This window comes from Pseudomonas sp. PVC-3-1 (assembly GCF_057444315.1).
Genome location: NZ_CM172023.1, coordinates 6,153,845 through 6,210,676 on the forward strand (window position 1 = coordinate 6,153,845; position 56,832 = coordinate 6,210,676).

The following is a 56,832-nucleotide window of genomic DNA, read 5'->3' on the forward strand; positions in this document are numbered from 1 at the left end:
GCCTGCGCCGCGCCGTAGCCTGCGAGGAAGGTCTGTGCATCGACCCAGCCAGGATTGACTACCGCGCTCTGCAACAGCGGCAGCACCACATGCCCGCCACCGAAGACTAGGCTGCCGACACGGTAGAAGGCGTCGAACTGCGCAAGCCAGGGCACATGCCACGCAGCCGCCAGCACGGGCAGCAGCGCCAGCAGCGCGAAGAACAGCAGCAGGTAGAAGCCGCCCCGACGACGGGACGTCGACTGACCCGGGCTCACCGAATCGCTCGCAGCGGATGGCCGCAGCCCGCCCATGCCCATCAGCGCAGCCGCGAGGATCACCAGCAACTGCACAGCCATGCCAGGCCACCGCAACGCCACGGCGGTCACCAGGATCATCAGCCCCTGGCGCTGCCAGTCCGGGCACAGCGACTTGGCCATGCCCCACACGGCGTGGGCCACCACGGCGACCGAGACCAGCATCAGCCCATGCAGCGCGCCGGCAGGTAGCCATTGGCCATGCCGTGAGAGCCCCAGGGCGACCAGCCACATCAGCCCTGCCGAGGGCAGGGTGAACCCGATCCATGCGACCAGCGCGCCCCACTGCCCCGCGCGCAGGGCGCCCAGCGCCATGCCCAGCTGGCTGCTGGCAGGGCCGGGAAGGAACTGACAGAGGGCGATCAGATCGGCGTAGTGCGCTTCATCCAGCCAGCGCCGCCGACTGACGAATTCCTCGCGGAAATAGCCCAGGTGCGCCACCGGCCCGCCGAAGGAGGTCAGGCCCAGGCGCAGGAAGATCAGGAAGACAGTCCAGAGGGAATCGCGCGGCGTCGGTTCGGTCATGGGGTGTGGTCGGGCAGGTCGGTCGAACAGTGTGGCAGTTTGATATTTCACTGCAACTCAACGGTCGAGTTCGCGAATCCTCTGCTCCAGGAAGCGCCGCTCCGGCTCCAGTGTCGCCAGCTCCAGGGCACGCTCGTAAGCGGCACGCGCCTCCGTGCGGCGCTCCAGTCGACGGTAGAAATCGGCGCGGGCGGCATGGGCCAGGTGGTAGTCGCGCAGTTCGCCCCGGGCGAGGATGGCGTCCACCTGCGCCAGCCCGGCTTCCGGTCCATCGCGCATGGCCAGGGCCACGGCGCGGTTGAGTTCGATCACCGGCGAAGGCTGCATGGCCAGCAGGAGGTCATAGAGCCCGACGATCTCCGCCCAGTCAGTGCTGGCCATATCCGGCGCGGCGGCGTGCACGGCGGAGATGGCCGCCTGCAGGGTATAGGGGCCGATACGGCGGGTAGCGAGCGCAGCGGTGATCAGTTGCTGGCCCTCGTCGATCAGAGCACGGTTCCAGCGCGCACGGTCCTGGTTTTCCAGCAGGACCAGTTCGCCGTCTTCTGCGGTGCGCGACTCGCGCCGGGATTCGTGCAGCAGCATCAGCGCGAGCAGGCCCATCACTTCGGCTTCGGGAAGCAACTCCAGCAACTGCCGGCCCAGGCGGATGGCTTCGGCGGAGAGGTCGGTGCGGGTCAGCGAGTCGCCGGCCGAAGCCGAATAGCCTTCGTTGAACACCAGGTAGATGACCCGCAGCACGCTGGCCAGGCGCTCGGGCAATTCGGCCGCTTCGGGCACCTGGTAGGGAATCTGCGCGTCGCGGATCTTCGCCTTGGCGCGGACGATGCGCTGGGCGATGGTCGGGGGCGCGGCGAGGTAGGCGCGGGCGATTTCCTCGGTCTTCAGGTCGCAGACTTCGCGCAGGGTCAGCGGCACCTGCGAGTCCGCCGGCAGCGCCGGGTGGCAGCAGGTAAAGATCAGCCGCAGGCGGTCGTCCTCGACGCTTTCGTCGGCCAGTTCCTCCACTGATTGCGCGTCGATCTCCAGTTGCTCGGCGATCTGCGTCAGGGAGGCGTCGAAACGCGAACGCCGGCGCAGGCCGTCAATGGCCTTGAAGCGCCCGGCGGACACCAGCCAGGCACGCGGGTTGGCCGGCACGCCGTCGCGTCGCCACTGGTCCACGGCGGCGACGAAGGCTTCGTGCAGCGCCTCCTCGGCGAGATCGAAGTCGCCCAGCAGGCGGATCAGCGTGGCCAGCACCCGGCGCGATTCGCGGCGGTAGATGTCGTCCACCACATCGCGCAGGGGCTGGGTAACGTACTCGTGCATGCGGGCCGGTGTCCTTGGCGTGGAAGGTCTGCCTATCCTGCACGGATTCTCGTCAGGCGGGGAGATGACCGGACGGGTGCGTCGGGGAGATCGTTGCGGGTTGTTTCGTTACGCCGAGGCCAAGGGATTGCTGTAGGAGCGAGCTTGCTCGCGAACCTCGCCGGGTACCCGCGGCATCAGGCGGTTCGCGAGCGAGCTCGCTCCTACAGGTACAGTTCAAGGCTTGGCAGTGAACAACGCCCCCTCTTCGCCGGCCGCAGCATGAGCGGCTCTTCGTAGGAGCGAGCTTGCTCGCGAACCTCGCCGGGCACCCACGGCATCAAGCGGTTCGCGAGCGAGCTCGCTCCTACAGGTACAGTTCAAGGCTTGGCAGTGACAACGGGCGCTCTTCGCCGGGCCGCAGCATGAGCGGCTCTTCGTAGGAGCGAGCTTGCTCGCGAACCTCGCCGGGCACCCACGGCATCAAGCGGTTCGCGAGCGAGCTCGCTCCTACAGGTACAGTTCAAGGCTTGGCAGTGAACAATGCCCCCTCTTCGCCGAGCCGCAGCATGAGCGGCTCTTCGTAGGAGCGAGCTTGCTCGCGAATCTCGCCGGGTACCCACGGCATCAAGCGGTTCGCGAGCGAGCTCGTTCCTACAGTTCAGGTCAGGGTTTGGCGTCGAATAGCAACTGTCCCGTCGCTGGATCGAAGGGAAGGGAGAAGTGCTCGTGGGCGATCTTCCACTGGCCCGCTTCGCGTCGCAGGCCGACCGTGACGCGCACCCAGGAGGCATTGTACTGGCCCTTTTCGTCGATGCCGCCACAGTGGGCGAGGTAGTGCCCGAAGGCGCTCTCGCCGCCACCCTCGAAGCTCAGCTGGTGCATCTCGAAGGTGGGCTCCTTGCACATCTGCGTACAGTCGCGCCAATGGCTGGCGTAGGCCTCGACGCCCTGGAATTGCAGTTGCTTCACCGCATCGAAGGCGAGGATGTCGCGGGTGTAGTGGCGGATGACGCCCTCCACATCCGAGGCACGGACGGATTTCAGCCAGCTCTCCAGCAGCGCGTGAAGCTCGGCGTGGGCGGCGTTCTTTTCAGCGGCAGTCATGGGGTTCTCCTCGTTCTGATGACGGATCAGGAACCGCAGCAGCTGTGCGGCGGCGCGGCTTGGTCGTAGTCGTCGTGGAAGCGCGTCCAGTTCATCCCCTTGCCCTGGTAGTCGGGCATGCCACCCCAGCCTTCGCCGCGCCCCAGCGGGGTGAGGTCGAGCAGGTGGTAGGTGAACAACGGCGCCTCCAGCCCGCGACCGTAGGTCGAGTAGCTGTGGAAGACCTGGTCGCCGTCGCGCAGGAACACGCTCATGCCCGGCTGCTCGCCGCGTACGTGGTAGTCCTGGCCGAGGCGCTCCAGCTCCGCCTTGTCACGATAGTTGTATTCCACCGGGGCGACCGATTCGTCGACGCTGACGTGGAAGTCATAGTTGAAGTCGCTGCCCAGCGACGAGTACCAGGGGAACTGCCAGCCCATGCGGGCGCGGAACGGCGCGATCTCCTCCAGCGGCGCGCGGGAGACCATGGCGAAGGTGGTGCCACGGGCATGCAGGTGCTCCAGCCGACCGATGTTGTCGATAAGGAAGGAGCAGCCTTCGCAGCCCAGCCCGGTGTCGCGGTGGAACATGAAGTGGTAGACGATCAGCTGCGGCCGCCCTTCGAACAGATCGAGCAGACGCAGCGGACCGTGCGGACCTTCGAAGCGATAGTCCTTGTCGATGCGCACCACCGGCAGTTCGCGGCGTTGGGCGCTGAGCGCGTCGCGGGCGTGGGTGGCGGCCTTTTCCTGCTCCAGCAGGCGAATGCGCGCCTGCCGCCAGGCGGCCGGGGAGACCACGCGAGGCATCTCTGGAAAAGCAGAACGCTGGTTAGCCAGTTTCATATCGCACGCTCCTGGGGACGCTCCGGGGAAAGCTCCCGCTGCTCGTGGGACCGGACGCGGCGCTTGCCGCGCAGGCGGGTGACGGCAAAGGCGCTGATGCCGCCGGCGGAAAGAACGCTGGTCACGGCCAGCGTCAGGGTCGATACACACAGAGGGCACACGGCTCGCCTCCTTCAGGTTGCGGCTTGCATCAGCCCTTCTCGGCCAGCACCTTGAGGTTGGCCAGGCCCGCCTCGAAGTCCTTGCCGACCATGCGGTCCACGTCGATGAACAGGTGCATGATCTTCGCCACGAAGGGCACCGGGCCGAACATCGCCCAGGTCACTTCGGTGCCGCCGTCACGCGGCACCAGGGTGAATTCGGCGGTGTTGCTGGCCTTGAACGGCTTGAGGAAATCCAGGGCGATGGTGGTGCGGCTGCCGGGGTCGTTCTCGACGATTTCCATCCGCCCGGCGCCCGCCTTGCCATTGCCTGACCAGGCATACACCGCACCGCGACCTTTCTCGTTGCCGGAAAAGCTGCGCTGCATGCCCGGGTCGAGGGCCTCGAAGGGCGACCACTGCTGCCACTGATGGAAGTCCTCGATGTAGCCCTGGACCTTCTCCGGCGGCGCCTGGATGCGCAGGGAGCGCTCCACGCGGAAGGTGCCCGGACGATTCGCCGCCAGCACCAGGATCACCACCACGGCCACGACTACAACCAACGCAATCCACTTGAGCATTCCATCCTCCTGATGTCGCTTTCACATGAATCGCCGCGGCTCAACGCCCGGCGAAGTAACGGTCCCAGTCGCGCACCGGGCGGACTTCCACCGCGCCCAGGCGGCCGCTGGGAATACGCTCGGCGATCTGCAGCGCCTCGTTGAGGTCGCGGGCGTCGATCAGCACGAAGCCGCCCAGGTATTCGCGGGTCTCGGCAAACGGCCCGTCGGTGATCGACAGCCCCGCCGCGCCATGGCGCAGCGTCGTGGCGGTCTCCACCGTTTCCAGCGCCTCCGAGGCGAGCACCCGGCCGGCGCGGCGCTGGTGTTCGTCGTTGGCGAAGCACTCGTCCATCAGACGGCAATACTCCCCATCCGACAGGCTGGAGAGCCGCTGGTCATCCACGTAGATCAGGCAGAGGTACTTCATGGTCGTCTCCGGCGCGCGCTGTGCTTGCAGTTACCTCATAGTCGAAGCGCGCGGGCAGGAATCGACAGCCGGGTGAAGATTTTTTCCCCGCAGGCTCCGGCAGTCCCTCGGACAGCCGCGGCGAATCGCTCTGCAACAGTCATTTTCGCCGTTCGTCAGCGGCGCACCTGCGCTTTCAGATTCGTCTCAGAGAGTTCCGCGCATTCAGAAGAGAAGATGGCCGTGGGAAAAAACCCTGACCATGGAGCTCAAGAGAATGAAACTTCACGCAACCGCCCTGGCTGTCGCAGCGACCTTCGCTGTGCCGGGACTTGCCTTCGCCGCCAACACCATCAACTTCAGTGGTGAAGTGACCGACCAGACCTGCTCGGCCGTGGTCGATGGCAACACCGACCCGACCGTGATCCTCGACAGCGTCCCGGTCAGCGCCCTGAACGGCAGCGTCGGCCAGACCACCGGCGAGACCAGCTTCACCCTGCAGCTGACCGGTTGCGCCGCGCCCAGCGGTGCCGACGAGCATTTCACCACCCTGTTCCAGGCCACCAACGCCACTGCCTCGGGCAACCTGACCAACACCGCCACCAGCGGCGCCACCGGTGTGGCCCTGCAGCTGCTCGACGGCCCGGCCGGCAACCCGGTGAACCTGGCGGGCGGCGCGGCCGTGGCCGCCGGTGACATCGTCCTCGCCGACGGTGAAACCAGCGCCAGCTACGACTACGCGGTGCAGTACATCTCCGAAGCCACCACCGTGACCCCCGGTCCGGTTCTTGGCTCGGTGACCTACACCCTGCGCTACGAGTGATACCCCGCGGCACCGCCCCCCGGTGCCGCCTCCCCGCATTGCGCCGCGTCGTTCAGGGGTGATCGCACGCCGAACGACCCGGCAAGACAGGTGAACCGGATGAACGCCCTCCCACTGCGCCCGCTTCGCGCGGCGACGCTCGCGCTCGCCCTGCTGGCATCCTTCACCGCCACGCTCGCCCAGGCCAGCGTGGTGATCACCGGCACCCGTGTCATCTACCCCGGCGACGCCCGGGAAAAGACCGTGCAGCTGACCAACAAGGATGGCTTCCCCAACGTCATCCAGGCATGGATCGACGTCAACGATCCCGCCTCCGCGCCGGATACCGCCAAGGCCCCCTTCGTGGTGAACCCTTCGGTGTCGCGCATGGCGCCCGGCAGCGGCCAGACCCTGCGCATCCTCTACACCGGCTCCGGGCTGCCCCAGGACCGCGAGTCGCTGTTCCACCTCAACGTGCTGCAGATTCCACCGCGCAATGCCGCCAAGGCCGACCAGAACCAGATGCTGCTGATGCTGCGCAACCGCCTGAAGCTGTTCTACCGCCCGGCTGCCATTGCCGGCAGCCCGGAGCAGCTGCCCGAGAAGCTGCGCTTCTCTCTCGTGCAGAGCGGCAGCGGCTGGAGCGTGAAGGTGGAGAACCCGACCGGCTACCACGCCTCCTTCGGCGGCGCGACGCTCAGCGTTGGCGAGCGTCAATGGAAGCTGCAGCCAGGCATGATCGCGCCCATGGGCCAGGCCCAATGGCAGGCTGAAAAGCCTTCGGCACTGCCCGCCGGACCTGTGCGACTGTCCGCCCTGCTGATCAACGACTACGGCGCAAGAGTGGAACTTCGCCATGACCTGCCGCGTTGATTTCAGCCATGGACCGCTGCTGCCCTTCGCCCTCGGAACCCTCGCCATGGTGGTCGCGGGCCTGGCCCAGGGCGATGCGGACTACCGCTTCGACGACAGCCTGCTGATGGGATCGGGACTGGCCGGCGGCAGCCTGGAGCGCTTCAACCGCGCCGACCAGGTGGACCCTGGCACCTATCACGTCGATCTCTACCTCAACGGCCAGTACGCCACCCGCGCCGAAGTGGAAATGCGCCAGCACGGCGAACGCGCCGAGCCCTGCTTCAGCGAGCGCTTCCTACGCCAGAGCCTGGGCGCGCGCCCCGACCCGAAGGCCGGCAAGGACGACCAGGGCATCTGTCACTGGCTCAGCGAGCGCCTGCCCGAATCGACCTGGAATCTCGACACGGCGCGCCTGCGCCTGGACCTCTCGGTGCCTCAGGCGCTGCTCGACATCAAGCCACGCGGCTATGTCAGCCCGGATGAGTGGGACGCTGGCAGCACCATGGGCTTCGTCAACTACGACGCCAACCTCTACCGTTCGAGCTTCGAAGGCTCCGGCAGCGGCGGTGACTCGAACTACGGCTACCTCGGCCTGAACGGCGGCGTGAACCTCGGCCTGTGGCGCCTGCGTCACCAGTCCAACTACACCTATTCCAGCTACGCGGGGAACACCCGCAGCGACTGGAACAGCATCCGCACCTACGCCCAGCGCGCACTGCCGGGAATACGCAGCGAACTGACCCTGGGCGACAGCTACACCGAGGGCAATCTGTTCGGCAGCATGGGCTACCGCGGCGTGCGCGTGGCCACCGACGACCGCATGCTGCCGGACTCGCAACGCCAGTACGCGCCGCAGGTGCGCGGTACCGCGAACACCAATGCGCGGGTGGTGATCAGCCAGAACGGCCGGAAGATCCATGAAACCACCGTGGCGCCCGGCCCCTTCGTCATCGACGACCTCTACGGCACTGCTTACGACGGCGACCTGGACGTGCAGGTAATCGAGGCCGACGGCAGCGTCTCGCGCTTCTCCGTGCCCTTCTCCGCCGTGCCCGAGTCCATGCGCCCCGGCCTGTCGCGCTACAGCGCCACGGTCGGCCAGGCGCGCCAGTACAGCGACGGCAACGACCTGTTCGGCGACCTGACCTACCAGCGCGGCCTGACCAACGCCCTCACCGCCAACCTCGGCGCGCGCGTCGCCGAGGACTACCTGGCCGTGCTCGGCGGCGGCGTGCTGGCCACGCCCTACGGCGCGTTCGGCATGAACACCACCTTCTCCAGCGCCACCGTGGAAAACAACCAGCGCAAGCAGGGTTGGCGCGTCGGACTGAACTACAGCCGGACCTTCCAGCCAACCCAGACCACCCTGACCCTGGCCGGCTACCGCTACTCCACCGAAGGTTATCGCGACCTCGGCGATGCACTCTCCGCCCGCGATGCCAGCGACCACGGCGACACCTGGGATTCGAGCAGCTACAAGCAGCGCAACCAGTTCACCCTGCTGGTCAACCAGGGCCTGGGGCAGTACGGCAACCTCTACCTGTCCGGATCCACCGCCGACTACTACGACGGCAAGAGCCACGACACCCAGTTGCAGCTCGGCTACTCCAATACCTGGCGCCAACTGAGCTACAACCTTTCCTACTCGCGCCAGCAGACCACCTGGTACCGCGACGTGAACGACGACTACGACCCGTCGCAGCCGCCGCAGTACAACCTGCAACACGGCAGCAACCGCAACAACACCCTGACATTGAGCCTTTCCATGCCGCTGGGCTCCAGCAGCCGCGCGCCGAACCTCAGTGCCATGGCCTCGCGACGCTCCGGTGACAGCAGCGGCAGCACCTATCAGACCGGCCTCAACGGCACCCTGGGCGAGGACCGTACCCTGAGCTACGCCCTCTCCGCCGGGCGCGATAGCGAAGGCCAGGGCACCGACTTCAACGGCAGCGTGCAGCAGCAGACCTCGGTGGCCACGCTCAACGCCGGCTACGCCGAAAGCTCCAGCTACCGCCAGGTCAACGGCGGCCTGCGCGGCGCGGCGGTGCTGCACAGCGGCGGCCTGACCCTCGGGCCCTACGTCGGCGACACCTTCGCCCTGGTGGAAGCCAAGGGCGCCAGCGGCGCGGGTGTGCGCGGCGGCCAGGGTGCACGGGTGGACAGCAACGGCTATGCCGTGGTGCCGTCGCTCTCGCCCTACCGCTACAACCCCATCAGCCTCGACCCGCAAGGCATCGACGAAAACGCCGAGCTGGTGGAAACCGAACGCAAGATCGCGCCCTACGCCGGCGCCGCCGTGCGCGTCGAGTTCAAGACCCTCACCGGCCACCCCCTGCTGATCCAGGCCAAGCTGCCCGATGGCCAGCCGCTGCCGCTGGGCGCCGACGTGCTCGACGGCAATGGCGTGAACATCGGCATGGTCGGCCAGGGCGGGCAGGTCTATGCCCGCGCCGAAGGAGAGAAGGGCCGACTGCGCGTGCAGTGGGGCGAGCGCAAGGAAGACGCCTGCCAGCTTCCCTATGACCTCAAGGGCACCGACCTGGATCAGGTACTGGTGCGCCTGCAGGCCACCTGCCTTCCGGAGGTACCATGACCACTATCCTGCGCAGCCTGCCGCTGCTCGCCCTGCTGCTCGCGCCGACGGCCTGGGCCACTTGCTACAAGGTGATCGCCGTCGGCAGCGCCACCACCACCTCCAACACCTCGATCCGCCCTGGCGAGGGTGTGGCCGGGGCCTGGCCCGGCGATGGCGCTTGCGACACCTGCAATGGCTCACTCGGCCTGCCCAGCGTGATCAACGTCAGCGATGCCAGTTTCCAGCCCGACGGCAGCCTGATCGCCAGCGCCGTGTCACCCATCACCCAGTACGGCAACTCCGCCGGCTACGACGCCGAGCGCGTGTTTTTCCGCTGCGCACCGGGAGACGCGGTCTACGAGATGTTCTCCACCAACGCCGACGACCTCTACAGCGGCTGGTACCAGGGCGGCGACAGCGTGGGCAACTCCATCGGCCTGCAGTCCGCCTACCGCACCGCCTGGCCCAATGTGCTGCTGCGCCTGACCCACGTGGAAACCGGCCAGTACTTCACCGACGTCTGGCGCGAGCGTCAGCTCAGCGGGCTGGACATCGACTCGCGCGGTTTCCAGCTGGTCAAGGCGAAGAACCTCAGCGCAGTGCGCGCCGAACTCTTCAGGGCGCCGCTGGAGACCACCCAGGGTTATTCGCCCAATACGAAGTCGCAGCTGTATGGCCGCACCCAGCCCGCCGGCTACATCGCCATCAAGGGGCCGGGTCTGAACTACCCCACCGTCGGCCAGAGCCACTACGCCAACTACAGCGGCTGGCATTACAACTGGCCGGGCGCCATCGGCCTGTACGGCGACGTGACACTCAAGCGCTACCCGACCTGCGCGGTCACCAATGTCACGCCGCACGTGGTGTTCCCGTCGATCTCCATCGGCGAGATCAACGCCGGGGCCAACCGCGAGATGCCCTTCCAGGTCGACTTCAAATGCCAGAGCGGCGTGCTCAGCAGCACCACCCCCAGCACCAGCCAATCCGGCACCAGTGGCACCGCACTGGGCATCAAGGTCTCCGCCGGCGCGCTGGCCGCCTCCTCCGGGCTCGGGTTGGTCAATGCCAGCGGCGGACTGTCCTACCTGGTCTCCGACCGCTACGGCGAACCGGGCATGGCCCAGGGCGTCGGCATCCGCCTGCTGCGCAACGGCAGCACGATGAACCTGCTGGCCAACGAGGACTCCGCCAACGGCAGCAACGCCGAAGCGCGTGGCTGGTACCCGGTCATCGGTAGCGCCTCGAACAAGACCGGTGAAGTGGGCGGTATCTCCCAGTACAGCGAGACGTTCCGCGCCCGCCTGGAAAAGCTCAGCCTCGGCAGCATGCCCACCGTCACCCCTGGCCGCGTGGAAGCCACCGCGCAGGTGGTGATCCGTGTGCAGTAAACGGCTGCTGGGACTCCTGCTCGGCCTGGGACTATTCGCCAGCGCACAGGTGCAGGCCGGCGTCACCGCCGAACGTACACGGGTGATCTTCGACGCAGGCCAGCACGAGGCTTCGCTGGCACTGGTGAACCAGAACAGCTACCCGGTCATCGTGCAGGCCTGGATCGACAACGGCGACCTCGACGCCGCGCCACAGACCGCGCAGGCGCCGATCATGCCTCTGCCCCCGGTATTCCGCCTGAACCCCGGCCAGCAGCGCAGCCTGCGCCTGCTGCATACCGGGGAAAAACTCCCCACGGACCGTGAGTCGCTGTACTGGCTCAACCTCTACGAGATTCCGCCGCAATCCAACGAGCCCTTGGCCGAAGGGCAGTCGCGCCTGACCGTCACCCTGCGCACCCAGATGAAGGTCATCTATCGGCCGCGCGCCCTGATGAAAGAGGCCGAGGAAGCTCCAGGCAAACTGGTCTTCCGCAGGGCCGGCCAGGCTGTGCAGGTGGAAAACCCCACCGCCTACTTCATTACCCTGGCCGGCGCCGAAGTACGCCAGGGCAACAGCGGTTCGCCGCTGCCGGCCGACCTGTTGCCGCCATTTTCGCAGCGCGTGCTGGAGCCCAAACAGGCCTTGCCGGCAGGTGCTGGGGAGGTGCGCTACCTGTGGATCGACGATGGCGGGAACAGCCAGCAGGGCGAGGCCGAGCTGCGCTGAGAGAGAGGCACCCGTCCGTGCCGGCTGGCGCCATCGTTTGTTTCTGCACCGAACAGTCCCCTCTCCCGCTTGCGGGAGAGGGTTAGGGTGAGGGGCTCTTGATCTGGCAGGAGCGGAGCCTCAGGAAGAGGACAGTTGGCCTACCATGGACTTCAGCATCGGGGCAGTTCGCGAGCAAGCTCGCTCCTACAGGCGCATCCTGGGCCCGGCTTACTGGAACAGATTGGCCATCACGCAGAACGTCAGCAGTGCCTGGTCGGTATCCACGTCCAGCTTGCGCATGGCGGAGATTTTCTGCGCACTCACCGTCTTCACGCTGCGGTTCAGCAGCAGCGCGATGTCACGCACGCTCATCCCCGAAACGAAGTGTCGCAGCACTTCGTATTCCTTTACCGACAGACTGGCGATGCGCCCTTCCACATCGTCCCCGCTGGCCAGCACGCTGCTCGAGGACTGCATGCCCGGTCCGCGGTAGATGCGATCTTGCGACAGCGCCTTGAGCGCCACCAGGATCTCGTTGAGGTCACCATTCTTCAGGATCACCCCCGACACGCCCAGGTCGTACAGGCTGGAAAGGATCAGCGGGTTGGACAGCATGGTGAGGATCAGGATGCGCGTGTCAGGGAAGTTGCGCAGGAGGAACTCGATCAGCTTGATGCCGTCGCCATAGGTCTGGTCGCCCGGCATGTTGTAGTCGGTGATAACGATGGCCGGGCGCTGTTCGCGGTACAGGGCCACCAGTTCGCTGGAGTTGTGCGCCTCGCCGATCACCTCGAAGCGATCATCCCGTTCGATCACCTCACGAACGCCCATCAGGACGATGGGATGGTCGTCCGCTAGTGCCACTCTGACTTTTTCCATGAGTTTTCTTGTGTCCCAACGTTTGCGATCGTCGGCCGGCCACAGGGCACGACCACTATTCCAGAGTAGCCCCGGTTACCGGACAGGCTCTCAGAGGCTGGCCAGGGCCGCCTCGATTCGTCCCATCAGCGCGTTCACCGCCGCGGACAGTTCCGGCCCGGCGGGCTGCGCGATCAGCGCTTGCTCCACCGCACCGCAGGCATCACTCAGACCATGGGCCTGGACCACCGCAAGCGCGCCCCGCAGGCGGTGCACCTGCTGACGGACGGTCGGCAGGTCGCTGACCTGCAGGGCGTCAGTCACCCCCTGCATATCCTGACGCATGGTACGCAGGAACAGCTCGCGCATCTTCTCCGAGACCTGAATGCGGTCCTGTACTGGCGCCTGGGTTTGCTTTTCGCTTTCCGCCGGCTCGGCCGCCGCATGGCCGCAGACCTTGAGCAGCCCGTCATGCAGCGTGCGCAGGCTCATCGGCTTGACCAGCCAGGCGTTCATGCCCACCGCCATGCAACGCTCGCCCTCCTCGCGCAACGCATTGGCGGTGACGCCGATGATCGGCAGCCAGCTGTCGTGGCGGCGCAACTCGCCGACCAGCTCGTAGCCATTCATCACCGGCATGTTCACATCGGTCAGCAGTGCGTCAAAAGCGCCGGGCGCCCAACGCTGCATGGCTTCGCGACCATTGCTGGTGAGCGTGACGCGACAGCCCAGCTCCTCCAGTTGCTCCTTGAGCAGGGCCTGGTTGATCGGGTTGTCCTCGGCCACCAGCACCCGCAGGCCGAGCTTGCCCAGGCGAGTGACACGGGGCGCGTGCCGCGCCTCGGCACTGCCTCCCTGCTGCGCCAGGCGCAAGGCCTGGGCGATGGCGGAAAGGTGGTAGAGGCTGACTTCCCAGCCCTGGCTGGACGCCTGCGGCTGCACGCTGGCCTCGGCCAGCGCGCGCACGCGCGGCCCGCTCCACAGTGGCTCGTGGCCGGTATCGAGCAGGTCCAGCAGCACCGCGCCGGACGGTGTATCGCTCGGCAGCTCCTCCTGGACCAGCGCCGAGCCCCCCCAGCAGTCGACCCAGGCGGCCAGGTTCTGCGCCAGCTCCTTCACCGGCGCCCGCACGTAAACCGGCTGCGGCAACAGCGGCCCGCCATCGGCCAGCGGCTGGGCGCGCTCCAGCACCGGCAGCGCCAGGGTGAAGGTGAAGCTGCTGCCCAGCCCGGTTTCGCTCACCACGCGCAGCTGTCCGCCCATCAATTGGCTCAGCCGCGCGCAGATCGACAAGCCCAGGCCGGTGCCGCTGACCGTGTGTTCATGGCCGTGGGCCTGGTAAAAGGGCTCGAACAGGCGTTGCTGCTGGGCGTCGGACATGCCGATGCCGGTATCGGTCACCTGCCACTGCAGGGCCGTCTCGCCCGACTCGCCGGCGACGATGCGCAAGCGCAGCACCACCCGACCGATGTCGGTGAACTTCAGCGCGTTGCTCAGCAGGTTGGCGAGAATCTGTCGGATGCGCGCGGCATCGCCGCGCACCAGCCCGGGAACGTTCGCATCGATGCAGGCGTAGAGCTGCAGCTCCTTGCCCTCGGCCACGCCGGCGTACCCGGCAACCACCTCCTCGGCCAATTCCAGCGGGTTGAACTCCATCTCCTCCAGGGCCATCTGCCCGGCCTCGATCTTGGACACGTCGAGGATGTCGCTGATCAGCTGCAACAGAGTCGAGGAGGAGCGCTGGATAGTGGCGAGATAATCGCGTTGCTGGCCGGTCAGCTCGGTCAGCCCGAGCAGTTCCAGAGTACCCAGCACGCCATAGAGCGGTGTGCGGATTTCGTGACTCATGGTGGCGAGGAACACCGATTTCGCCTCGCTGGCGGCATCCGCCGAGAGCTTGGCGTCGGCCAGCATCTGCTGCGCCTGCTTGTGCGCGCTGATGTCATTGAAGGCGCAGAGCACCACGTTCTCCCCTTGGTAGCGGGTCGGGGCGAAACTGGCGTGCAGGGCGCGTCCTTCCACTTCGAAGACCAGCTCGCCACTGCCCTCGCCGACTCTTCCGCTGAGGTCCCAGTCGCGGCTGATACGGCTGATGGCCTCGCCGTCGCCCAGCCACTGCGCGGCCAGGCGGTTCTGCATCACCACCTGGTGGCTGCCGTGGCGCAGTACGCAGAGCGCCACGGGCGCAGTCTGGATCACCGCGCGGCTGAACGCGTCGCTCTCGACTATCTCCAGGTGCGCGCGGCGCGCCGGCCTGATCACCCTGCGCGAGTACCAGCGGATGGCGAACCAGCCCCCGGCCAGGCTGCCGAGGATCAACGCCAGCCCGCCGATGAACTGCCACTTGGCATAGCGGAAGAAGCTGGCGTAGCCCAGCCGATAGAGCGCAGTCCAGCCCCCGTTGAATTCGCTGCGGACCTTGAACACCAGGCCGTCGGCGCTGAAGTTCAGGCCATCCTGGAAATCCTTCTCGCCGCCGGGAAAATCGATCAGCACCTGGCCGCCCGGCGAGATCAGCTCCAGCTCGTCGAACACCGGTCGGTCGAGAATCTGCTCCATGTCGTTGATACGCCCCAGGTCCAGCAGCGACACGGCAACGACACGGCGATCGAGGTCCGATTCCCACCACAGCGCATCGGGCAGGTCGAGGCTGACGTAGGCCAGCAGCTCGCGGGTAACGCCGCCGGTATAAGGCTGTGCCTGCGCCCAGTGCACCTGGATGTCGCTGCGCTTGGGCGAACGCTCTTCCAGCGCCTCGCCCACGCGATCGATCACCGTCAGGTAGTTGCCCCGGGTCAGCGGCCGCTGACCACGGAAGTTGCCGATCGAGGGCACCGCGAGGCTGGTGGGGCCGTGCAGATCGAGCACCAGCACCTGCGGTGAAGGGAAGGACGAGGCACTCCAGTAGCTGCTGTAGAAATTTGCCAGCATCACCCCGAAGGAGAAAGTGCCGGGCCGCTCCCCCGGGCCGATCTGACGCACCTGCTGCGCGAGGGTGAAGGACATGGCGAAGGAGAACTCGCGTCCCTCGTGGATCTCCATGCCGTTTTCGCGGATCAGCATGCGCCGCTGCAACGGGATCACGTCCAGGTCCTGGCGCTGCGTGGACTCGTCACTCTGCTGGGCGATACGGTTGAGGAAGGCCTCGTGCTCGTGGATGTCCCCCACCAGCCGGGTGAAGTGGAAATGCACCTTGTCCCGCTCTTCCTGCACCACCCGGCCCAAGGCCCAGTAGCAGGCGCCCACCAGCATCAGGGCGAGGGAAACGGCGCACAGCAGCACGACGTTCAGGCGCAGCGACGTGCTGGCCAGTTTACGAATCGAGCCGTGGTCATGTTCCTTCATGCATAGCATCCGGTGTCGCGGAAAGTGGCGGCGGAGGGCCCGCCGGATACCAGCAGACTGTAGATGTGAGTACGGGATAAGGCGACCCGACGACCGTTGGCAGGCCGACGATCGCCCTGGCATCGGCGATATGTCTGCCGTGGATCAATGAGCCATGGCAGAGCGTTCCTGGAGCAACTGGCGGGTGAATACCGCCGGCGGCACCGCCTCGGAAAACAGGAAACCCTGGGCGCAATCGCAGCGCAGGCGGCGCAGCAGCGCCAGCTCTTCCGGGTGTTCGACGCCCTCGGCGATCACCTCCAGCCCCAACTGCCGGCCGAGCTTGACGATGCTCTCCAGCGCCGCCGCCAGCCCATCGTCATCCACGCAGCCATGCACCAGCGCGCGATCGATCTTCAGCTCGGTGAATGGCGTCGAGACCAGGTTGTACAGGGAACTGTAGCCCTGGCCGAAATCGTCCTGCGCAAGGCCGAAGCCCTTCATGCGCAGGCGGCAAGTGCCGGCATAGTAGTTGGCCGGGGTCGCCGTGCTGCTGCATTCGAGCAGTTCGAAGACGATGTGCGCCGGCACTCCGCCACGGGCGGCGACGAAGGTGGCGAGGCGGTCGGGCAGTTCGGGATTGTCCAGCAGGTGGGTCGGAAGGTTCACCGCCACCGACAGGTGAAAACCCAGTTGGCCCCAGTCGGCCTGGGCCTGCAACGCCTGATCGAGCACCGTCCAGAGCAGCGCTTCGTCGAGCCCGGCGGCGGTCAGGGCATCCATGAAACTGCCCGGCTGCAACACACCGTGGCAAGGGTGTTCCCAGCGCACCAGCGCCTCCGCGGCGACGATGCGACCATCGATCAGCGAGGCCTTGGGCTGGAACCAGGCGCAGAACTGTCGCTGCGCCAGGGCCTGCTCCAACTCTTCCCGGGTCGGCGGAGTGATGGCCGGCGCGCGGTACTGCTCCGCGCGCTCCAGGCGTGAGACGAGCTTCTCCAGCAGACGCCGAACGACCGGTGCGCGGGCCGGCTTGGCGATCTGTTCGAGCACAGTGATGCCATGGGCGCGGGCCACCATGCAGGCACTGCCCATCAGCGAGCGCGACGCCGAGCTCATGATCGCCAGCAGTGGCGGATGGCTCAGCGCAGCCAGTCGCTGGATCAGCTGCACGCCGTCCAGGCCGGGCATCATCAGGTCGCTGACCACCAGGTCGAAGCGCTCCTGCTCCAGCCAGCGCAACGCTTCGGCGCCGTCCTCGGCGGCACGCAGGTGTCGCACGCCCTGTTCACGGAACAGATTGAGCAGGTACTCCCGCTGGAAAGGCTGATCTTCGACGATCAGGATTCGCTGATGTCGCACGGCTGCACCTCCGCGGGCAGGCTGGTCAGGCATTGGCGCAGGGTGCGCAGGTCCACCGGCTTGAGCAGGCAGAGGTTCATGCCAGCGGCGAGGCAACGTTCGTTTTCCTCGTGCATGGCGTTGGCGGTGGCGCCGATGATCGGCCCGCGATAGCCACGCAGGCGCAGCGCACGGGCCAGTTCGTAGCCATTGAGATGGGGCATATTGACGTCCGTGAGCACCACGTCGAAGGCCTCCGGCTGCCAGCGCGTGAGGGCCTGCCGGCCATCGACAGCGAGCTCGACCGTGCAGCCGAGGGTTTCCAGCTGGTCGCGCAGGATCAGCTGGTTGATCGGGTTGTCCTCCACCAGCAGTACATGCAGGCCAAGGCCGATATCCGGCAGCGTCTCGGCCAGGCGCGACGCCTCGCCGCTGGTGCAGCCCTGCGCGGCCGCCAGGGCACGGCGCAAGCCTTCGAAGTTATAGCGGCCCACATGCCAGTCGCAGCCTTCCTGGCGCGGCTGCTCGCCGCCCAGGTCGGTCACCAGCACCCGGCAGCCGCGCCAGGAAGGCTGCGGCTTGCGGTCGTGGGGATTGAAGCGAAGGTCCACCAGCACGCTGGAGGCGTCGTCCTCGATTGGCTGGTCCGCCGTCGCCACCTGCGCCCGTGCACCCCAGCGGGTGATCCAGCCACAGAGGCTCTCGGCGAGCTCACGGATGGGCGCATGCACCCACACCATCGAGTTGGCCAACCGAAGGTCGCCGCTGCTCTGGCGGTCCACGCACTGCAGGGGCAGGCTGAGGGAGAAGCTGCTGCCCAGGCCAACGTCGCTGACCACGCGCAACTGCCCGCCCATCAGCTCCGTGAGCCGCTTGCAGATCGACAGGCCGAGCCCCGTGCCGCCGGCCATGCGCGTGTTGCCGGAGACCTGGTAGAAGGCATCGAAGAGATGTGCCTGTTGATCCTCGGGGATGCCGATGCCGGTGTCGGCCACCTGCCAGTGCAGGATATCCAGCCAGTCTTCACCAGGCTCTGCACGTACGCGCAGGACGATGCGCCCACTGTCGGTGAACTTCACCGCATTGCTCAGCAGGTTGTTGAGGATCTGGCGTATGCGCGTAGCGTCGCCCAGCACCCGCTCGGGCATCTGCGAGTCACAGCAGGCATAGATCTGCAGGCCCTTGGCGCGGGCGGCGGCGGCGTATGCCTGGACGCTGTCGAGGGTCAGCTCCAGCGGCGAGAACTCCACCGGATCCAGGCCCAGTTGGCCGACCTCGATCTTCGACACGTCAAGCACGTCGCTGATCAGTTGCAGGAGGGTCGACGACGAGCGCTGGATGGCGCGCAGGTAGCCGGACTGCTGGTGGTCCAGCGCCGTGCGGCCGAGCAGCTCCAGGGTACCGAGCACGCCATAGAGCGGTGTGCGGATTTCATGGCTCATGGTCGCCAGGAACAGCGTCTTGGCTTCGTTGGCGGTGTCAGACAGGCGCTTGGCTTCGGCCAGCGCAGCCTCGGTCTGCTTGCGCGCACTGATGTCGCTGAAGGCGCAGCACAGCACTTCCTCACCCTTGTAGCGGGTCGGTGTGTAGCTCAGGTAGAGGTGCCGCCCAGTGTGGGTTTCCACCTCCTCCGAACCACCCTCCTCGCCACTGTTGAAGCCCCGCTCCAGCCAGCCGTGGCTCCAGTAGCGGCGCTCGTCGCCACTGCCCAGCCATTGCTGGGCGAGACGGTTTTCCAGCACCACCTCGGCGTCGTTCCGGCGCAGCACGCAGAGCGCCACCGGCGCGGTCTGGATCATCGCGCGGTGGAAGCCTTCGTTCTCTACCAATGCATTCAGGCGATGCTGCGCCGGGCCGATCAGGCGCCGGTTGATGCGCCGGCACATGGCCCACACCAGCAGCGAGCAACCCAGCAGGAATGCCAGCGAGGCGAGCACCCGCGGCCACATCGGCACCAGCAATTCGGAGAGGTTGAAGTAATAGATCAGCGACCAATCGGAACTGCCCAGGTGCTTGAGCAGCGCCAGGTGACTGGGCAGCACGCCGGGGCCGCTGAAGGCGAAGTTGTCGCCCTCCCACAGGTCGCTGAACTGCAGGCCGAGCTGCGGCGTGACCGCGCTGCCGAGGATGGTCCGGTGATCATGGTCCAGCAGCAGGAAGCGCCCGGCCTCGGGCACGCCGAAGGCCGCAGCGAGATCGGCGCCGAACAGTTCGAGCCCCAGCCAGCCGTTGTCGCGCTCGCTGGTGACGCGGGTGAACAGGTATTGCCGCGTCTGCGGGTCGGTCGGGTCCGCGAGCCAGCGGACCTGCCGCTCCTCCTTCGGCGTACCGGGCTGTCCCAGTGCTTCGAGCACCGATGGCGGCACCACGGCGTTGAGCGCTGGCGCCCCGTAGAGCCGGGTCACCGTGCGATTCGGGGCGGGCGAGACATAGATCAGGTTCAGCCGCTTGGCTTCCATCTCCGACAGGTCGCGCCCGGACAGCGCCAGGCTCCAGCTGGAGCCGGGCTCGCCCAGGGTGACGAAAACCTGCTCGTGGGGCGGCACCGGCACGCTCAGCTGACGCCACTGTACCAGCGGCTCGCGGGCCTTCCAGGTCACGCCACGGCTGATGTGCTCCAGCAACGACTCGCGCTGGCCGAGGTAATCCTGGGCCTCGTACATGGCCGCATTCATCTGCCGGCGCAACTGCGACACTTCACTGTTGAAGCTCGCGGCGAGGAACAGGCTCAAGGTGAAGAACAGGCAGGCGATCACCACCCAGGCCAACAGACGAAGGAGCTTTCGGGCTGCCTTCGGGGTGGAAAAGGACGAATCCTGGCGACGAAGGAACTGCTTGAGTTTCATGCCCGCCAGCCTGGCGAAAAGCAGGCCAGGCTGACATCAGACAAATCTAAAAAGTGTGGAAGTGCGGGTTACCGCCCGTCTCCACCGGATGCAAAAACAAATGCATATGCCAGGCATATGCTAGAGTATACAAACAGGTTCCCCAATCCGCACCCCCGGAGGTACCCATGCCCACAACGACCGTCTCGCTGTTCCGCAATGGCAAGAATCAGGCAGTCCGTATCCCCAGGGACATGGAATTCAGAGGCGTCACCGAGCTGGTAATGACTCGTGAGGGCGATACCCTCACGCTGCGTCCGTCGCGACCGACCTGGAGCAGCCTGGCCGCCCTGGAGCCTATCGACGCCGACATACTGGGTGATCGGCCCGCCGTGATCGAACCCGGCCGGATCGACTTCAGCGAAAACGAGGAGTGACCCTTGGCCTCTCCCGTTACTTACATGCTGGATACCAATATCTGCTCGTTCATTATGCGCAAGAACCCGCCCCAGGTGCTGCAGCGCCTGCAAGAGGCCGCAGAGGCCGGCAATCGGCTGGTAATTTCGGCTATCACCTATGCGGAGCTTCGCTATGGCGCGGCATCCCCGAAAGCGCCGAAGGCAGTGACGGCATGGATCGATGCGCTGTTACAGCGCCTGGATGCGGTGCTGCCCTGGGATATCGACGCCGTTGATGCTTCGGCGAAACTCATGCGGCAATTGCTCGATGCGGGAACGCCCATCGGTGCGAACGATACGGGCATTGCAGGCCAAGCCCTGGCAGCCGAATGCATCATCGTGACCAACAATACCCGCGAGTTTCGACGAGTGCCGGGGCTGATCGTCGAGGATTGGTGCAACGACACACTGGCCTGACAGGCCATCGAAAGGCGCGCCAGCAATCCCCTGGCGCGTCTCGTCACATCAGGAAAGATCCAGCAACCCGCTCGCCCGTTGCACCCGTCGCTCCGTCGCCGCTTCCAGCACTTGCCAGCCACGCCCGGCGCTGGCCAGGGTGAACCACTTCCGCGCGCGAGTGATGCCGGTGTAGACCAGCTCGCGGGTGAGGATGGGGTTGAGGCTGTCGGGTAGCAGCAGCGCGGCGTGGGTGAATTCCGAGCCCTGGGATTTGTGCACGGTCATGGCGAACACCGTTTCCACCGCCTGCAGGCGGCTCGGCAGGATCCAGCGGATGGCGTCGGTACCGTCGCCCGCCGGGAAGGCCACGCGCGCCACCCAGCGTACCGAGCCGTCGTCGGCCGTCTGCGGCAGCGCCAGGGTGATACCGATGTCACCGTTCATCAGACCCAGGCCGTAGTCGTTACGGGTGACCAGTACCGGGCGGCCGGCGAACCAGCCGTTCGACGAGGGAATCAGCCCCTCGCGTTGCAGCAGATCGCCGATCAGGGTGTTCAACCCTTCCACGCCCCAGGGCCCGCGACGCAAGGCACAGAGCAACTGGAACTGGCCGTGGGCTTGCAGCACCTGCCTTGCCCATCCATCCAGCGCCGGCTGGTCGGCGTTGTCCGCCGGGCGCGCGCCGCTGACCACGCGCAGGTAGTGGGCGTAACCGACCGGGCCGAACAGGTCGCCACCACGCCCGCCGTCGATTACCAGATCGCGCAGGCTACGGGTTTCCTGGGCATCCACGGCAATGCGCGCGAGGTCCTCGTGCTGCGCCTTCCACACCTGGCGCAGGGCCGGGATATCGCCGGCGTTGACCGCTTCGGCCAGTTGGCCGATACCACTGTCGGCGCTGAAGCGGTGGCTGTGACGGAGCATGGCCACGGCCTGATCGAGGTCGCTGCCCGAAGTGTCCAGCAATGCAGGGTTGATCTGTTCGCCGGTCACCGCCTCCAGCCAGTCGCGGGTGGCCGGGCGGTAGTGGCCTTCGCGGGCGCGGCTGCACAACTCACCGAGTACTGCGCCAGCTTCCACCGAAGCCAGCTGGTCCTTGTCGCCCAGCAGGATCAGCCGCGCGCGCGGCGGCAACGCGGCGAGCAGCGAGGCCATCATTTCCAGGTCGACCATCGAGGCTTCGTCCACCACCAGCAGCTCCAGCGCCAGCGGGTTGCCGGCGTGGTGGCGGAACTGACGGCTGTCCGGCCGGCTGCCGAGCAGGCGGTGCAGCGTGGTGACTTCTGTGGGGATCGCCTCGCGCGCGGCCTCGCCGTTGGCCAGCCCTGCGAGATCAAGGCGCTGCACAGCACCAGCGATGGACTCATTCAGGCGTGCGGCGGCCTTGCCGGTGGGCGCGGCAAGACGGATGCGCAGCGCGCGACCGCCCTCCCCCAGCGCCAGGCTTTGCAGCAGGGCGAGCAGCTTGACCACGGTGGTGGTCTTGCCGGTGCCGGGGCCGCCGGTGACGATGCCAAAGGCGTTGCCGGCGACCAGCGCGCAGGCGAGCTTCTGCCAGTCAGCCGGCGCACCGGCTTTCTTCGGGAACAGTGCATCCAGCGCCTGGCGCAACTGGGCAGGTGGCAACACGGCGCGCAGCGCATCGCCCTGTTGCAGACGCTGGTCGATACCGGCGCGCACTTCGCGTTCGTACTGCCAGTAGCGACGCAGGTACAGGCGGCGGCCGGAGAGCACCAGCGGCGTATCGCCGGGGCCGTCGCCGACCAGGCGCGGATCGTTCAGCACGGCGCGCCAGGCATCGAGATCGAAGCCGTCCAGCAGCACGCCGGGCAGTTCCGGGGCGTCCTTGGCGGAGTCGCCTTCGGGGGGCAGTGACAAGGCGAAACGGCTGTCGGCCAGGGTCGCTTCCAGGTCGAGGCAGACATGCCCGCGGCCGAGCTGATGGCTGGCCAGGGCGGCGGCGAGGATCAGCAGCGGGTTGGCGTCCGGCGCGCGCTCGACGAGGAAGATCGCGAAGGCCCGGTCCAGCTCGCGCAGCCAGCCGCGCTCGGCCCAGCGGCCGATCAGTTCGAGCATCTGGGTGGTGCTCTTCATGCCGGCACCTCCGCGCGGAACAGGCGGTCCAGCTCGTCCATCAGCACCTTCGGCGGGCGCTCCAGGTACATGCCCTGGGTTGCCGAGGAACTGCCGCGCAGGAACAGGTACATCGCGCCTCCGATGTGGCGGTCGTAGTCGTAGTCGGGCAGGCGCGCCTGCAGCAGCCGGTGCAGGGCGAACAGGTAGAGCGCGTACTGCAGGTCGTAGCGGTGTTCCAGCAAGGCCTCGCGCAGCGCTTCAGGGGTGTAGGCCTCGTCGTCGGCGCCCAGCCAGTTGGATTTGTAGTCCGCCACGTAGTAACGGCCTTCGTGCTCGAACACCAGGTCGATGAAGCCCTTGAGCATGCCGTTGAGCAGGTTCGCCTGCAGCGTCGGCCGCGCAGCGCCGCCCAGGGTGTGGCGGATCACGGCGGCGTCGAGGCGTTGTGTGTCGACATGGCGGGTGGAGAACCAGAACTCCATTTCCTTCTGGAAAGTGGCCAGCCCGGCGAGGCTGACCGGCGCCGCATCCGGCACGCGGAAAGCCGTGCGCAGGTACTGCCCGAGCCAGCCGGTGAGGGGCTCGATCCACTCCTCCCAACCGCGCAGAGCACAGCGCCGGGCGATCTGGTCACGCAGCTGTTCTTCATCGACGTGGAAGTTTTCGTCAGCGGCCCACTCCAGCAAGCCATGGAGGAAACTGCCGGGGTTCGCGCCGCGCGGGAAAGCATGCAGGCTGAAGGGTGCCGGCACGGCCTCCAGCTCGCGGTGTTCTTCCAGGCTGCTCTCGCGCAGCAAGTCTTCGCCGGCGCTGATGGGCTCATCGGCGGCCGGCGCGGGAGCGATTTCGCTATCGTCCTCGGTGGCGCTCTGGGCAGTCAGGTTCGCCAGCGCGGAATAACTGGCGATCCACCATTTTTCCGCCACCCGGCGACGCGGTTCGCGGGCGGCGCCCAGTTCACCGGCCGGTATGCCGACGAACAACTCGCTGCCAACTTCCGGCGCCGGCTCCAGGGCGATTTCCACCGTGCCTGCCTGCAATTCGCCCAGGCGCGCGGACACGTCCTCGACGCTCAGCGCGTTACCGCCGCCGAGCAGGTAGCCCATGGCGCCCTTGTGCAGCTCGGGGTTCTTGCTGTTGCTCATCACCAGCGGTGCCATGCCCAGCCAGACGGCGTGGCGCGCGCGAGTCAGCGCCACGTAGAGCAGACGCATGTCCTCGCTCAGGCGCTCGTCGTTGGCGAGCTGGAAGGCCGCCTTGGCCAGCTCCTTGTCGCGGGACAGCTCCACCACCCGCGACTCGCCGGACTGGAAGCTCGGCGGCGTGCCGCTCTTGCCGTCCAGCTCGCGCCAGGTGCAGATGAACGGCAGCAGCACCAAGGGATATTCCAGGCCCTTGGACTTGTGGATGGTCACCACCTTGATCAGGTCGGCGTCGCTTTCCAGGCGGAGGATTTCCTCGCTGGAGGGGCTCTCCAGTTGTTCGGCCAGCACCCGCAGCAACGCGTGCTCGCCATCCACTTCCACCGCCTCGCGCTGCAGCCATTCGGCCAGGTGCAGCAGGTTGGTCAGGCTGCGCTCTCCGTCGGTCTCACGCAGCAGCCGCGCCGGTAGGGCGAAGTCGGCGAGCAGGCGACGCAGCATCGGCAGCACGCCCTGCTGCTGCCAGAGCACGCGGTAATCGCGGAAGCGCAGCACCATGTCTTCCCAGAAGCGTTCGTCCTGGTTCAGCCGCTCCAGCGTCGCCCAGTCCAGCGCCAGGCTGCGGGTGGCCAGGGCGATGCGCAGCGCGCCGTCGTCGCCGGGGTCGGCACAGGCGCGCAGCCAATGCAGCAGGTCGACGGCCTCGGGGCTGTCGAATACCGAGTCGCGGTCGGACAGGTAGACGCTGGCGAGCCGGCGCCTGGCCAGTTCGCCGCGGATGGCCTCGGCCTCGCTGCGGCCGCGCACAAGGATGGCGATGTCCGCCGGGCGTAGCGCGCGCCATTGCCCCTGGGCATCACGGAAGCCGCTCTGCGCTGAACTCAGCCAGCGCTGGATGGCGCTGGCGCTGCGTGCGGCCATCTCCTGGCGGTACAGGGTTGAGCCACAGACCTGACCTTCGTTATCCAGTTGCCAGAAGGTCATGGCCGGCGCTTCGCCACCTTCGAGCAGCAGCGTTTCGCCACGCCCACGTGCGCCGACGTCGAGGAAGGGCACAGGGTTTTCCTGCCCTTCCACGGCGAAGCGGAAGGCCGCGCGCGGATGGTTTTCGGCAAACCGGAAGCAACGGTTGGCCGCGTTGACCATCGCCAGCGTGGAGCGGTAGTTGGTGCCCAGCGTGTAGTGCCGTCCGGCGGTCGCCGCACGGGCGCGCAGGTAGGTATGGATATCGGCGCCACGGAAGGCGTAGATCGCCTGCTTGGGGTCGCCGATCATGAACAGGCCGAGGTTCCGCGGGTTCTCGGCGATGCGGTAGACGCGCTCGAAGATGCGGTACTGCAGCGGGTCGGTGTCCTGGAACTCGTCGATCAGCGCGATCGGGAACTGCTCGCGGATGCGTTCGGCCAGGCGTTCGCCGCCGCTGCCCGCCAGCGCACGGTCGAGGCGCACCAGCAGGTCGTCGAAGCCCAGTTCGGCGCGCTTCTGCTTTTCCACTTCCAGGTTGTGCCGCACTTCGCCCAGGGCGTGCAGCAGCAGTTGCGGGGCGATCTCCGGGCGCTGTTCGGCGCGCTCGACCCAGGCGTCGATGGCCTGCAGTGCGGGGTGCTGAGGCACCACGGCCTTGGCCTTCACCTTGATCCGCGTCTGACCGAATTTGGCCAGGTTGTCCGGCGCATCGGCGCCTTCGCTCCAGGCATCCAGCGCCTCGATCCAGCCGGCGAACACGGCGTCGTCATCCTTGCCGCGATAGCTGTTGCCGTTGAGGTCGCCGCGCAGGTTGCGCAGCAGCTCGGCGATACCCTCGCGATCCGCCGCCCAGGCTTCACGAGCGCGGCTCTCGGCGGCCGCGAGTTCGTCGTAGAACTGACCGGTGGCTTCCAGCAGTTCGCTGAGCGAAGCCGGGGCAGCCAGCGGTTGATCGGCATAGCGGAAACCGGCTTCCTGCGCCGCCAGTAGCGGCTGCAGGGCGCGGGCCAGCGCTTCGGGGCCGGCGTAGCAATGGCGCACGGCGTTGGCCGCGGCCACGCCCAGCGGGTAGAAATTGCGCCGCCAGTAGTCGCGCACGGCTTCGGCGAGCAGCTCGCTCTGGTCGGCGGCCAGGTCCTGGGTGAACAGGCTGCCGCTGTCGAAGGCGTGCTCGCGCAGCATGCGATAGCACCAGCTGTGGATGGTGGACACGGCGGCTTCGTCCATCCATTCGGCGGCCAGCCGCAGCAGGCGTGCGCAGCCGGGCCAGCGCTCGGCGGCGTAGCTGTCGCGCAGCGTCACCAGCAGACCGTCATGCTGCTGCTCGGGTTCGGCGAAGCAGCGCGCAGCCTCGCCCAGGCGCGCGCGGATACGCTCGCGCAGTTCCTGGGTCGCGGCTTCGGTGAAGGTCACCACGAGGATTTCCGGTGGGCTCAGCGGCCGTCCGAACGCGGCCTGCTCACCGCCGTGGTCGAGCACCAGACGCACGTAAAGCAAGGCGATGGTGAAGGTCTTGCCGGTACCGGCGCTGGCCTCGATCAGCCGGCTGCCGTGCAGCGGGAATTCGAGAGGGTTGAGCTCGACTGCGCTCATTCTTCCACCTCCTTGCGCTGCAGGATCGCGAACAGCGGCCCGTACAAGGCTTCGGCCCAGGCGCCGAATTCGTCGCTGGCGTTGAGCGCAGCGAAGTCCGGGTAGACCCGCGCCAGCGCTGCCGACGCGGCCGCCTCGCCGCTCAGGTTGAAGCCGCCGTCATAGCGCTTGGCGGCTTCGCGGGCGGCACGCGCTTCGTCATCTCCTGCGGCCAGCCAGGCGAATGCGGCCTTGCACGCCACCGGCAGTGGACGGCTCATGCCCAGGAACCAGGCGTCCATCAACGCATCCAGTTCGGCGCGCGCCTGCTCGGCGGGCAGCGGCGGGAGCTCCAGGGTACCGGTCAGGCCCACCAATATGCTGGTCACTGGCTCGCCGCACAGCTGCAGCGCCAGGTGGCGCACCCACGGGCGCACCAGCCCGTGCCATTTGTAGCCCTTGCCTTCATGAAGCTTGCCGCTGACCAGTTGCAGGCTGGCGAGCTGACCATCGGCGTTGCGACGCAGGCCGCCGAGCCAGTCCGCCAGTTCGATGCCGGCGTGTTCGTGGTTGAGCTCGCGCTGTTCGTCTTCCACCTGCGACCAGTGCTCCAGCTGTTCGCGGTAGCGCGCCAGCAGGTCGTGCAGCGGCGCCACCAGCGCCTGGGCGGAGAAGTCACCGAAGGCCGCCAGCGGCAGCCGTCCTTCGCGGCGCAGGCGTTCGACCTGGCCGTTAAGTTGCGCCGCCAGTTGATCGGCCTGCCAGTGCTGCTCGACCCAGGGTCGCAGACGCTCGCAGAGTTCGAACTGCAATTGCCAGACGTCCAGACCATTCAACTCGAAGGGCTCTTCGTCCTGGCCGGTCAGTTGCTCCTCGGCAAAGCGCACCTTCAGGCGCTGGAGGAAGAACGCGCCCACCGGATTGGCCAGGAAGTCCGAGAGCACGCGCAGGCCAATAGGGGCGTCGAGTACGGGCGGCGACAACGGCGCGTCGTTCGGCTCGTCGTCATGCTCGCGGTGCACGTCACGCCACTCGCGCGCGTAGGTGTAAAGGCCGTCGATGCCCTGCACCGAGGGTGCATCGAAATAGGCGCGGCTGAACGGCTGCAACGGATGCTCCAGAGTCAGCCCGTGCAACAGGTCGCCGCCGTCGGCGCGGTGCCAACCGGCAACGAGGTGGTCGCGCAACTGGCCGACCAGCACCGATGGCGGGCGCTCGCTGTTGTCGCGGATGCTCCGGCCGACCCAGCTGACGTAGAGCTGGCGGCGCGCCGAGAGCAGCGCCTCGAGCAGCAGGTAGCGGTCATCCTCGCGGCGCGAACGGTCGCCGGGGCGGTAGTCGTTGCGCATCAGGTCGAAGTCCAGCGGCGATTGCGGGCGCGGGTAGTCGCCGTCGTTCATCCCCAGTAGGCAGACCAGCTGGAAGGGAATCGCGCGCATTGGCATCAAGGTGCAGAAGCTCACCGCACCGGCAAGGAAGCGCTGGTTCAGGCCGCCGGCATCCAGCCCGCTGAGCCACGCCTCACGCACCACCGAGAGCGACAGCAGGTCGCTGAAGCCGGCGTGACCACAGGTTTCCAGCCAGCCTTCGAGCAGGCTCAGCAGTTGCTGGCGCAGTAGTTCGTCGTGGTCATCGGTGACCTGGAAGAAGTCTTCCAGCAGGCGGCGCAGGCGCTGCGCCCAGGTCTCCGGATCGGCTTCCTCGGCGAGCAGCTCGCAGGCATTTTCCAGCGCGCCAAGCAGACCGGCCAACGGCCCCAGCGCGGCGGCGTCCAGCCCGCCGATTTCCGCATAGGGCTGAATGCCCTGGAAGGCTTCGCCCTCGCCCACGGCAAAGCCCAGCAGCATGCGCCGCAGGCCGAAGCGCCAGCTGTTGGCCTCGGCGGCAGCGGGCAGGCCCAGGCGTTCGCGCTGCTGGCCGTCGAGGCCCCAGCGCACGCCGGCGCCATCGATCCAGCGGCGCAGCAGCGGCAGGTCGGCATCGGCCAGGCCAAAGCGTGCGCGCACGGCGGCGACGTCCAGCAGGTCAAGGATTTCACTGACCGCAAAGCGACTGTCGGGCAGCCGCAGCAGGTGTTCCAGCGCCACCAGCAGAGGCTCGCGGCCACGCTGGCCCTGGTCGGCCAGGGTGTACGGGATGAAGCGTTTGTCGTCGCGCGACAGCTGGCCGAACACGGCTTCGATGTGCGGCGCGTAGGGGTTGATGTCCGGGACCATGACGATCACGTCGCGCGGGCGCAGCGTGGGGTCGGCATCGAAGCGCGCAAGCAGTTGGTCGTGGAGGACTTCCACTTCACGCTGGGCGCTGTGGGCGACATGGAAGCGCACCGAGTCATCGGCCTGCGGGTCGACCGCCGGCCAGTGTTCGCGGGTCTCGTTGATCGGCCGCAGCTCGAGGATGTCGTCCTGCAACTGGCCGAGCAGGCTGCCCGGCTCCACGTCGCTGAACAGGTCGATGCGCCCGTTGCTCACCGCGCCCAGGCGTGCGCGGTAGCTGTCCGGGTCGTCGTACTGGTCGAGCAGGTTGATGTAGTCACGCCCCTGCTTGCCCCAGGCGGCCAGCAACGGCTGGGCGTACTGGTGCTGCTGGTCGTCGCTGAGCAGCTCCGGTGTGCCGGCGCGGCGGCGCTGGCGGCGGTATTCGTGGCGCAGCAGGTCCTTGTCGGCAACGATGTCGGCCCAGTGGTGACGGCAGGGGTTGTGCACGCAGAGCAGCACCTGGGCGTGGCGCGCCAGCACGGCGAGGGCTTCCACCGTCTGCGCGGGCATGGCGGAGATGCCGAACACCACCACGCGGCGCGGCAGATTCGGCAACGGATTGTCGGCAGTCTTCAGCTTCTCGATGAAGCGTCCGTGCACGCCGGCACGGCTGGTGGCCAGCCCCTCGGGACCGACATCATCGAGCAGCGCGCGCCACAGCGCGGCCTGCCAGCGGTTGTCGGCATCCAGCTGCTTCACGGTGCCGTTGGCCAGGCGCAGCTGATCAACACTGCGGCTCCAGTCCTCCAGCCAGTCGGCGCGGTAGACCTGGTACTGGTCGAACAGGTCGGCGAGGCGCTCGGCCAGTTGGTGGCGCTTGCGCAGGTCGGCGTCGTCGGCGAGAAAGCGCTGCAGGGTGGCGAACTCGTCGCGCGCCAGCAGGGTCGGCAGCAGGCGCATCAGGCGCCAGGTCAGCGGGCCCTTGTCGAGCACCGAGACTTCGGGGATTTCATCGCGGCCCAGCGCACCACGGTAGGCGCGCCAGAGGAATTGTGCAGGCAATTGCACGTCCAGCGCGGCCGTGACGCCGCAGCCGCCGTCCTCGACGTCGCGCCCCAGCGCCAGCTTCAGCCACTGGGCGATGCCATTGCTCTGCACCAGGATGACTTCGTTTTCCAGCGGCGCCAGCGGATGCAGGCTCATCCACTGCACCAGCAGGTCGCGCAGCGCTTCCGGATGGTTGCCGTGGATCACCATCAGGCCGGGGGTCAGTCGCTGCTCGCTCATTGGGTCTCCTGGGTCGGGCGGGCAGCCATTGCCCGCGTCGTACGACAGGCATTTCACCAAAAGCGAACACAACGGGATAGTTTTTTACAGGTACGCCGGACGCCTCAGTGGGATTCTTCGGATGCCATGGCGAGCGTCCAGGCTTGGCGAATGTCCTTGATCATGACTTCGCGCAGCGCTTCGCGACGACGGAACTCACTGCGCCGCTGGCTTTTCACTTCGGCGATATCGCGCTCGGGCTCCCGCGCGGGCAGGCGATACCAATGGCGCTCGTGACGGACCCCGCTGAGTTCCAGCCAGAACGCGTCGTAACTGGACTTCAGCTTGTGCGAGCAGGTATGTGCGGCATCGCTGACTCCCTGAATGTGCAGCCCGCTCATGCACTCAGCGAACGCGTACAGGGCGCTGATCAACAGGTTCTTCGGGCGCAACCCGTGCATTTCCTTGCCCAGCCACTTCACCAGCCCTTCTTCCAGGTCGGAACGCGGGCCTTGCAGGCCGCCAATCATGATTGTCTGGCGGCCCAGACAAAAACTCAGGGAGTACAACCGCTCGCCAGCGGCATCGCGCAGGAACAGGCCGACCTCACCTTCCTTGGCAAATACCGAGGGCTCCAGAGATAGATAAAGCTGTTCACCGCCCTTGAGCGCTATCTCGCACAGGGCAACGCGCTGATAGCCGAGCAGGCGCCGCTTCCAGGGACCGGGCAACTGGCCCAGGCACGCGTAGTGTTCGATCAATGCGCGCAGACGACGAGGGATACTCCAGTACCGGCAGAGGTATTTCCTGCGGTGACGCTGGGCGACCACCAACTGGTCGTTGTAAGGCACGTCCAGCATCGGGCACTGCCGACGCAGGCGAGTCCAGCGCCAGTGCAGATGGGGGGCGACGATCATGGCCAGCAGGTTCTGGCCGGACTTACGAAGCGAGCGCAATGGCATGAGGGAGCATCAGGCAGGAGGTAGGCCAACGGTATGCGCACCTGCTTTGGGTACGCTTAAGAACTCGGGACCGAGCACTGTGCCGATACCCCCAGGCCACGGCTGTAGGACCAAGCGACAAGTACTCAGCGAATAATCCGAATATGTCGCCCACTCAATCGCACCGATTCGAGCCCCGCCAACCGCTATGCTCATCTGCACACTGTGTGTTTCACCCAAGGAGGATGTGATGGGCAAGACGAAGAAAAAAACGAAGAACCCGGCCCCCGAACACACCGGGAAGATGAAGAACAAGGACTACGAGGAACACCTGCGCAAGCTTTCTGTGGAGCTGGTCAAGCTGCAGGAGTGGGTGGTGCACAAGGGCCTGAAGGTCTGCATCGTCTTCGAGGGCCGCGATGGCGCCGGCAAGGGTGGCACCATCAAGGCGCTCACCGAGCGCGTCAGCCCACGGGTATTCCGCGTGGTGGCGCTGCCCGCTCCCACCGAGCGGGAGAAATCCCAGCTCTACGCCCAGCGCTACATCAAGCACCTGCCCTCGGCCGGTGAGGTGGTGATCTTCGACCGCAGCTGGTACAACCGCGCCGGCGTCGAGCGGGTGATGGGCTTCTGCACCGAGGAACAGGCCGACAAGTTCCTCGCGGTGACCCCGTTGTTCGAGCGCATGCTCACCGAGTCGGGAATCATCCTGCTGAAATTCTGGCTGGAGGTCAGCCCGGAGGAACAGGCGCGACGGCTGGAAGACCGCATTACCGACGGCCGCAAGATCTGGAAGCTCTCGCCGATGGACGTGAAGTCCTACACCCGCTGGGACGAATACACCCGCGCCCGCGACCTGATGTTCGCCGCCACCGACTCGCCCTGGGCGCCCTGGTTCGTCGCGCGCTCCGAAGACAAGAAGCGCGTACGCCTGAACGTCATCAGCCACATTCTCAAGCACGTGCCCTACAAGTCGGTGCCGCGCGAGGAAGTGAAGCTGCCCAAGCGCGGCAAGATCGGTAAGTACCAGAGCCCCGACTACCCCTTCCACTACATCGACGAAGCCTTCTGAGGCCTGCCGGGGCCGGCGCGTGCCGGCCCTGGATCGTTCGGACCTGATGGCTTGCCTGAGAACGCTCTAGCGAAGTTGTTTCTGTAGGAGCGGACTCCGTCCGCGATAGATCCGAATCGCGCCGGACACCATCGCGGACAGAGTCCGCTCCTACATGAGATATCCTGCCGGCCCGCCCTCTCCCCCAGGGAGAGGGCTGGGGTCAGGGAGGATGAATGGGTACGGACTCCCCAGAAAAAGACAGTTGCTCCTACCTTATGTCCGCCTCAGGCAATGGCTCTCAGGTAACTCTCGACCTCACCGCAGAGCCACCCGGCAAATGCCGCGACCTTGCCCTGGGTCGCCTCGCGCTCAGGCCACACCAGCCAGTAGGGAAAGCCGTAGGGCACGCGCAGATCGCTCAGCGCCACCAGCTCGCCGCTTTGCAGCGCGCCGGCCACCAGGCTGCGGCGCTCCAGGCCAATGCCCTGGCCCATGCGGATCGCCTCGATGCTCAGGTTGGAGTCGTTCACCACGAATGCTGCCGGCTCGTGCGGCACGGCCACGCCAGCCGCCTGGCACCAACCGAGCCAGGATTCGAAGCCGGTGACGCGCGGGCAACGGAGGATTTCCTCGGGGCTGCGCGGTAACTGGCCGCCGTTGAAGCCTGGCGCAGCGACCACCACCACTTCATCGTCGAACAGACGCTGCTGCGCCAATCCCTCCCAATGCCCCTGGCCGATGCGCACGGCCACGTCGGCCAGGCCCTGGCGCAGGTCCATCACTTCCAGGCTGGCCAACAGGCGCAGGCGGTACTGTGGATAAGCCGCGCGGAACGCCGGCAGGCGCGGCAGCAGCCACTTCTGGCCAAAGGACGGGGTGAGCGCCACCACCAGTTCGTCCTCGCCGGGGCGCGCCTTGGCCAGGCGGGTTGCCTCCGCGATATCGCGCAACGCGCCGCGAATCTGCAGGGCATAGAGGCGGCCCTCCTCGCTCAGGCGTAATCCCCTGCCTTCGCGCTGCAGCAGGGTGATTCCCAGCAGGCTCTCCAATTGACGTACCTGCTGGCTGATGGCCGAGTGCGTGACGTGCAGTTCGCTGGCAGCCAGGGTCACGCTGCCGAGCCGGGCAACGGCCTCGAAACTGCGCAGGGCGGAGAGCGGCGGCAATGCACTCATGTAAGTTTTCCTAACCGAATCGGTCACTAATAGTCGCTATTTCCTGGCGAGCAAAGCCGCTAGATTCATGGCCATCGCGCGGACAACCGCGCCAGCCACCATGCAATTTCCACTAACAGGATGTGCCCATGCAACAGAAGCTTCCGCACCTGATCGGCATGCTCGATTCGCCCTACGTGCGCCGCGTCGCCATCACCCTGCGCCTGCTCGGCATCGAGTTCAGCCACCAGTCGCTATCGGTGTTCCGCACCTACGAGGAGTTCCGCGGGATCAACCCGGTGGTCAAGGCACCAACCCTGGTAATGGGCGACGGCGAGGTGCTGATGGATTCCACCCTGATCATCGACTGCCTCGAACATCTGGCCGGACGCAGCCTGATGCCCACCGAGCCGGCCGCGCGGGTACGTGCCACGCGCCTGCTGGGCCTGGCCCTGACGGTCATGGAAAAAGCGGTGCAGCGCTACTACGAGCAACAGCGGCCGGAGGACAAGCAACTGGCCAGTTGGCAGGAGCGGGTTGACCAGCAGTTGCACGCCGCCCTGGCACAACTGGAAAGCGAGCTGCGCGAAATGTCGTTGGACGCCGACGCACCGCTGGACCAGGCCGGCCTGAGCATCGCCGTGGCCTGGACCTTCGTGCAGCTGCTGCACTCCGAGGACATTGCGGCGGACAGCTACCCAGCGGTGCGCGATTGGGCGCAGCAGGCCGAGGCACTGGAAGTATTCAAGGCCTTCCCGCCGGTTTGATCTCTCACCGGGTGTAGGAGCGGACTCCGTCCGCGATCGGCTGAAGCACATGCCGGTTCCATCAACGGAGCGACCGGCAAGACATCGCGGACGGAGTCCGCTCCTGGGTACCTTGACGCTCAATCCTTCGGCAATTCCTCGTGCTGCTGCCGGGTGAAGCGCAGCAGGCCGAAGCAAATGCAGAAGCCGCAGAGCGCCAATCCGGCGGCGGCCAGGAAGATCGATGCGTAACCGTGGCGGGCGGCGACCAGGCCCATCAGTGGGCCGGCGATGCCCATCGCCAGGTCGAAGAACAGCGCGTAAGCGCCCAGCCCCGCGCTTCGGCTGCTGGCCGGGATGCGCAACACCGCCTCGACGCCCAGCGACGGATAGACCAGCGACAGGCCGCAACCGGTGAGCGCGGCGCCCAGCAGCGCAAACCCCGGCCCCGGCGCCTGCCACAGCAGCAGCAGGCCGAAGACCTCCACACCGAGGCAGACCACCGCGACGGCAAAGCCGCCGAAACGATTGACCATGCCGGAAAAAATCAGCCGCGCGCCGACGAAGCAGACGCCGAACGCGGTCAGGCACCACGCCGGGTTCGCCCAGCCCTGGCTGCCGTAATAGAGGGTGATGAAGGTCGCCAGGGTGCCGAAGCCGATGGAACCGAGCATCACGCACAGCCCGTAGGGCAGTACGCGACCAAGCACTGCGTGGAAGGCCATGCGCGTTCCCGCAATGGTCGGCACCTCCGCGCGGCCGCGGGCCGCCAGCCAGCCCAGCGCGGTGAGCGCCAGGATGCTCACGCCCAGGCTCCACAGGCCCAGCGAGGACGACATGATCACTCCCAGTGGCGCACCGATGGCGATGCCGCCGTAGCTGACGATGCCGTTCCAGGAAATCACCTTGGCGGTGTTCTGCGTGCCCACCAATGCAATGCCCCAACTCGCCGTGCCGATCCCCAGCAGCCCCTGCGCCAGGCCGAACAAAACGCGGCTGCCGAGCAGCAGAGCCAGGCTCAGCCAGGTCACGGACTCGAAGCTGGTGGAAGCCAGCACCAGAACACCGCCGATGCCCAGCACGCCGAGGCCATAGAGCACGGCGCGCTTCGCTCCGTAGGTATCGGCCACATGAGCGGCCAGCGGCCGGGACACCAGGGTGGCGATGTACTGCAGGCCGATCACCACGCCGGCAATCACCGTGGAATAGCCCAGGCCTTCATGGACGAAACCAGGCAGCACCGGCAGCAGCAGGCCGATGCTCAGGAACAGGACGAAGGTGAAGAAGACGGTCGCGAGGATGCGCAGGGTGACGGAGGCGGTTCGCTGCTCGGACGAGCTCATGGACGGGCCTGATGGTGGGTGGCGGAGCGTGCACGGGGACGATTGAAAGCAGGCTATCTATTTCCGCCCCGATTGCCAATCCGAACCTTGCTCGCCGGCCGATGCTCCTATAGTTGTTCCATTGCCGCGCGCCGTGGCGGCGCGCTCCACGTCAACCCAGGAGATCGTCATGGATACCAGCCAGCACAGCCTGAGCGCCCTGTTCAAGCAACTGGGCCTGCCCGACGGGCGCAAGGACATCGATGCCTTCCTCGGCAGCCACCGCCTCGCCGAAGGCCAGAAACTGCCGGACGCGCCGTTCTGGAATGCCGCCCAGTCGCAGTTCCTGCGCGAGGCGCTGCAGCAGGATTCGGACTGGACCGAGGAAGCCGACGAACTGGCGGTGCGGCTGTCCAACTGACCCACAACACCCCAGCTGCAACCTGCGGCAGCTCTACTTCAGATAAGAGCGCAGCACACCCATGACCTGCTCCAGGTCTTCGTGGCGCTGCTCCGCCGTGCGGTCCTCGGCGCCCAGGTGATCGCGCAGATGGCCTTCGAGCACCTCGGCCATCAGGCCGTTCACCGCGCCACGGATGGCGGCGATCTGCTGGAGGATCGCCGCGCATTCGCTGCCCGCCTCCAGCGCCCGCTCAAGCGCCTCGCTCTGGCCCTTGATGCGCCGCACCCGGGTCAGCAGCTTCTTCTGGTCCTTGATGGTATGTCCCACGTCAAAACTCCAAAGGTATACTGGGGTATAGTATACAGACTGATTCTACGGACCATCATCATGCAGCACGCCGCCCACCCGCAAGACGGTCGCCACGACCACCAGTTCCACGAAGGCAACCCCCTGGCCGAACGCAACACCTTGCGCGCCGCGCTGCTGACGGTGGTGATGATGGTGGTGGAGATCGCCGGCGGCTGGATCTTCAACTCCATGGCGCTACTCGCGGATGGCTGGCACATGAGCTCCCACGCCCTGGCGCTGGGCCTGGCGTTCTTCGCCTACGTGGCGGCGCGGCGCTTCAAGGGCGATGCGCGCTTCGCCTTCGGCACCTTCAAGATCGAGGTTCTCGCCAGCTACACCAGCGCCATCCTGCTGCTGGGCGTGGCGGCGCTGATGATGTTCGAGTCCGTCGCACGGCTGCTCTCCCCTTCGCCGATCCATTACCAGCAGGCCATCGCCATTGCGGTCATCGGCCTGCTGGTGAACCTCGCCTGCGCCTGGCTGCTGCGCGGCGAGCACCACCACCACGACCACGGACATGATCACGGTCATGACCATCATCACGGCCACGACCATGGCCACGACCTGAACCTGCGCGCCGCCTACCTGCACGTATTGGCCGACGCGGCCACCTCGGTAGCCGCGATCATCGCTCTGATCGGCGGCCTGATCTGGGGCGCCGCCTGGCTCGACCCGCTGATGGGCATGGTCGGCGCGGTACTGGTAGCCGTCTGGTCGGTCGGCCTGCTCAAGCAGAGCGGCCGGGTCCTGCTGGACGCGGAGATGAACGACCCGGTGGTGGAGGAAATTCGCGAGGTGGTCGCCGAACTGCCGTACCCGGCGCGCATCACCGACCTGCACCTGTGGCGCGTGGGCAAGTCGCGCTACGCCTGCATCCTCAGCCTCGCCAGCAGCGGCGAGCTGACGCCCGAACTGGTGCGCCAGCGCCTGCAGGTCCACGAGGAACTGGCGCATATCACGGTAGAGATCAACCCGCTCCCCGCCTGAGAGCGATCCATGAAAGACCGGAAGTCGTGGCGGCTTTGACGGCCGCCACGCCGCTGCGGCCTAATGCGCAGCCTGTCGAACCCGGTCGCCTGCCCGCATGTCCAGCTCCCGCTTCTCCACCGCCCAGCAACGCGCCAGCATCCTGCACCTGCCCGCCGGCCCCTGGACGACGGTGCTCGACTGCCTGTGCGCGCGCTTCCCGGCGATCAGCCGCGACACCTGGCTGGACCGCATGGCGCGCGGCAAGGTGCTGGACAATGACGGTCAGCCCATCGGCCCCGAGCACCCGTATCGCGAAGCACTGCGCATCCATTACTTCCGCGAGGTGGCGCAGGAAACGCCAATTCCCTTCCAGGAAAGCATCCTGTATGCCGACGAACACCTGGTAGTGGCGGACAAACCGCACTTCCTGCCGGTGACGCCTGCAGGCCAGTACGTCGAGGAAACCCTCCTCGCCCGCCTCACCAAGCGCCTGGGCAACCCGCAGTTGGTGCCGCTGCACCGCATCGACCGGCTCACCGCAGGCCTGGTGCTGTTCTCCGCCAACCCGGACGACCGCGACGCCTACCAGGCGCTCTTCCGCGAGCGACATATCGACAAGATGTACGAGGCCATCGCGCCAGCGCTGCCGCAACGGGAGTTCCCACTGGTGCATCGCTCACGGATGGTCGAGGGTGATCCCTTCATCCGCATGCAGGAAGTGGACGGTGAGCCCAACAGCGAAACACACATCGAGGTGCTGGAGAAACGCGGCGACCTGTGGCGCTACGGCCTGCACCCGGTCTCCGGCAAGCGTCACCAGTTGCGCGTGCACATGTCGGGCCTGGGCGCGGCGCTGTGCTTCGATCCGCTCTATCCGACGCTGCCGCCGCGCGGCGAGCGTCCGCCGGAAGACTTCGCCAAGCCGCTGAAGCTGCTGGCCCGGCAACTGGAGTTCATCGACCCGATCACTGGCGAGGCACGGCATTTCAGGAGCCAACTGGAGCTCTCCTGGCCTTCCATCAATTTCATCGATGGTCACCCTTAAGGCTATCCATTTCCGTCGATAGTGGCCCCGATGTTTTCATAGCTCCACCCCAAGGAGAGAAAGCATCGGGAGCCCGATCATGAGCTACAGCGCCAAGTCCTTTTCCGCCCTCGTCAACGCCCTGCGCGCCGATGGCATCACCCGCCCCGAACAGATGGCCCGCCAGCCCTTCCGCAATGCCCAGGGCTTCTGGTCCGCGGTGGCAAAGAAATGAACCTCGTGCGGCGACTCCCGCCTGCGCTGCGCATGGATGCGGTGATCATTCTCTACGCCCTGGCGGCAGCCTGGCTGGTGTTCTCCGGCCTGTAAGATCAGGCTCGTCTTCGCCGGCAGCCAGACCGGCGGGATGTTCGCGAGCAAGCTCCCTCCTACAGAGAGTTTGCCGAGGTGAAATCCCACTGCAGGAGCGAGCTTGCTCGCGAATCCTGCGCCAACGAAAAAGGGCAGCCGCGGCTGCCCTTTTTCGTGTCCCACGCGGCCCTGCCGCGCTCCATCCTCACTTCTTCAGGCAAGTGCTCATGAACGCCTTGCGTTCATCACCCTTGAGCGCCTTCTTGGTCGCATCGGCATTGCAGGACTTCATCTTCTCCTGCTGCGGCGTCATTGCCTTGCTGTCGCTGCCGGCCTTCAGGCAGGTGCTCATGAACGCCTTGCGTTCATCGCCCTTGAGCGCCTTGGTGGTAGCGTCGGCATTGCAGGTTTTCATCTTTTCCTGCTGCGCGGTCTGCGCGGCGGTGGCGGCAAAGCCTTGCGCCGAAAACAGCAGAGCCAGGACGAGCAGCGGAATCCGAACGGTGGTCATGGAGTGGTCTCCCAGGATGGAATTGCCACCCTCAGCGTAGCTTGCAGCCCAGCATTCGCGAGGGCTGCGACGCGATGCAGCGGCTCATCTCACCAGGTCCGTGATGGCTTCCACGGCGTACACGGCAAATATAGTTATATATAAATTCGAATTGATAATTTTTTGAAATATGAAAAATACCGCAGTATGGCGTCGCCACCCATTCGGTACGCCAGGAACCTGCCATGTCGCTGTTGACCCTTCCCAATGCCCGCGAGCAAACCAAGTCGGTCCGCGCCACGGTGCTGGTGTTCAAGGACCCGCGCTCGCAGGAGCTGCTCAACCGCATCGAGCGCCTGGCGCCCAGTGAGGCCAACGCGCTGATCATCGGCGAGACCGGCACCGGCAAGGAGCTGGTGGCGCGACATATCCACAAGCTCAGCCGCCGCAGCGGCGCGCCCTTCGTCGCGGTGAACTGCGGAGCCTTCTCCGAAACTCTGGTCGAGAGCGAGTTGTTCGGCCACGAAAAAGGCGCCTACACCGGCGCCACCAGCAGCAAGGCCGGCTGGTTCGAGTCGGCCAACGGCGGCACCCTGTTCCTCGACGAGATCGGCGACCTGCCGCTGAACATGCAGGTCAAGCTGCTGCGCGTGCTGCAGGAGCGCGAAGTCGTGCGCCTGGGCTCGCGCACGCCGGTGCCGATCAACGTACGGGTAGTCGCCGCGACCAACGTCAACCTGGCTGACGCCGTGGTAGCCGGGCATTTCCGTGAGGACCTGTTCTACCGCCTGCACGTCGCCACCATCCGCCTGCCGCCACTGCGCGAGCGTCCCGGCGACATCCTGCCGCTGGCCGAATTCTTCCTCGAGGAGCACTGCCAGCGCCTGGGCTACAACCGCGCATCCCTGAGCCCCGAGGCCGAGCGCAAGCTGCTGGGCCACACCTGGCCGGGCAACATCCGCGAGCTGGAGAACGCCATCCACCATGCCCTGCTGGTGTGCCGCAATCAGCAGGTACAGCCGGGCGACCTGCAACTCGCCGAGCTGCCGTCCGCACCTCGCCACGACTCGCTGCGCCACGAAGCCTTCCCCCACGCCCTGGCGCCCCGCGTCGAAGCCACCCTCGAGCAGGCGCTGCTGGAACTCTTCGAAAGCAACAAGCCCGACCTCTACGAGCACGTCGAGGAAGTACTGTTCCGCACTGCCTACCACTTCTGCCATGGCAACCAGCTACAGACCGGCCGTCTGCTGGGCATCAGCCGCAATATCGTCCGCGCGCGTCTGGAAAAGATCGGCGAACTGAACCTCAGCCGCACCGGCTGAGGTAAGTTCAGCCCGCGCCAGCAGTGGGCTGAAACCGTCCGTCGGCGATCCCCGCCCGGCCTCCCCCCGCGCAAGGTTATAATCTGCGCCGTTTTTGCAGCCGGCACGCCAGTGCAACCTGAGCGTCTACACTGCCAGGATGACGTCCAGGCAGGACGTCGATTGCCAGCAAACGGCCCATCGTCATCAACTTCTAGTCATCATCTTCAAGCCATCAGCTTTTTGTCATCAGGAATGATCGTGACCAAAGACGAACTGCGCGCGGAACTGGAGCGCCAGGAGCAACGTTTCAAGGATGAGCAGGGCGGCGAAGTAACCCTTTATGCCGCACAGCCCGAACCCGGCAAGAAACCCTGGCGCAAGCGACCCAGCGTGCAGGACAAGGCCTTCGACCGGGAACTGGAAAGAATCGAAGAAGAACGACTGAAAAAGGATCAGGAAGCCGCTTCCCTTTAAATCGCAGGTACGGCCCCAGGCTGAAAGACTCACCCGAAACTGCTGTGGGAAAGTCTCGATGCGATGGGCGAGCAGTGCTCCGTGGGGGAGCCGCCAGTTGGCCTGCAAACACTCATCCGATGGGCCGGCGGCCCGCGTGGAAGCATTGCAAACTTTTTCCACCCTGCCTGAAAGCGCCGTGCGACGAGGCGTCGCGCAAATTGGAGAAACCGTTTCAGGCTAAATACGGTGCTCCAAGCTTCTGGCATAATCGCCGCCCCGTCTCCGACCGGTCATAGAATTTTCATGTTCGATCTCTTCAGCGGACTCGATCTCTGGGTGGGTATCAGCCTGGTGCTGGCACTCACATTCGTCCTGGCGTTCGAGTTCATCAACGGCTTCCACGACACCGCCAACGCGGTGGCCACGGTCATCTACACCAAGGCCATGTCCCCGTACCGCGCGGTGATCCTCTCCGGCATATTCAACTTCCTCGGCGTGTTGCTCGGTGGCGTTGGCGTTGCCTACGCGATCGTCCACCTGCTGCCAGTGGAGCTGCTGATCAACGTGAACACCGGCCACGGTCTGGCCATGGTGTTCTCGCTGCTCGCCGCGGCCATCACCTGGAACCTGGGCACCTGGTACTTCGGCATTCCCGCCTCCAGCTCGCACACCCTGATCGGCTCGATCCTCGGCGTGGGCCTGGCCAATGCGCTGATCACCGGCGTACCGGTGGCCGACGGGATCAACTGGGGCAAGGCCATCGACATCGGCCTGTCGCTGATCTTCTCGCCGCTGGCCGGCTTCCTCGTCGCCGGCGCCCTGCTGATCGGCCTGAAGTGGCTGTACCCGCTGTCGAAGATGCACAAGACCCCGGAAACCCGCCGCGACGTCGACGAGAAGAAGCACCCGCCGTTCTGGAACCGTCTGGTGCTGGTGATCTCGGCCATGACCGTGAGCTTCGTGCACGGCTCCAACGACGGTCAGAAAGGTATCGGCCTGATCATGCTGGTGCTGATCGGCATCGTCCCGGCGAAGTTCGTCCTCGACCTGAACAGCACCACCTACCAGATCGAGCGTACCCGCGACGCCGCCATCCACCTGCAGCAGTTCTACAACCGCCACTCCGACACCCTCGGCGAGATGCTCGCCCTGGGCAAGGCCAGCGAAGCGGACCTGCCGGACCTGTACCGCTGCGAGCCGAAGCAGACCGAGGCGACCCTCAAGGGCCTGCTGAGCGACCTGCACGGCGTCTCCAGCTACAACGACCTGAACGACGACGAGCGCGTGCAGGTACGCCGCTACCTGCTGTGCCTGGATGACACCGCGAAGAAGGTCGGCAAGCTGTCCGAGCTGCCATCGCGCGAGAAGGCGGACCTTGAGAAGCTGCGCAAGGACCTGACCAGTACCACCGAGTACGCGCCCTTCTGGGTGATCATCGCGGTGGCCCTGGCCCTGGGCATCGGCACCATGGTCGGCTGGAAGCGCGTGGTGCTCACCGTCGGCGAGAAGATCGGCAAGCAGGGCATGACCTATGCCCAGGGCATCGCCGCCCAGCTGACCGCGACCGCCGCCATCGGCATGGCCAACATCTACAGCCTGCCGGTCTCCACGACACACGTCCTGTCCTCGGGCGTAGCGGGCACCATGGTGGCGAACCGTAGCGGCCTGCAAGGCAGCACGATCCGCAACATCCTCATGGCCTGGGTGCTGACCCTGCCCGTGTCGATCGCGCTGGCCGCCGGGCTGTTCTGGCTGTCCTCGCGCTTCATCGGCTGATCCCGCGCTGCGCACCACGAAAAACGCCTGCATCCGCAGGCGTTTTTCATTTCCGGGCGATCAAAGATTGATCGCCTGCCGCGGCAGACGAATGACGAAACGTGCGCCGCCCTTGAAGTTATCCACAGACAGGCTGCCGCCCATGTTGCGGATCAGGTCATGGCTCACCGACAGCCCAAGGCCGGTGCCCTTGCCGATCGGCTTGGTGGTGAAGAACGCCTCGAAGATGCGCTCCATCACCGCCGGGTCGATGCCGCCGGCATTGTCGCGCACGTGCAGTTCCACCCAGCCGGAGTCCGCGCACGGTTCCTGTGACACGCCAACCCAGCGCGCGCCCTCCCCCCCGCGCCCAAGCAGCGCATCACGGGCGTTGGCCAGCAGGTTGATCAGCACCTGTTCCAGTTGGTCGGCGTAGCCACGTACCACCACCCGATGTGCCGGTGGCCGGCATTCCAGGGTGATGCCCTGCTGCGTCAGGCTTTCGCCCAGCAGTGCGACAGCGCCTTCGCAGGCATCGTAGGGATCGAAGGGCGCGGCCTCCAGTTCCGACTTGCGGCTGAACACGCCCATGTGGCTGATCACCCGCGAGAGCCGGTCAATCTGCGCGTCGGCACGCTCCAGCTTCTCCTTCAGGTACTCCGGCTCGCCCAGCTTCTGCCGGGCGTTGTAGAGGGACATGCGCATGACGTGCAGCGGCTGCTTCATCTCATGGGCCATGCCGCTGACCATCTCGCCCAGGCTGGCCATCTTCGCGCCCTGCGCCAGTTGCTGCTGAGCGTGGCGCACGGCAGTGTTGTCACGGCCCACGGCCTGGACTTCCACCAACTGTCCCTGGGCATCCAGCAACGGACGGTCCGACCAGATCAGCCACAGGTTGCGCTGGCCGGGCAGGCAGAAACGCAGTTCCCAGGAGTCGTCCGCGGTGCTCTTGCCGCCGCCCACCAGGCGTGCGCGCAGGGCACTGCAATCCTGTTCGGAGAGCCACTCGTCCAACCGCCGGCCGAGTAGCGCGTTCACCGGCTCGCCCAGCACCTGGGCAAAGGTATGGTTGATGAAGGTAAGTTGCAGGTCCGGGTCGTAGCGACAGATCAGCGCCGGCGAGTCCTCCACCAGCACGCGGTAACGCTCCTCGCTCTCGGCGATCTGCAGCGCGGCAAGGTGCTGCTCGGTGACGTCCAGCCAGAGGCCGACGGCCTCCTGCGGGATGCCCTGGATGTCGCGCAGCAGCTTGGCCTCGTCGTACAGCCAGTGCCATTCACCGGCGCTGTCGCGCAGGCGATATTCGGTACGCACACGGCCTTCGCGCAGCAGTTCGCGCCCACGGTCGAGGAAGGTTTCCAGGTCCTCGGGGTGCACCCGCTCGGCCAGCGCCTGCCAGTTCTGGCCCTGCAGATCGAGGCCGAGCAGGTTGCCGGCGCTTTCGCTGTAGAACTCGGGGATCAGATGCCCCTCCTCCACGCGCTGCACGTAGATCACCACCGGCGCGCTGTCGATCAGGTTGCGCAGCCGGGCGTGGGCGGCCAATGCCTGCTCCTCCTGCGACTTGCCTTCGCTGATGTCCAGTAGCACACCATCCATCAACTGATCGCCCGCGCGGGCCTGTCGTCGGCCCTGCAGACGCAGCCAGCGGCGCGTCTGGGTGGAAGCCGTCCCGCGCAGGCGCAGGTCCTGGACCAGTCGGCCACCCGGTTGCAGGTTGCGCAGGCGCAGGTTGAGCTCGTCGGCGTCAGCCGGATGCAGTTGGCTGAGCAGCTCGGTCAATGCCAGTTGCAGCTGCCCGGCGGGCAACCCCAGGCTGGCGGCAACGGCGGGCGACAGCTCGAACACGCCCTCGTCGACCCGCAGCCGCCACCAGCCACCGCCGACCATGTCCTGCAGCAGGCTCAGGCGCCGGCTGCTGTCGCGCAGGTTGTGCAGCTCGGTGCGCTCGTGCACGAGGTTGGTGAGGATTTCCGCCAGGTATTGCCAATCGCTCGGCGCCAGCCCTGGCCAACTGCCGCCATGCTCCATGGGCTCGGCGAGCAGCCCGGCCAGCCGCCCGCCGCGCACGGGTGCCGGGATCAGGTAGAGCTGGGCGCAGCACAAGGTGCGCAGCAGCTCCGAGGGGCTGTCGTCCGCGCCCAGCAGGCAGGCGCCGCTGGCCGCGCGCAGCTCGTCACCGGGCACCGCCAGGCCTTCGCGCAACAGGCTGTCGAAACCAGGCTGCACGTAGCAGGCAAAGACTCGCAGGCTCTGATCCGGCGCCTCCAGCAACAGGGCCATGCTGCGCATGTGGAAGTTGCTGCAGAAGGCTTCCAGCACTTCGCCGACGGCCTCGCCGAGACGACGTTGCGAGCTGTGGCGCAGGCGCGCCAACAGCAGTTTGCTGAGATTCAGGCATTGCAGCTTGTGCTGCTGGCTGTCGGACTGCCAGTTCAGGTCGGAGATATCCATGCCCAGCAGCAGGCAGTGCTCGTTGGCCTGGAGGGCGGCCTGGAAGCGGCAGACCAGCGGCAGGTCGCCCGTACTGCGCAGCACCAGATCTAGCCGTTCGCCGCCGCGCAGGCTGGAAACCTGCATGCCGCCGGGAACACGACGGTCCAGGTAGTCCCCCAGCCCCGGCAGTTCACCATTGCCCGGCGTCGGCGGCAGCAGCCGGTGAGCCAGGCTGCCGCCGCGGGCGATGACGCGATCGCGGCTGTCCAGTTCCAGCCACAGGTCCCAGTGGCCGGTCACCACGGGCTCAGCCAGCTCTTCCGCGGGCAGCGACGGGCGCCGACGCGCGGCCAGCGGCCGACTCGGCACCGGAACATCGTTCAACTCATGCTGGCCGCGAGGCCTGGAGCGCCAGAAATCGAACATCAGCGCCTCAGAGCAGGACGCTGGCTGTGCCGCTCAGCACGTCAGGCAGACGCGGCACGGTGCCGATCCCCGGCAGGGTCAGCAACGGGACGATAGGCGTGGTGGCATAGGGGTAGCTGACGCACACCCGAACGCGGGTGTATTGCCGCCCGGAGATGGTTTCCGTCACCGGGGTATCCATGAACTGCCCGCTGTAACAGCCGTTGCGCCAGTTAGTCGGCATCCAGCTCAGGCGCTGGGTAACGGCATTATCCACGGCCGTCTTCAAGGCGGCACTGTAGCCGCCCGCCGCCTGGGGATTCACCGAAACAGCCACCCGGGCCCCTGCCGCTGCCGCGTCGTTGAACGCCTGCAGCATCAGCAGCGGCACGCAATAACCGAGCAGACCATAGAGAACGGCAAAGAACAGGACGAATACCGCGGCGAACTCGATAGCCACCGCACCTCGCTGCGTGCCGCGCCCTCCGACTCCGTTCATGCGCAATACTCCCACAACTTGCAACTTGAATGATCGTTCAACTTATCGGCACGGCAGAACTTTACTGAAGATACTCGCCGTCGGATAAATTCCATTACCGAGCAATACTAGGCGCTCTTCAGGGATTCGCCCTCATGGTTTGCCGCAATAACGTTACGAGCCAAATTCGTTCTCACCTGGCCGCAATTGCAATATGGCGCCGGAATATCAAATACCCTAAAACTCTACTTGCCCGCCTCCAATGCGCCGACCGGGATAAGGATATTCTCGATGCTGTTCAAACTCTGCCTGCTGGGTTGGTGCGCGGTGTGTGCGTATCAGGACCTCATGCGGCTGCGTGTCAGTAACTGGCTGACCCTGGGCGGGGCATTGCTGGCCCTGCTGTTCCTGCTGTTCAAAGGCCACACGCTGACCGGCTACGTGCCGCTGGCAGCCGCGCTGGCCGCGCTACTGGCGGCACTGCTCACCGTGCCGGGCTACTGGTTGGGCAAGCTGGGCGCCGCCGACGTGAAACTGCTGGTCGCCATCGGGCTCGCCAGCGACCCGCTGACGGTGCTGTACACACTCGCGCTGGCTTGCCTGTTCTGCGTGGCCCTGATGTTCGCCAGCAAACTTTTGATTGATTCGGACAAAGTACCGGCTAATTGCAAATCGAAATTAGCACGGCTGCAACCGTCAAAGTTCAAGTCATTTCCCTTCATCTTCACGCTATTCGCCGGTCTTCTGACGACCCTGTCGCTCCTCAATTAAAAATGATTCCGACAATTGGCAGAATCCGAACTTAACGACTATATGCTAAGAGTTAATACCACCTGTCGCCTGATGGGACGATCCGACTACGGTTATTGAACAGTCGGACGATAAAAATAATGGAAGTATTCTTTCAAGGAGCGTGCAGTCATGGAAAAAACGGCCAATCGCCGTTTCAGCGTGCTGGTCATCGATGACGAGCCTCAGGTCACCACCGAGCTGTCCGAGTTGCTGGAGAACAGCGGCTATCGCTGCGCGATCAGCGACAGCAAGGACAGCGCCCTGCAGAAATTCCGCGACGATGCCTCGATCGGCCTGGTGATCTGCGACCTGGGCCTGGGACGCGACAACGGCATCCGCGTGGTCGAGGCGCTCAAGGACGTGGCCGGCTCCACGCGGTTCTTCGAGACCATCATCCTCACCGGCCAGCAGGGCAGCCAGGAGGTGATCGAAGCCATGCGCGTGGGTGTCGCCGATTACTACCAGAAGCCGGTGGCGCCGATGGACCTGCTCAAGGGTCTGGAGCGCCTTGAGGCCCGTCTGCACGAGCGCATCCGCAGCCAGCTCAGCCTGAGCCATGTGAACCAGCGCCTGGAGTACCTCGCCGAGTCGCTCAACTCGATCTCGCGGGATATCCACAAGATCAAGTACGAAGTGCACGGCGGCGGTGGTGGCCAGCCCACCAGCAGCAGCGTGCTCAAGCAGGAGCAGCCTGAGGTCCCGGCCAGCGTCGCAACGAGCAACGCCGAGCAGATGACGCCGGTGGTCAACAACCCGCTGTTCAACAAGCTCTCGCCGCGCCAGCAGGCGGTGGCGCGCCTGGTGAGCAAGGGGCTGACCAACTACCAGATCGCCTACGACCTGGGGATCACCGAGAACACCGTGAAGCTCTATGTCTCCCAGGTGCTGCGGCTGATGCACATGCACAACCGCACCCAGCTCGCCCTCGCCATCTCCCCCAGCGCCTCCCAGAGCAGCGCGGTGCACTGAGCCCTGCGCTGTTCCTGGCGACCTTCAGATCAGCAGCTCCGCGCCGCCGGTCTGAAGGTCGATGAGGCGCACGTCGAGGATGCCGGTCTGGATGCCCAGTAGCTTGAGCAGCGGGTCGATCAATGCATTGCCCAACAATCCCACCACGTTACTCAATGCGCCCGTCAGCAAAGTACCGATTCCCAGCGCGGAATTGATCAGCGTGCTCGAAACACTGTTGACCAGTTGCCCCAGCGGGCAGAGCAGCCATCCCACCAACGGAAGGTCGCAAGTCAGGCTGGGAGGCAAGGTGACAGTGACCTTGAGATTCTTCGCCATATCCGCAACACCAGCAGCGAGCGACGCACCCAGCGGGCTTTGCACGCGCTTGGCGACGCTAGGCAGATCAGCGGGACTTGTCACATTGAACACCAACTGCTGCTCACCGCCGGCCGCGAAAGATGTCGCCTGATTTCCATTGCTCAGGGTGACCAGTTTTAACTTGTCATCGGCCCCGGGAAACAGGCCAACACTGGCGCTCAAGGTCAGATTGGCGATTCCGGGCTTGGCCTGGATATCGACCTCCACCGGTTTTCCTACCCCACCACATTTGATGCTCTCCAGCGCTGCAGTGCCCTTGGCGACGTCGACTTGCAGCAATACGTCGGTTGTAACCAGCTTCAGATTCAGCAAGTCGACATGCACGGCAGCCTTGAGACTTATCTGAGTCGACGTGGCCTGCGTCCGCCAAGTGTCATCGCTGTTCTTGCCGGGATAGCCGATGGCAATCTGTGGCGGCGAAATGACCGTGAGGCTGAGCGTCTGAGTTGCCAAACCAGGAATGGAAAGCGTCTGTGCCGGTACCGCGACCGCGTTGCTTTTGTTCGCCACCAGCGCCGTAGCCATCAGCAGGTCCAGCATATTGACCCCGGCACTGAGCGCCGTATCACGCACGCTGTCCGGCGCCACCACAGTGAGAATCTGCCCCAGAGTCAGGTTCGCCGTCGGCACATTGATCGTTGCCAGCGCGGTGCGCAGCAGTGCCGTATTCACACCGGCCAGCTGTGAGGAGTCTGCCGCATTGACCATGGCCTGGAGCAGCTGCGCGGCGGTGACATTGGCGCCCAGCAGGCTGTCGATCTTGCCCAGTTCCAGGTTCACTCCCGCTGCCTTGAGCTGCTGGCTCAGTGCGAGCAGCGAGACATTCGCGCCAGCGATGCCCTGGTAGGTGACCACGTCCAGATTGAGGTTGGTGCCAAGCAAGCCGCCGAGTAGCGCGTTGAGCAGAGGCGAGTTGCTCGAGTCCAGGCTCAGCACGCCGCTGCCGGCGGAAATTCCGGCCATCGCCGAGCGTCGCGCCACCGCCTGGGCGCTGATCACCGTGGTGCTCGAGGCCCCGCTGAACAGGCTGGCGACATTGAGCACCAGGCTCGACGGCACGCTATGGGTAGCCTGCACGCGAATGGAATCGGCCAGGTTGCCGCCGGCGCTGAAGACTCGCCTGGACTCGGCGCCGCCATACCCGGCATCGAGACTGACAGTGCCCAGCGTGCCCACCAAGGTATCGCCGGTGCCGGGCACGAAGCCATTCTTCGCCGCGCTGGCGGTGACGAAGGCCTGGATGTCACCCGCCAGTTGCGAGCCGCACATGCCGCCCTGGGTGGCCGCCTCCAGCGCCGCCATGTCCGCCACGCGCTGCAGTTTTCGCTGTTCGAAGTACAGGCGCCCGGTGTCGATCACCAGGGCCAGGCAAATCAATGCCAGCAGCAGCGTTCCCGCCGCCATGACGCCGATTGCGCCTCGCTGCCGTTCACGTCCCATGGCAGCCTCCGGAAGGGATCAGTTCTTGTCGGTGCTGAAGCTGTTGTCGTCCAGCAGATACTCGGGAATCTCGCGGGTATAGCTCTTCAGGTAGCGCTGGTAGGCACGGTCGCGCTCGGCCGGCGTGGCGCTCTGCCGATGGGGCGAGGCGGCCTTGCCGCTGCTCTGCAGATCCAGCCAGGTCAGCACTTCCTGCTGGTCACGAGCGGTGGTACCGGCTTCGGTGTGAGTGCTCTCCACCGCCTGAGCCAGCATCGGCGTCGCCAGCAGTGCGCCGGCCAGAATCCATGTCTTCATCCTTCCCTCCCTGCCCGCCTCAGCGGGCCTTGACCAGCAGCTTGGCGTCGCGCGCTACCGCCGGAGTCGACTCGACCAGCGCGGGGTGCGCGTCCTCTGCCGGATCGTCCACGTAACTCACGCTTTCGGCCTGCACCGCCGGCTGGCTGGCCGGACTGGCGGGGCTGACCGGGCGCAGGTCCTTTGCCTGGTCCTGGGCCGCGCGGACCTGGTCGGCGGACAGCCCCACGCTCTGGATCAACCGGCTGGCCTCGCTGTTCTCACCCTGGATGAACATGACGCTGAGCAGGTTGGTGGCCGGCAGCTTGTCGTGCTCGTTCAGCTCCATGGCGGTGATGAACTCGAAACGCGCCTTCTCCATCTCGCCGCGACGCATCAGGACGTAGCCCAGGTCGTTGCGCAGGGCGCTGTCGGTGGGTTGCAGGCGTGCCGCTTCACGCAGCTCGCGCTCGGCTTCCACGGTGTTGCCGCCACGCATGGCGATCTGTCCCAGGCCATGGTGGGCCTCGGCGGACTTGCAGGTGCCCAGCAGCCCTTCGTAGACGATGCGCGCCTTGGGATCGCCGATGCGACGCAGGGCCAGCGCCTTGCTTTCGCGCACCTCCAGCGAGTTCGGCGGCAGGGTTTCCAGGTTGGCCAGGGCCGCGTGGGCACGGCCGTTGTCGAGCATCTCGCGAGCCAGGTTGAGCTGCAGCTCCACGGCCTGGCCGAGCTTCTCGTCGCAGTTCTGCCCGACGCTCGGCCCGCCACCCAGGCTGTCGAGGTTGGCGCAGCCACCGAGCGTCAGGCCCAGCAGGCCGATCAAGCAGGCGTTTCTCATCCCATTCTCCCCATGGCCTTGGTAATCGCGAGGAATCCGGGCCCGGCGAGGATGATCAGCAGCGCCGGGAACAGCAGCGTCATCATCACCAGGCTCATCTTCGCCGACATCTTGCTGACCTTTTCCTGCAGGCCAGTCAGGCGGCGGTCCTCGAACAGGTTTTTGAGCGTCAGCAGCGAACCGCGCGCGCTGCCGCCCTGGCGCACCATCTGGCGCAACACGTTGCAGCAGTCGCTGAGCTCCCCCACCGCCAGGCGCTTGCTCAGCAGTTCCAGCTCGTCGGCCAGGTCCAGGCCGCTTTCGGCGTGAGCCAACACGCCATCGAGCTCTTCCACCAGCACCGGGACGATGTTCCGCCCTTCCCGGCAGACCACGCGCAGGCTCTGCTCCACGGTGAGGCCGGAGTCGAAGAGGATGCGGATCAGCTGGATGAACAGGATCACCTCGTCGGCCAGGCGTTGCCGACGCTGGCCGGCGAAATAGGCCAGCACCCGCTTGGGCAGCAGGAAGCCGATGCCGGCGGCGAAGGACAGCGGCAACAACGGCGATGTATGGGCGTGCCCCGGCGTGGCCAGGACCGCCAGTACAATGGTCACGAACAGTATGGGAACGAGGAAGATCGACACCAGGTAAATGCGGCGCGGCGTACCGCCGGACCAGCCGGCCTGGTTGAGCAGCAACCGGACCTCTTCGTCACGTAGTTGCAGGCGTTTGCCCAGGCCGCTGTCGCTCATCCGATCGAACGCTTGCGCCACGCGCTGACCGGCGCCGCGCGGCAGCGAATCGCCGCCCAGTCGCTGCTGGATCAGACGCTGCTCGCGGCCGGCGGCGCGGCTCTGGGAAAGCCACAGGAGGATCGCCGCCAGGGCCAGGATCACCACCATCAATCCGTACATCAGGGGCATGCCGGCCTCCTCAGACGCTCTTGAGCATGCGCCAGAGCGTATAGCACCCCAGCACCTGCAATCCCAGGGAAGTCAGCAGCATCAGGCGGCCGCCATGGTCGTGCCACATGTTCATCAGGTAGCCCGGATTGCTGAACAGGATGTAGGCCCCCAGGCTCACCGGCAGCAGCGCCAGCACCAGGGCACTCATGCGGGTTTCACCGGTCATGGCGCGCAGCTGACGACCGAGCTTCTCCCGCTCATGGATGACCTTGATGATGTTCTCCAGCAGGTCGGTGGTATTGCCGCCGTAGCGATGGTTCACCGCCACCCCGAGAGAGAGCACGTGCAGCTCCTCCACGTCATACAGTTCGGCCACTTCCTGCAACGCCTCGGGCAGGCTGATGCCCAGTAGCACGTGGTTGTTCACCAGCGAGAAGATTTCCCGCAGGGGATCGTCGGCAATATTCACCGCCTGGGTGATGGCGTCGCCCAGGGTGCGGCCGGAGTGCAGGCTGCGCACCACCTGGTCAAGGAAGTTGGGCATCTGCCGGATCATCTTCTGCAGGCGCCGCCGGTACAGCAGGTTGACCAGGCCATGGAACCCCAGCACGCCCAGGCCGACGCCACAGAGCGCGCCCACCGGCCCGGCCAGGCGCTGCCCGAAAAGCCCCAGCACGAGGGAAACCACTGCCGCTCCCAGCAACCAGCGCCCCATCTCCGTGATCCCCGCGCGGCGCATGCGTCTCGCCAGCCAGTGGCTGCTGCGTACGCGCCCTCCTCCGGCGACCACGCTCTCTCCGCTCAGGCGGCGCATCACCAGTTCATGGTGCCGCGCGCGCCAGCTCATGCCCGCCAGCGCCATGCCCAGCGCAGCCAGAGCCAGGCTGGCAACGACCAACCAGAGGGCGCCGCTCACAGCAGCACCTGACGGAACTTCAACCCGCCCGGCTGGGCAGTGCGGACAAATTGCCCGGTGCCACGCCGGTCGAGGCTGAACAGCGAGTTGGTGACGTAGACACCGTCACGCACCTCCAGCACTTCAAGGATCTCGCTGACGCAGCGGCGACCGTTGGACAGGCGGGTGATCTGCACGATGATGTCCAGCGCCGAGCAGAGCATCTGCCGCAGGGTCTGTTCCGGCACACGCTGGCCGGTGAGCCCCACCAGCATTTCCAGACGCAGCAGCGAGTCCATCGCCGAGTTGGCGTGCACGGTGCTCATCGAGCCATCGTGGCCGGTGTTCATTGCCTGCAGCACATCGAGTACTTCGACGCCGCGGATCTCACCGAGGATGATGCGGTCGGGACGCATCCGCAGGGCGTTGCGGATCAGGTCGCGGGCGGTCACCTCACCGAAGCCTTCAGCGTTCGGCGGGCGGGTCTCCAGCCGCACCACGTGATCGTGGCCCAGTTGCAGTTCGGCGGTGTCCTCGATGGTAACAATACGCTCGCGCTCGTCGATGAAGCTGCTCATGACGTTGAGCAGCGTGGTCTTGCCGGTGCCGGTGCCGCCGCTGATGAGGATGTTGCAGCGGCTCGCCACTGCCTGGCGGAGAAAAGCCAGCATGGCTTCGTCGACACTCTGGTAAGCCAGCAGGTCGGCGCTCTTGAGCAGTTCCTTGCTGAACTTGCGAATCGACAGGCAGGGCCCGTCCAGCGCCACCGGCGGGATGATCGCGTTGACCCGGCTGCCGTCAGGCAGGCGCGCATCCACCATCGGGCTGGACTCGTCCAGGCGCCGGCCCAGCGGCGCGAGGATACGCTGGATCACCCGCTGCACATGGTGATCGTCGATGAAGCGCAGGTCGCTCTGGTACAGCCGGCCTTCGTGCTCGATGAATACCCGGTCCGGGCCGTTGACCAGGATTTCCGAGATGCCGGGGTCGCGCAGAAGGATTTCCAGCGGGCCGAAGCCGGTCAGTTCGTCGACCACTTCTTCGGCGAGGCGGTCCAGCTCGTAGCGGGAGATCGCGAGCTGGCGGCGCGAGGCGTACTCGCAGACCTTCTCGGAGACGTACTGCGCCACCGCCGGCCGCGCGCCTTCGAGCAGGTTCATGCCGTCTTCGTCGATCTCGTCGATGATGTAGCGGTGCAGGCGCATCTTCAGCGTCTGCAGGTCCTGGTCGTGGCGGCTGGGGCCGCCGCCGTAATGCTGGCTCATGAGCGCGCGGCCTTCGCCCGGCCGATCCAGCTGAACAACCCGCGCTTCTCGGCCACGCCTGCACCCAGCGCTTCGGCGAGGTCACGCAGCTTCACCGTCAGAGGATCACGCGGGGCCAGCTCGAACAGGCTCTGGCCGACGTTCTTGGCGCGCAAGCGGGCCTCTGGCGAGGCCGGCAGGATGCCGAAGAGTTCCAGGCCGAACATCTTGCCCAGCGCCGGCGCATCCGGTGGCACCGAGGCCCAGTAACGCTCGATCAGCAGCTCGATGCGCGGCAGCGAAGGCGTGCGTTCACGCAGGCGGCGCAGGCGTTCCAGTCCCTTCTTGCACGACGGCACGCTCTGGTCCACCAGCCACAGCACGCGACTGGCCTGCATCAGCAGTTGGCCGCTGAGTTCGCCTTCGGCGACGCCGGTGAGGTTGATCAGGATATGGCTGAAGGCGCTGCGCAGGTTGCCCAGCAACAGATACAGCTCGGCGGTGGTGATGCGCTCCAGCACGCCAGGCTCATCCGAGAGGCTGAGCACACGCAGGCCGGACTCGTGGCGGGTGAAGGCGCTGTCGATCAGGGTCTGGTCCAGGCGCCGCAAATTGCGCAGGGCATCGGCGAAGGTGAAAGACGGCTCCATGCCCAGGATCGCCAGCGCCTCGCCGGTGGGCTGGCCGATGTCCACCAGCAGCACGCGGTGCTCCGCCTGGCGTTGCAGCGCCAGGGCCAGGTGCAGGGCGACGAAGGCGCCGTCGGCGTCTGGCCGGGCGCTGATCAGGCTGATCAACTCGCCCTGCTGGGTGGCACTCACCGGTACCGTGGGCAGGCGCCCGCCAAGACGGCGGACCAGCCCGCTCAGTTCGCTGGCACGGGCGCCGTAGGTGACGAAGTCCCGAGCTCCTGCGCGCATGGCGGCCAGTACCAGTTGGTTGTCCAGCCCATCGCCGACGGCCACCACCGAAAGCAGCGGTCGCGCGGAAACCAGCCCCTCGATCAGCGAGCCCTGGGAGACCAGGTTGGCCTTGTTCAGGCTGGTGAACAGGACCGTCGCACCGGTGACGTCGAGCAGCGACAGCAGCTCCTCCAGCGTTCCGCTGTTGGCCAGGACCACCTGCCCGCAGCCGGCCAGGCTGCTCTGCAGCCATTCCTGCTCGCCGGCATGCTGGACCAGCGCCACGAAAGTCTGACTCATGCCGGTGCTCCCTTGTTTTGCCTTGCCTCCCGCTCTCTGGCGGGTCAGCGCTTCGTAGGTATCCATCAGTGCGACATCCCGCTGCTGGCCTTGCGCTTGTCGAAGCGGCCGTCCTCGAGGAAATAGAACTCGCCGAATCCGGGGTCGTAGTCGCGCAGCCCTTCGCCGGGAAGCTTGGGCAGCGCGGCATTGGCCGCCAGCGGCTGCACCAGGTGCGGGGTGACGATCATCAGCAGTTCGCGGTCATCCTTGTCCAGGCTGGAGGAACGGAACAGCGCGCCAATCACCGGGATGCTGCCCAGGAAGGGGAACTTGTCGATATTGCTGATCGTGCTGCTGCTGATCAGGCCGCTGATCACGAAGCTCTCGCCGTCGGCGAGCATCACGCTGGTATCGGTACGCCGCACGGTCAGCGCGGGTACGGCGATGTCGTTGGTGCGGATGCCACTGGAGAAGTCCAACTCGCTGACTTCCGGCGCGACCTTGAGCGCGATGCGCTTGTCGTTCATCACGGTCGGGGTCAGGGTCAGGCGCACGCCGAACTCCTTGTACTCGATGGTGATGGTGTCCTTGTCGCCATTGGGCACGGGAATCGGGAACTCGCCACCGGCCAGGAACGACGCGCTCTGCCCGCTGGTGGCCACCAGACTCGGGCGCGCCAGGGTGTAGGCGAAGCCGCTGCCTTCCAGGGCATTGATGAAACCCAACCACTTGCTGCTGCCGCCGCCCCAGATGATGTTGAAGCCGCCGTTGGCATTGCCGAAGGTGCCATCGAGGTTACCGACGGGATCGACCGTCATGTTGCCCAGGCTGCCCGGAGAGCCCAGCACGAAGGTGTTGGAGCCGCGCCGCACCAGCGAAGTGCTGGCCTGCTTGAGCTTGCTGCGACTGACCTCGACGAAGCGGATATCGGTCTGCACCTGGTTGGGCAGGCTGCCGGCGCCGACGCCGGTAGCCCCGGCCACGTCGCCCACCGCACGCGCACCGACGCGCACCACGGTACGAATCGGCTGGTCGCTGCAAGCGGTCCAGATCAGCAGGCTGGTCAGGCCCTCGGTCTTGCCGGTGATGAGGAAGTCGCGCTTGTCGAGCACCTGCACGTCGGCGATGTTCGGGTCGCCGATGGCCAGGCGCTTGATCGGCACCGGCAGTTGCTGGTCGCGCTGGGCGCCCTGCTCGACGTCGAGGTTCAACTGCTGGTCAGCAAAGCCTGCGCAGGCGCTCGGCACGGCCTGCGCCGCGGAGTGGACGGCGCAGGCCAGCAGTGCGGCCAGGGGAAGGATGAAGCGCTTGGACATCGATGCACTCCTTGCTCAATGTGCTTCACGGGAAACGGTGGTGCCGCGGTAGACCACCACGCCAGCGTCGACCTGCGGGGCGGAGACCTGGCGCACGGCGGGCGCCTGGGCCTGACGCGGCTTGCCAATAAGCTGCTCGAGGGTGATCGGCTGGCTGGAAGCGCCACCGAGCGAGGCCTGGATATAGCGGCCCTGCTGCTCCTTCTCGAAGAGGTTCTCGTCCTTGCTGCGCACAGCCAGGCGCAGGGAACCGGCCTGGCTGGCCAGCATGAGGCGCGAAGCGGCTTCGGCGGGTACCGCCAGCACGGCAGTGCGCGGCGGTTTGGGTGTCTTGTCCTTGGGGTCGCCGGCGTTGCGTGCCTGGCCGTCGGTGGCAACGGCGATCTGTTCGCCGTAGGTCAGCACCCGCACACCAGGCAGCACCACCTGGGCGCTGAGGCTGCGCTCGGTGCTCTGCTGATCCTGGACGAAGAGCATGACGTCGACGTAGTCGCCGGGGAGCACGAAACCGCCGCCACCGATGACCTCGTCCACGGCAATCGCCATGGCGCGCTCGTCCGGGCGGATGGTGCGGGCCAATGGTCCACCCGGCTCGGTGATGGCGGAAGTGAGGATATTGCCCGCCGGAACGGCGACCCAGACGCGCTGGCCGATCACCGCTTCAGGCTTGGGAAAGCTGCCAGCGGGCGCAGTGCGGAGCATCTCCACGCTGACATCGTCCTTGCCGATCACAGCCAGGGCCGGCAGGTCACGGGCGGCCACCACCACGGCGGTGCGCTGCAGCTTGTCGGCCTCGGCCATCGCCGCCGGCGCTACCTCCTGGACCACCCCAGTCACCGGCGCGGCCGGTTTGCCAACCTGTAACCCCAGGTACCCCACCACGCCAGCGCAAACCAACAACAGCCCGGCGAATACCATCAGCACCTTGCTATTCATGACGACGTCCTTGGGGAATGTCGAAAAATGCGGACCGAGGGTCCACGGCCTTGTCGTGAGAAGTCAGCCACCGGCACCGCCAGTGCTTGTCCTTCAGACCTTTATTGTTGTTTCGGCCAGGCGAGGAAGTTCGATAAGAATCATTCCTCATAATCAGCTTTTATTTGTTCCAAATCAGAATCTAGTAGCTGTGTTTAGAGCGTCAACT

The 56,832-nt window shown here is 66.1% G+C and carries 48 protein-coding genes (1 of these 48 running past the window's edge); 18 read left to right on the top strand and 30 right to left on the bottom strand.

The genetic code is table 11. The features are described from left to right. The 7 genes from chrA to AC2T4A_RS28395 all read right to left on the bottom strand — a co-directional run. A protein-coding gene (gene chrA / locus AC2T4A_RS28365) for a chromate efflux transporter (RefSeq protein ID WP_416751532.1) crosses the window boundary here: on the bottom strand, positions 1-821 show its 5' portion. 376 nt of this gene lie to the left of the window's left edge; 821 of the gene's 1,197 nt are visible here — the first part of the coding sequence; it begins with the start codon at positions 819-821; the stop codon falls past the left edge of the window. Positions 822-878: 57 nt separating this feature from the next. Beyond that, a complete protein-coding gene (locus AC2T4A_RS28370) occupies positions 879-2,132 on the bottom strand; it encodes an RNA polymerase sigma factor (protein ID WP_486742350.1) in 1,254 nt (417 codons plus the stop codon). A 645-nt stretch (positions 2,133-2,777) separates the two neighbouring features. Beyond that, positions 2,778-3,218 carry a YybH family protein gene (locus AC2T4A_RS28375; protein WP_478377239.1) on the bottom strand — a complete coding sequence of 147 codons (441 nt, stop codon included), beginning with the start codon at positions 3,216-3,218 and terminating at the stop codon, positions 2,778-2,780. Between the two features lie 26 nt (positions 3,219-3,244). After that, positions 3,245-4,006 (bottom strand): DUF899 domain-containing protein, encoded by a 762-nt coding sequence (locus AC2T4A_RS28380; RefSeq protein ID WP_416744972.1) that lies wholly within the window; start codon positions 4,004-4,006, stop codon positions 3,245-3,247. 32 nt (positions 4,007-4,038) lie between these two features. Next, positions 4,039-4,203 carry a hypothetical protein gene (locus AC2T4A_RS28385; protein WP_486742351.1) on the bottom strand — a complete coding sequence of 55 codons (165 nt, stop codon included), beginning with the start codon at positions 4,201-4,203 and terminating at the stop codon, positions 4,039-4,041. A 29-nt stretch (positions 4,204-4,232) separates the two neighbouring features. Next, entirely contained in the window at positions 4,233-4,763 is a 531-nt protein-coding gene (locus tag AC2T4A_RS28390; protein WP_486742352.1) for an SRPBCC family protein, read from the bottom strand. Between the two features lie 40 nt (positions 4,764-4,803). Next, on the bottom strand, positions 4,804-5,172 hold the full coding sequence (locus AC2T4A_RS28395; protein ID WP_486742353.1) for a YciI family protein: 369 nt from the start codon (positions 5,170-5,172) through the stop codon (positions 4,804-4,806). A 256-nt stretch (positions 5,173-5,428) separates the two neighbouring features. Here AC2T4A_RS28395 and AC2T4A_RS28400 point away from each other — a divergent pair, with 256 nt between their 5' ends. The 5 genes from AC2T4A_RS28400 (at position 5,429) to AC2T4A_RS28420 (ending at position 11,480) form a co-directional block, all read left to right on the top strand. Further along, positions 5,429-5,974 carry a fimbrial protein gene (locus AC2T4A_RS28400; protein ID WP_416744942.1) on the top strand — a complete coding sequence of 182 codons (546 nt, stop codon included), beginning with the start codon at positions 5,429-5,431 and terminating at the stop codon, positions 5,972-5,974. A gap of 99 nt (positions 5,975-6,073) precedes the next feature. Continuing rightward, entirely contained in the window at positions 6,074-6,826 is a 753-nt protein-coding gene (locus AC2T4A_RS28405) for a fimbrial biogenesis chaperone (RefSeq protein WP_486742354.1), read from the top strand. Beyond that, positions 6,810-9,401, top strand: coding sequence for a fimbria/pilus outer membrane usher protein (locus AC2T4A_RS28410; protein ID WP_486742355.1), 2,592 nt, complete (start codon positions 6,810-6,812; stop codon positions 9,399-9,401). Before AC2T4A_RS28405 ends, AC2T4A_RS28410 begins: the two co-directional genes overlap by 17 nt. Further along, positions 9,398-10,771, top strand: a complete 1,374-nt coding sequence (locus tag AC2T4A_RS28415) for a fimbrial protein (protein WP_486742356.1) — start codon at positions 9,398-9,400, stop codon at positions 10,769-10,771. Before AC2T4A_RS28410 ends, AC2T4A_RS28415 begins: the two co-directional genes overlap by 4 nt. After that, the gene (locus AC2T4A_RS28420) at positions 10,761-11,480 is read left to right on the top strand and encodes a fimbrial biogenesis chaperone (RefSeq protein ID WP_486742357.1); all 720 of its coding nucleotides are present in this window, start codon (positions 10,761-10,763) and stop codon (positions 11,478-11,480) included. The genes AC2T4A_RS28415 and AC2T4A_RS28420 overlap by 11 nt, the downstream gene beginning before the upstream one ends. Positions 11,481-11,690: 210 nt before the next feature. On the opposite strand, the gene AC2T4A_RS28425 is transcribed toward AC2T4A_RS28420, so the two are convergent. From AC2T4A_RS28425 to AC2T4A_RS28440, 4 genes are all read right to left on the bottom strand, one after another. Continuing rightward, complete coding sequence (locus AC2T4A_RS28425; protein WP_416744937.1) at positions 11,691-12,341, bottom strand: response regulator; 651 nt, start codon at positions 12,339-12,341, stop codon at positions 11,691-11,693. A 90-nt stretch (positions 12,342-12,431) separates the two neighbouring features. Continuing rightward, positions 12,432-15,665 (bottom strand): hybrid sensor histidine kinase/response regulator, encoded by a 3,234-nt coding sequence (locus AC2T4A_RS28430; protein ID WP_486742358.1) that lies wholly within the window; start codon positions 15,663-15,665, stop codon positions 12,432-12,434. A 144-nt stretch (positions 15,666-15,809) separates the two neighbouring features. Continuing rightward, positions 15,810-17,006, bottom strand: a complete 1,197-nt coding sequence (gene pvrR / locus AC2T4A_RS28435; RefSeq protein WP_478377250.1) for a response regulator cyclic di-GMP phosphodiesterase PvrR — start codon at positions 17,004-17,006, stop codon at positions 15,810-15,812. Continuing rightward, on the bottom strand, positions 16,985-19,831 hold the full coding sequence (locus tag AC2T4A_RS28440) for an ATP-binding protein (protein WP_486742359.1): 2,847 nt from the start codon (positions 19,829-19,831) through the stop codon (positions 16,985-16,987). Before AC2T4A_RS28440 ends, pvrR begins: the two co-directional genes overlap by 22 nt. Before the next feature lie 167 nt (positions 19,832-19,998). Here AC2T4A_RS28440 and vapB point away from each other — a divergent pair, with 167 nt between their 5' ends. Continuing rightward, positions 19,999-20,247 carry a type II toxin-antitoxin system VapB family antitoxin gene (gene vapB / locus AC2T4A_RS28445; RefSeq protein ID WP_486742360.1) on the top strand — a complete coding sequence of 83 codons (249 nt, stop codon included), beginning with the start codon at positions 19,999-20,001 and terminating at the stop codon, positions 20,245-20,247. Between the two features lie 24 nt (positions 20,248-20,271). After that, on the top strand, positions 20,272-20,685 hold the full coding sequence (locus tag AC2T4A_RS28450; RefSeq protein ID WP_416744932.1) for a type II toxin-antitoxin system VapC family toxin: 414 nt from the start codon (positions 20,272-20,274) through the stop codon (positions 20,683-20,685). 48 nt (positions 20,686-20,733) lie between these two features. On the opposite strand, the gene recD is transcribed toward AC2T4A_RS28450, so the two are convergent. From recD to AC2T4A_RS28470, 4 genes are all read right to left on the bottom strand, one after another. Continuing rightward, positions 20,734-22,761, bottom strand: a complete 2,028-nt coding sequence (recD, locus tag AC2T4A_RS28455; RefSeq protein ID WP_486742361.1) for an exodeoxyribonuclease V subunit alpha — start codon at positions 22,759-22,761, stop codon at positions 20,734-20,736. Continuing rightward, complete coding sequence (gene recB / locus AC2T4A_RS28460) at positions 22,758-26,444, bottom strand: exodeoxyribonuclease V subunit beta (protein ID WP_486742362.1); 3,687 nt, start codon at positions 26,442-26,444, stop codon at positions 22,758-22,760. The genes recD and recB overlap by 4 nt, the downstream gene beginning before the upstream one ends. Continuing rightward, entirely contained in the window at positions 26,441-29,908 is a 3,468-nt protein-coding gene (gene recC / locus AC2T4A_RS28465; RefSeq protein ID WP_486742363.1) for an exodeoxyribonuclease V subunit gamma, read from the bottom strand. The genes recB and recC overlap by 4 nt, the downstream gene beginning before the upstream one ends. A 104-nt stretch (positions 29,909-30,012) precedes the next feature. Next, on the bottom strand, positions 30,013-30,849 hold the full coding sequence (locus AC2T4A_RS28470) for a DUF535 family protein (protein ID WP_486742364.1): 837 nt from the start codon (positions 30,847-30,849) through the stop codon (positions 30,013-30,015). 229 nt (positions 30,850-31,078) lie between these two features. Here AC2T4A_RS28470 and ppk2 point away from each other — a divergent pair, with 229 nt between their 5' ends. Beyond that, positions 31,079-31,900, top strand: coding sequence for a polyphosphate kinase 2 (ppk2, locus tag AC2T4A_RS28475; protein ID WP_486742365.1), 822 nt, complete (start codon positions 31,079-31,081; stop codon positions 31,898-31,900). Between the two features lie 266 nt (positions 31,901-32,166). Here ppk2 and AC2T4A_RS28480 read toward each other — a convergent pair whose 3' ends face one another. Beyond that, positions 32,167-33,057: a LysR substrate-binding domain-containing protein gene (locus AC2T4A_RS28480; protein ID WP_416744926.1), complete on the bottom strand. Its 891-nt coding sequence runs from the start codon at positions 33,055-33,057 to the stop codon at positions 32,167-32,169. A 128-nt stretch (positions 33,058-33,185) separates the two neighbouring features. On the opposite strand from AC2T4A_RS28480, the gene AC2T4A_RS28485 reads away from it, so the two are divergent. Continuing rightward, positions 33,186-33,803, top strand: a complete 618-nt coding sequence (locus AC2T4A_RS28485) for a glutathione S-transferase family protein (RefSeq protein WP_486742366.1) — start codon at positions 33,186-33,188, stop codon at positions 33,801-33,803. Between the two features lie 119 nt (positions 33,804-33,922). Here the strand turns inward: AC2T4A_RS28485 and AC2T4A_RS28490 are convergent, their stop codons facing one another. Continuing rightward, entirely contained in the window at positions 33,923-35,125 is a 1,203-nt protein-coding gene (locus AC2T4A_RS28490; protein ID WP_486742367.1) for an MFS transporter, read from the bottom strand. Positions 35,126-35,294: 169 nt separating this feature from the next. Here AC2T4A_RS28490 and AC2T4A_RS28495 point away from each other — a divergent pair, with 169 nt between their 5' ends. Further along, positions 35,295-35,525 (top strand): DUF2789 domain-containing protein, encoded by a 231-nt coding sequence (locus AC2T4A_RS28495; protein ID WP_486742368.1) that lies wholly within the window; start codon positions 35,295-35,297, stop codon positions 35,523-35,525. Positions 35,526-35,558: 33 nt separating this feature from the next. On the opposite strand, the gene AC2T4A_RS28500 is transcribed toward AC2T4A_RS28495, so the two are convergent. After that, complete coding sequence (locus AC2T4A_RS28500) at positions 35,559-35,834, bottom strand: metal/formaldehyde-sensitive transcriptional repressor (RefSeq protein ID WP_138521445.1); 276 nt, start codon at positions 35,832-35,834, stop codon at positions 35,559-35,561. 60 nt (positions 35,835-35,894) lie between these two features. Between AC2T4A_RS28500 and dmeF the strand changes: the two genes are divergently transcribed. From dmeF to AC2T4A_RS28515, 3 genes are all read left to right on the top strand, one after another. Then, positions 35,895-36,842, top strand: a complete 948-nt coding sequence (gene dmeF / locus AC2T4A_RS28505) for a CDF family Co(II)/Ni(II) efflux transporter DmeF (protein ID WP_486742369.1) — start codon at positions 35,895-35,897, stop codon at positions 36,840-36,842. A gap of 97 nt (positions 36,843-36,939) precedes the next feature. Continuing rightward, entirely contained in the window at positions 36,940-37,869 is a 930-nt protein-coding gene (locus AC2T4A_RS28510; protein ID WP_486742370.1) for a pseudouridine synthase, read from the top strand. A gap of 79 nt (positions 37,870-37,948) precedes the next feature. Next, the gene (locus tag AC2T4A_RS28515; RefSeq protein ID WP_017519380.1) at positions 37,949-38,083 is read left to right on the top strand and encodes a hypothetical protein; all 135 of its coding nucleotides are present in this window, start codon (positions 37,949-37,951) and stop codon (positions 38,081-38,083) included. A 282-nt stretch (positions 38,084-38,365) separates the two neighbouring features. On the opposite strand, the gene AC2T4A_RS28520 is transcribed toward AC2T4A_RS28515, so the two are convergent. Next, on the bottom strand, positions 38,366-38,671 hold the full coding sequence (locus AC2T4A_RS28520) for a PsiF family protein (RefSeq protein ID WP_416744920.1): 306 nt from the start codon (positions 38,669-38,671) through the stop codon (positions 38,366-38,368). Positions 38,672-38,895: 224 nt separating this feature from the next. On the opposite strand from AC2T4A_RS28520, the gene AC2T4A_RS28525 reads away from it, so the two are divergent. The 3 genes from AC2T4A_RS28525 to AC2T4A_RS28535 all read left to right on the top strand — a co-directional run bounded on the left by AC2T4A_RS28525 (position 38,896) and on the right by AC2T4A_RS28535 (position 42,186). Continuing rightward, positions 38,896-39,972, top strand: a complete 1,077-nt coding sequence (locus AC2T4A_RS28525) for a sigma-54 interaction domain-containing protein (protein ID WP_192431506.1) — start codon at positions 38,896-38,898, stop codon at positions 39,970-39,972. A 240-nt stretch (positions 39,973-40,212) separates the two neighbouring features. After that, positions 40,213-40,428, top strand: coding sequence for a hypothetical protein (locus tag AC2T4A_RS28530; protein WP_413351632.1), 216 nt, complete (start codon positions 40,213-40,215; stop codon positions 40,426-40,428). Positions 40,429-40,713: 285 nt separating this feature from the next. Further along, on the top strand, positions 40,714-42,186 hold the full coding sequence (locus tag AC2T4A_RS28535; RefSeq protein ID WP_416744919.1) for an inorganic phosphate transporter: 1,473 nt from the start codon (positions 40,714-40,716) through the stop codon (positions 42,184-42,186). 60 nt (positions 42,187-42,246) lie between these two features. Here the strand turns inward: AC2T4A_RS28535 and AC2T4A_RS28540 are convergent, their stop codons facing one another. Next, positions 42,247-45,027, bottom strand: coding sequence for an ATP-binding protein (locus AC2T4A_RS28540; RefSeq protein WP_416744918.1), 2,781 nt, complete (start codon positions 45,025-45,027; stop codon positions 42,247-42,249). 7 nt (positions 45,028-45,034) lie between these two features. Then, positions 45,035-45,505: a TadE/TadG family type IV pilus assembly protein gene (locus AC2T4A_RS28545; RefSeq protein WP_416744916.1), complete on the bottom strand. Its 471-nt coding sequence runs from the start codon at positions 45,503-45,505 to the stop codon at positions 45,035-45,037. 270 nt (positions 45,506-45,775) lie between these two features. Here AC2T4A_RS28545 and AC2T4A_RS28550 point away from each other — a divergent pair, with 270 nt between their 5' ends. Both AC2T4A_RS28550 and AC2T4A_RS28555 read left to right on the top strand, forming a co-directional pair. Next, positions 45,776-46,255, top strand: coding sequence for a prepilin peptidase (locus tag AC2T4A_RS28550; RefSeq protein ID WP_416744915.1), 480 nt, complete (start codon positions 45,776-45,778; stop codon positions 46,253-46,255). 150 nt (positions 46,256-46,405) lie between these two features. Further along, complete coding sequence (locus tag AC2T4A_RS28555; RefSeq protein WP_416744914.1) at positions 46,406-47,245, top strand: response regulator transcription factor; 840 nt, start codon at positions 46,406-46,408, stop codon at positions 47,243-47,245. A gap of 24 nt (positions 47,246-47,269) precedes the next feature. Here the strand turns inward: AC2T4A_RS28555 and AC2T4A_RS28560 are convergent, their stop codons facing one another. The 9 genes from AC2T4A_RS28560 to cpaB all read right to left on the bottom strand — a co-directional run bounded on the left by AC2T4A_RS28560 (position 47,270) and on the right by cpaB (position 56,624). Next, positions 47,270-49,045, bottom strand: a complete 1,776-nt coding sequence (locus AC2T4A_RS28560) for a pilus assembly protein TadG-related protein (protein ID WP_486742371.1) — start codon at positions 49,043-49,045, stop codon at positions 47,270-47,272. Positions 49,046-49,063: 18 nt separating this feature from the next. Next, positions 49,064-49,342 carry a DUF3613 domain-containing protein gene (locus tag AC2T4A_RS28565; RefSeq protein ID WP_416744912.1) on the bottom strand — a complete coding sequence of 93 codons (279 nt, stop codon included), beginning with the start codon at positions 49,340-49,342 and terminating at the stop codon, positions 49,064-49,066. 19 nt (positions 49,343-49,361) lie between these two features. Then, positions 49,362-50,162, bottom strand: a complete 801-nt coding sequence (locus AC2T4A_RS28570; RefSeq protein WP_486742372.1) for a tetratricopeptide repeat protein — start codon at positions 50,160-50,162, stop codon at positions 49,362-49,364. After that, positions 50,159-51,067, bottom strand: coding sequence for a type II secretion system F family protein (locus AC2T4A_RS28575; protein ID WP_486742373.1), 909 nt, complete (start codon positions 51,065-51,067; stop codon positions 50,159-50,161). The genes AC2T4A_RS28570 and AC2T4A_RS28575 overlap by 4 nt, the downstream gene beginning before the upstream one ends. Before the next feature lie 10 nt (positions 51,068-51,077). Beyond that, positions 51,078-51,965, bottom strand: a complete 888-nt coding sequence (locus AC2T4A_RS28580) for a type II secretion system F family protein (protein WP_416744909.1) — start codon at positions 51,963-51,965, stop codon at positions 51,078-51,080. Continuing rightward, positions 51,962-53,209: a type 4b pilus Flp biogenesis ATPase TadA gene (gene tadA, locus AC2T4A_RS28585; RefSeq protein ID WP_478377264.1), complete on the bottom strand. Its 1,248-nt coding sequence runs from the start codon at positions 53,207-53,209 to the stop codon at positions 51,962-51,964. The genes AC2T4A_RS28580 and tadA overlap by 4 nt, the downstream gene beginning before the upstream one ends. Further along, positions 53,206-54,390, bottom strand: coding sequence for a type 4b pilus Flp biogenesis protein TadZ (gene tadZ / locus AC2T4A_RS28590; RefSeq protein WP_416744907.1), 1,185 nt, complete (start codon positions 54,388-54,390; stop codon positions 53,206-53,208). Before tadZ ends, tadA begins: the two co-directional genes overlap by 4 nt. A gap of 65 nt (positions 54,391-54,455) precedes the next feature. Next, positions 54,456-55,688 carry a type II and III secretion system protein family protein gene (locus AC2T4A_RS28595; protein ID WP_416744906.1) on the bottom strand — a complete coding sequence of 411 codons (1,233 nt, stop codon included), beginning with the start codon at positions 55,686-55,688 and terminating at the stop codon, positions 54,456-54,458. 15 nt (positions 55,689-55,703) lie between these two features. After that, positions 55,704-56,624 (bottom strand): Flp pilus assembly protein CpaB, encoded by a 921-nt coding sequence (cpaB, locus tag AC2T4A_RS28600; RefSeq protein ID WP_416744905.1) that lies wholly within the window; start codon positions 56,622-56,624, stop codon positions 55,704-55,706. Positions 56,625-56,832: the final 208 nt, after the last annotated feature.

Bases quoted from the DNA above. Each gene is read 5' to 3' on its own strand.
- AC2T4A_RS28405 (WP_486742354.1), top strand. From the start codon at position 6,074: ATGAACGCCCTCCCACTGCGCCCGCTTCGCGCGGCGACGCTCGCGCTC.
- tadA (WP_478377264.1), bottom strand. From the start codon at position 53,209: ATGAGCCAGCATTACGGCGGCGGCCCCAGCCGCCACGACCAGGACCTG.
- AC2T4A_RS28410 (WP_486742355.1), top strand. From the start codon at position 6,810: ATGACCTGCCGCGTTGATTTCAGCCATGGACCGCTGCTGCCCTTCGCC.
- AC2T4A_RS28480 (WP_416744926.1), bottom strand. From the start codon at position 33,057: ATGAGTGCATTGCCGCCGCTCTCCGCCCTGCGCAGTTTCGAGGCCGTT.
- recB (WP_486742362.1), bottom strand. From the start codon at position 26,444: ATGAGCGCAGTCGAGCTCAACCCTCTCGAATTCCCGCTGCACGGCAGC.
- AC2T4A_RS28510 (WP_486742370.1), top strand. From the start codon at position 36,940: ATGTCCAGCTCCCGCTTCTCCACCGCCCAGCAACGCGCCAGCATCCTG.
- AC2T4A_RS28415 (WP_486742356.1), top strand. From the start codon at position 9,398: ATGACCACTATCCTGCGCAGCCTGCCGCTGCTCGCCCTGCTGCTCGCG.
- AC2T4A_RS28380 (WP_416744972.1), bottom strand. From the start codon at position 4,006: ATGCCTCGCGTGGTCTCCCCGGCCGCCTGGCGGCAGGCGCGCATTCGC.
- vapB (WP_486742360.1), top strand. From the start codon at position 19,999: ATGCCCACAACGACCGTCTCGCTGTTCCGCAATGGCAAGAATCAGGCA.
- AC2T4A_RS28575 (WP_486742373.1), bottom strand. From the start codon at position 51,067: ATGCCCCTGATGTACGGATTGATGGTGGTGATCCTGGCCCTGGCGGCG.
- AC2T4A_RS28560 (WP_486742371.1), bottom strand. From the start codon at position 49,045: ATGGGACGTGAACGGCAGCGAGGCGCAATCGGCGTCATGGCGGCGGGA.
- recC (WP_486742363.1), bottom strand. From the start codon at position 29,908: ATGAGCGAGCAGCGACTGACCCCCGGCCTGATGGTGATCCACGGCAAC.
- AC2T4A_RS28390 (WP_486742352.1), bottom strand. From the start codon at position 4,763: ATGCTCAAGTGGATTGCGTTGGTTGTAGTCGTGGCCGTGGTGGTGATC.
- AC2T4A_RS28570 (WP_486742372.1), bottom strand. From the start codon at position 50,162: ATGAGAAACGCCTGCTTGATCGGCCTGCTGGGCCTGACGCTCGGTGGC.
- AC2T4A_RS28565 (WP_416744912.1), bottom strand. From the start codon at position 49,342: ATGAAGACATGGATTCTGGCCGGCGCACTGCTGGCGACGCCGATGCTG.
- tadZ (WP_416744907.1), bottom strand. From the start codon at position 54,390: ATGAGTCAGACTTTCGTGGCGCTGGTCCAGCATGCCGGCGAGCAGGAA.
- AC2T4A_RS28430 (WP_486742358.1), bottom strand. From the start codon at position 15,665: ATGAAGGAACATGACCACGGCTCGATTCGTAAACTGGCCAGCACGTCG.
- AC2T4A_RS28525 (WP_192431506.1), top strand. From the start codon at position 38,896: ATGTCGCTGTTGACCCTTCCCAATGCCCGCGAGCAAACCAAGTCGGTC.
- AC2T4A_RS28555 (WP_416744914.1), top strand. From the start codon at position 46,406: ATGGAAAAAACGGCCAATCGCCGTTTCAGCGTGCTGGTCATCGATGAC.
- AC2T4A_RS28545 (WP_416744916.1), bottom strand. From the start codon at position 45,505: ATGAACGGAGTCGGAGGGCGCGGCACGCAGCGAGGTGCGGTGGCTATC.
- recD (WP_486742361.1), bottom strand. From the start codon at position 22,761: ATGAAGAGCACCACCCAGATGCTCGAACTGATCGGCCGCTGGGCCGAG.
- AC2T4A_RS28425 (WP_416744937.1), bottom strand. From the start codon at position 12,341: ATGGAAAAAGTCAGAGTGGCACTAGCGGACGACCATCCCATCGTCCTG.
- AC2T4A_RS28595 (WP_416744906.1), bottom strand. From the start codon at position 55,688: ATGTCCAAGCGCTTCATCCTTCCCCTGGCCGCACTGCTGGCCTGCGCC.
- AC2T4A_RS28490 (WP_486742367.1), bottom strand. From the start codon at position 35,125: ATGAGCTCGTCCGAGCAGCGAACCGCCTCCGTCACCCTGCGCATCCTC.
- AC2T4A_RS28370 (WP_486742350.1), bottom strand. From the start codon at position 2,132: ATGCACGAGTACGTTACCCAGCCCCTGCGCGATGTGGTGGACGACATC.
- AC2T4A_RS28495 (WP_486742368.1), top strand. From the start codon at position 35,295: ATGGATACCAGCCAGCACAGCCTGAGCGCCCTGTTCAAGCAACTGGGC.
- AC2T4A_RS28400 (WP_416744942.1), top strand. From the start codon at position 5,429: ATGAAACTTCACGCAACCGCCCTGGCTGTCGCAGCGACCTTCGCTGTG.
- AC2T4A_RS28395 (WP_486742353.1), bottom strand. From the start codon at position 5,172: ATGAAGTACCTCTGCCTGATCTACGTGGATGACCAGCGGCTCTCCAGC.
- AC2T4A_RS28515 (WP_017519380.1), top strand. From the start codon at position 37,949: ATGAGCTACAGCGCCAAGTCCTTTTCCGCCCTCGTCAACGCCCTGCGC.
- AC2T4A_RS28450 (WP_416744932.1), top strand. From the start codon at position 20,272: ATGCTGGATACCAATATCTGCTCGTTCATTATGCGCAAGAACCCGCCC.
- dmeF (WP_486742369.1), top strand. From the start codon at position 35,895: ATGCAGCACGCCGCCCACCCGCAAGACGGTCGCCACGACCACCAGTTC.
- AC2T4A_RS28440 (WP_486742359.1), bottom strand. From the start codon at position 19,831: ATGAAACTCAAGCAGTTCCTTCGTCGCCAGGATTCGTCCTTTTCCACC.
- AC2T4A_RS28375 (WP_478377239.1), bottom strand. From the start codon at position 3,218: ATGACTGCCGCTGAAAAGAACGCCGCCCACGCCGAGCTTCACGCGCTG.
- ppk2 (WP_486742365.1), top strand. From the start codon at position 31,079: ATGGGCAAGACGAAGAAAAAAACGAAGAACCCGGCCCCCGAACACACC.
- AC2T4A_RS28550 (WP_416744915.1), top strand. From the start codon at position 45,776: ATGCTGTTCAAACTCTGCCTGCTGGGTTGGTGCGCGGTGTGTGCGTAT.
- AC2T4A_RS28520 (WP_416744920.1), bottom strand. From the start codon at position 38,671: ATGACCACCGTTCGGATTCCGCTGCTCGTCCTGGCTCTGCTGTTTTCG.
- AC2T4A_RS28470 (WP_486742364.1), bottom strand. From the start codon at position 30,849: ATGCCATTGCGCTCGCTTCGTAAGTCCGGCCAGAACCTGCTGGCCATG.
- AC2T4A_RS28540 (WP_416744918.1), bottom strand. From the start codon at position 45,027: ATGTTCGATTTCTGGCGCTCCAGGCCTCGCGGCCAGCATGAGTTGAAC.
- AC2T4A_RS28535 (WP_416744919.1), top strand. From the start codon at position 40,714: ATGTTCGATCTCTTCAGCGGACTCGATCTCTGGGTGGGTATCAGCCTG.
- cpaB (WP_416744905.1), bottom strand. From the start codon at position 56,624: ATGAATAGCAAGGTGCTGATGGTATTCGCCGGGCTGTTGTTGGTTTGC.
- AC2T4A_RS28485 (WP_486742366.1), top strand. From the start codon at position 33,186: ATGCAACAGAAGCTTCCGCACCTGATCGGCATGCTCGATTCGCCCTAC.